The organism is Hyphomicrobiales bacterium (genome assembly GCA_017642935.1).
Classification (GTDB): Bacteria; Pseudomonadota; Alphaproteobacteria; order Rhizobiales; family MH13; genus MH13.
This window is the reverse complement of sequence record JAEPOK010000001.1, coordinates 1,148,819-1,205,374: the sequence shown is the minus strand read 5'-3', so window position 1 is coordinate 1,205,374 and position 56,556 is coordinate 1,148,819. Positions and strand designations below refer to the sequence as shown.

General features: G+C 59.1%; 54 protein-coding genes, 1 tRNA gene and 1 pseudogene (2 of these 56 only partly in view). 36 read left to right on the top strand and 20 right to left on the bottom strand.

Going from position 1 to position 56,556, the window contains the following annotated elements; translation table 11 throughout:
* Positions 1-416 carry the 5' portion of an NYN domain-containing protein gene (locus JJ917_05720; protein ID MBO6698311.1) on the bottom strand. Its footprint begins 214 nt before the window's first position, so only the first 416 of its 630 coding nucleotides appear in the window; the start codon lies at positions 414-416; its stop codon lies beyond the left edge, outside the window.
* Positions 417-597: 181 nt separating this feature from the next.
* Between JJ917_05720 and JJ917_05715 the strand changes: the two genes are divergently transcribed.
* The 10 genes from JJ917_05715 (at position 598) to parC (ending at position 10,696) form a co-directional block, all read left to right on the top strand.
* A complete protein-coding gene (locus JJ917_05715; GenBank protein MBO6698310.1) occupies positions 598-1,005 on the top strand; it encodes a DNA-directed RNA polymerase subunit omega in 408 nt (135 codons plus the stop codon).
* 153 nt (positions 1,006-1,158) lie between these two features.
* Positions 1,159-3,396: a bifunctional (p)ppGpp synthetase/guanosine-3',5'-bis(diphosphate) 3'-pyrophosphohydrolase gene (locus tag JJ917_05710; protein ID MBO6698309.1), complete on the top strand. Its 2,238-nt coding sequence runs from the start codon at positions 1,159-1,161 to the stop codon at positions 3,394-3,396.
* 95 nt (positions 3,397-3,491) lie between these two features.
* Positions 3,492-4,091 carry an orotate phosphoribosyltransferase gene (locus JJ917_05705; GenBank protein ID MBO6698308.1) on the top strand — a complete coding sequence of 200 codons (600 nt, stop codon included), beginning with the start codon at positions 3,492-3,494 and terminating at the stop codon, positions 4,089-4,091.
* Between the two features lie 5 nt (positions 4,092-4,096).
* Positions 4,097-4,693, top strand: a complete 597-nt coding sequence (locus JJ917_05700; GenBank protein ID MBO6698307.1) for a DUF2062 domain-containing protein — start codon at positions 4,097-4,099, stop codon at positions 4,691-4,693.
* A 10-nt stretch (positions 4,694-4,703) separates the two neighbouring features.
* Positions 4,704-5,105, top strand: a complete 402-nt coding sequence (locus JJ917_05695) for a holo-ACP synthase (protein ID MBO6698306.1) — start codon at positions 4,704-4,706, stop codon at positions 5,103-5,105.
* A gap of 177 nt (positions 5,106-5,282) precedes the next feature.
* The gene (gene lepB, locus JJ917_05690; GenBank protein MBO6698305.1) at positions 5,283-6,047 is read left to right on the top strand and encodes a signal peptidase I; all 765 of its coding nucleotides are present in this window, start codon (positions 5,283-5,285) and stop codon (positions 6,045-6,047) included.
* Positions 6,037-6,729 carry a ribonuclease III gene (rnc, locus tag JJ917_05685; GenBank protein MBO6698304.1) on the top strand — a complete coding sequence of 231 codons (693 nt, stop codon included), beginning with the start codon at positions 6,037-6,039 and terminating at the stop codon, positions 6,727-6,729. Before lepB ends, rnc begins: the two co-directional genes overlap by 11 nt.
* A complete protein-coding gene (era, locus tag JJ917_05680; protein MBO6698303.1) occupies positions 6,711-7,634 on the top strand; it encodes a GTPase Era in 924 nt (307 codons plus the stop codon). The genes rnc and era overlap by 19 nt, the downstream gene beginning before the upstream one ends.
* A gap of 15 nt (positions 7,635-7,649) precedes the next feature.
* Positions 7,650-8,396 (top strand): DNA repair protein RecO, encoded by a 747-nt coding sequence (gene recO / locus JJ917_05675; protein ID MBO6698302.1) that lies wholly within the window; start codon positions 7,650-7,652, stop codon positions 8,394-8,396.
* A 32-nt stretch (positions 8,397-8,428) separates the two neighbouring features.
* Positions 8,429-10,696 carry a DNA topoisomerase IV subunit A gene (gene parC, locus JJ917_05670; protein ID MBO6698301.1) on the top strand — a complete coding sequence of 756 codons (2,268 nt, stop codon included), beginning with the start codon at positions 8,429-8,431 and terminating at the stop codon, positions 10,694-10,696.
* Between the two features lie 7 nt (positions 10,697-10,703).
* On the opposite strand, the gene JJ917_05665 is transcribed toward parC, so the two are convergent.
* The 5 genes from JJ917_05665 to hemB all read right to left on the bottom strand — a co-directional run bounded on the left by JJ917_05665 (position 10,704) and on the right by hemB (position 15,392).
* A complete protein-coding gene (locus JJ917_05665) occupies positions 10,704-10,967 on the bottom strand; it encodes a hypothetical protein (GenBank protein MBO6698300.1) in 264 nt (87 codons plus the stop codon).
* A 50-nt stretch (positions 10,968-11,017) separates the two neighbouring features.
* The gene (locus tag JJ917_05660; GenBank protein MBO6698299.1) at positions 11,018-11,767 is read right to left on the bottom strand and encodes an arginyltransferase; all 750 of its coding nucleotides are present in this window, start codon (positions 11,765-11,767) and stop codon (positions 11,018-11,020) included.
* A gap of 42 nt (positions 11,768-11,809) precedes the next feature.
* The gene (locus JJ917_05655) at positions 11,810-13,645 is read right to left on the bottom strand and encodes an SLC13 family permease (GenBank protein ID MBO6698298.1); all 1,836 of its coding nucleotides are present in this window, start codon (positions 13,643-13,645) and stop codon (positions 11,810-11,812) included.
* Positions 13,646-13,751: 106 nt separating this feature from the next.
* Positions 13,752-14,261, bottom strand: a complete 510-nt coding sequence (locus JJ917_05650) for an RDD family protein (GenBank protein MBO6698297.1) — start codon at positions 14,259-14,261, stop codon at positions 13,752-13,754.
* A 93-nt stretch (positions 14,262-14,354) separates the two neighbouring features.
* The gene (hemB, locus tag JJ917_05645) at positions 14,355-15,392 is read right to left on the bottom strand and encodes a porphobilinogen synthase (GenBank protein MBO6698296.1); all 1,038 of its coding nucleotides are present in this window, start codon (positions 15,390-15,392) and stop codon (positions 14,355-14,357) included.
* 203 nt (positions 15,393-15,595) lie between these two features.
* Here hemB and JJ917_05640 point away from each other — a divergent pair, with 203 nt between their 5' ends.
* The 12 genes from JJ917_05640 (at position 15,596) to JJ917_05585 (ending at position 26,878) form a co-directional block, all read left to right on the top strand.
* Positions 15,596-16,060 (top strand): hypothetical protein, encoded by a 465-nt coding sequence (locus JJ917_05640; GenBank protein ID MBO6698295.1) that lies wholly within the window; start codon positions 15,596-15,598, stop codon positions 16,058-16,060.
* A 203-nt stretch (positions 16,061-16,263) separates the two neighbouring features.
* The gene (locus JJ917_05635) at positions 16,264-16,779 is read left to right on the top strand and encodes a winged helix-turn-helix transcriptional regulator (GenBank protein ID MBO6698294.1); all 516 of its coding nucleotides are present in this window, start codon (positions 16,264-16,266) and stop codon (positions 16,777-16,779) included.
* A 276-nt stretch (positions 16,780-17,055) separates the two neighbouring features.
* Positions 17,056-18,345 (top strand): L,D-transpeptidase family protein, encoded by a 1,290-nt coding sequence (locus JJ917_05630; protein MBO6698293.1) that lies wholly within the window; start codon positions 17,056-17,058, stop codon positions 18,343-18,345.
* A gap of 12 nt (positions 18,346-18,357) precedes the next feature.
* Entirely contained in the window at positions 18,358-18,597 is a 240-nt protein-coding gene (locus JJ917_05625; protein MBO6698292.1) for a hypothetical protein, read from the top strand.
* A 159-nt stretch (positions 18,598-18,756) separates the two neighbouring features.
* Entirely contained in the window at positions 18,757-20,070 is a 1,314-nt protein-coding gene (locus JJ917_05620; GenBank protein MBO6698291.1) for a serine hydroxymethyltransferase, read from the top strand.
* A 17-nt stretch (positions 20,071-20,087) separates the two neighbouring features.
* Complete coding sequence (nrdR, locus tag JJ917_05615; GenBank protein ID MBO6698290.1) at positions 20,088-20,576, top strand: transcriptional repressor NrdR; 489 nt, start codon at positions 20,088-20,090, stop codon at positions 20,574-20,576.
* 11 nt (positions 20,577-20,587) lie between these two features.
* Complete coding sequence (ribD, locus tag JJ917_05610) at positions 20,588-21,583, top strand: bifunctional diaminohydroxyphosphoribosylaminopyrimidine deaminase/5-amino-6-(5-phosphoribosylamino)uracil reductase RibD (GenBank protein ID MBO6698289.1); 996 nt, start codon at positions 20,588-20,590, stop codon at positions 21,581-21,583.
* A gap of 4 nt (positions 21,584-21,587) precedes the next feature.
* Positions 21,588-22,193: a riboflavin synthase gene (locus JJ917_05605; protein ID MBO6698288.1), complete on the top strand. Its 606-nt coding sequence runs from the start codon at positions 21,588-21,590 to the stop codon at positions 22,191-22,193.
* A gap of 70 nt (positions 22,194-22,263) precedes the next feature.
* A complete protein-coding gene (locus tag JJ917_05600; protein ID MBO6698287.1) occupies positions 22,264-22,695 on the top strand; it encodes a 6,7-dimethyl-8-ribityllumazine synthase in 432 nt (143 codons plus the stop codon).
* Complete coding sequence (gene nusB, locus JJ917_05595) at positions 22,695-23,183, top strand: transcription antitermination factor NusB (protein ID MBO6698286.1); 489 nt, start codon at positions 22,695-22,697, stop codon at positions 23,181-23,183. Before JJ917_05600 ends, nusB begins: the two co-directional genes overlap by 1 nt.
* 93 nt (positions 23,184-23,276) lie before the next feature.
* A complete protein-coding gene (locus tag JJ917_05590; protein MBO6698285.1) occupies positions 23,277-24,512 on the top strand; it encodes an MFS transporter in 1,236 nt (411 codons plus the stop codon).
* Between the two features lie 233 nt (positions 24,513-24,745).
* Complete coding sequence (locus JJ917_05585; GenBank protein ID MBO6698284.1) at positions 24,746-26,878, top strand: sodium-translocating pyrophosphatase; 2,133 nt, start codon at positions 24,746-24,748, stop codon at positions 26,876-26,878.
* A gap of 82 nt (positions 26,879-26,960) precedes the next feature.
* Here the strand turns inward: JJ917_05585 and JJ917_05580 are convergent, their stop codons facing one another.
* Positions 26,961-27,311: an outer membrane protein assembly factor BamE gene (locus JJ917_05580; protein MBO6698283.1), complete on the bottom strand. Its 351-nt coding sequence runs from the start codon at positions 27,309-27,311 to the stop codon at positions 26,961-26,963.
* A 307-nt stretch (positions 27,312-27,618) separates the two neighbouring features.
* Between JJ917_05580 and JJ917_05575 the strand changes: the two genes are divergently transcribed.
* From JJ917_05575 to JJ917_05545, 7 genes and pseudogenes are all read left to right on the top strand, one after another.
* Positions 27,619-28,179: a ubiquinol-cytochrome C chaperone gene (locus JJ917_05575; GenBank protein MBO6698282.1), complete on the top strand. Its 561-nt coding sequence runs from the start codon at positions 27,619-27,621 to the stop codon at positions 28,177-28,179.
* An 11-nt stretch (positions 28,180-28,190) separates the two neighbouring features.
* The gene (locus tag JJ917_05570; GenBank protein MBO6698281.1) at positions 28,191-28,718 is read left to right on the top strand and encodes a DUF177 domain-containing protein; all 528 of its coding nucleotides are present in this window, start codon (positions 28,191-28,193) and stop codon (positions 28,716-28,718) included.
* A gap of 144 nt (positions 28,719-28,862) precedes the next feature.
* Entirely contained in the window at positions 28,863-29,963 is a 1,101-nt protein-coding gene (gene plsX, locus JJ917_05565) for a phosphate acyltransferase PlsX (GenBank protein MBO6698280.1), read from the top strand.
* The gene (locus JJ917_05560; GenBank protein ID MBO6698279.1) at positions 29,960-30,952 is read left to right on the top strand and encodes a ketoacyl-ACP synthase III; all 993 of its coding nucleotides are present in this window, start codon (positions 29,960-29,962) and stop codon (positions 30,950-30,952) included. The genes plsX and JJ917_05560 overlap by 4 nt, the downstream gene beginning before the upstream one ends.
* 156 nt (positions 30,953-31,108) lie before the next feature.
* Positions 31,109-31,411 (top strand): integration host factor subunit alpha, encoded by a 303-nt coding sequence (locus JJ917_05555; protein MBO6698278.1) that lies wholly within the window; start codon positions 31,109-31,111, stop codon positions 31,409-31,411.
* Positions 31,412-31,674: 263 nt separating this feature from the next.
* Positions 31,675-31,929 (top strand): annotated as a pseudogene (locus JJ917_05550) (MerR family transcriptional regulator).
* 734 nt (positions 31,930-32,663) lie between these two features.
* On the top strand, positions 32,664-33,227 hold the full coding sequence (locus JJ917_05545; GenBank protein ID MBO6698277.1) for a response regulator: 564 nt from the start codon (positions 32,664-32,666) through the stop codon (positions 33,225-33,227).
* A gap of 19 nt (positions 33,228-33,246) precedes the next feature.
* On the opposite strand, the gene JJ917_05540 is transcribed toward JJ917_05545, so the two are convergent.
* The 5 genes from JJ917_05540 to JJ917_05520 all read right to left on the bottom strand — a co-directional run bounded on the left by JJ917_05540 (position 33,247) and on the right by JJ917_05520 (position 38,131).
* Positions 33,247-33,323 (bottom strand) — tRNA-Pro (locus JJ917_05540).
* 69 nt (positions 33,324-33,392) lie between these two features.
* Positions 33,393-34,679, bottom strand: coding sequence for a hypothetical protein (locus tag JJ917_05535; GenBank protein MBO6698276.1), 1,287 nt, complete (start codon positions 34,677-34,679; stop codon positions 33,393-33,395).
* Entirely contained in the window at positions 34,676-36,241 is a 1,566-nt protein-coding gene (locus tag JJ917_05530; GenBank protein MBO6698275.1) for an undecaprenyl-phosphate glucose phosphotransferase, read from the bottom strand. The genes JJ917_05535 and JJ917_05530 overlap by 4 nt, the downstream gene beginning before the upstream one ends.
* Positions 36,242-36,416: 175 nt before the next feature.
* The gene (locus tag JJ917_05525) at positions 36,417-37,562 is read right to left on the bottom strand and encodes a glycosyltransferase (GenBank protein ID MBO6698274.1); all 1,146 of its coding nucleotides are present in this window, start codon (positions 37,560-37,562) and stop codon (positions 36,417-36,419) included.
* Positions 37,562-38,131, bottom strand: coding sequence for a polysaccharide export protein (locus tag JJ917_05520; GenBank protein ID MBO6698273.1), 570 nt, complete (start codon positions 38,129-38,131; stop codon positions 37,562-37,564). Before JJ917_05520 ends, JJ917_05525 begins: the two co-directional genes overlap by 1 nt.
* Before the next feature lie 262 nt (positions 38,132-38,393).
* Here JJ917_05520 and JJ917_05515 point away from each other — a divergent pair, with 262 nt between their 5' ends.
* Together JJ917_05515 and JJ917_05510 are read left to right on the top strand one after the other, a co-directional pair.
* Positions 38,394-40,616 (top strand): hypothetical protein, encoded by a 2,223-nt coding sequence (locus JJ917_05515; GenBank protein MBO6698272.1) that lies wholly within the window; start codon positions 38,394-38,396, stop codon positions 40,614-40,616.
* A gap of 94 nt (positions 40,617-40,710) precedes the next feature.
* Positions 40,711-41,787, top strand: a complete 1,077-nt coding sequence (locus JJ917_05510) for a polysaccharide deacetylase family protein (protein MBO6698271.1) — start codon at positions 40,711-40,713, stop codon at positions 41,785-41,787.
* A 6-nt stretch (positions 41,788-41,793) separates the two neighbouring features.
* Here the strand turns inward: JJ917_05510 and JJ917_05505 are convergent, their stop codons facing one another.
* Complete coding sequence (locus JJ917_05505; protein ID MBO6698270.1) at positions 41,794-42,015, bottom strand: DUF2842 domain-containing protein; 222 nt, start codon at positions 42,013-42,015, stop codon at positions 41,794-41,796.
* Positions 42,016-42,180: 165 nt separating this feature from the next.
* Between JJ917_05505 and JJ917_05500 the strand changes: the two genes are divergently transcribed.
* Complete coding sequence (locus JJ917_05500; protein MBO6698269.1) at positions 42,181-43,287, top strand: COX15/CtaA family protein; 1,107 nt, start codon at positions 42,181-42,183, stop codon at positions 43,285-43,287.
* A 67-nt stretch (positions 43,288-43,354) separates the two neighbouring features.
* Here JJ917_05500 and JJ917_05495 read toward each other — a convergent pair whose 3' ends face one another.
* Positions 43,355-44,632 carry an O-acetylhomoserine aminocarboxypropyltransferase gene (locus JJ917_05495; GenBank protein ID MBO6698268.1) on the bottom strand — a complete coding sequence of 426 codons (1,278 nt, stop codon included), beginning with the start codon at positions 44,630-44,632 and terminating at the stop codon, positions 43,355-43,357.
* A 345-nt stretch (positions 44,633-44,977) separates the two neighbouring features.
* On the opposite strand from JJ917_05495, the gene rplM reads away from it, so the two are divergent.
* From rplM to JJ917_05480, 3 genes are all read left to right on the top strand, one after another.
* Entirely contained in the window at positions 44,978-45,445 is a 468-nt protein-coding gene (gene rplM / locus JJ917_05490; GenBank protein MBO6698267.1) for a 50S ribosomal protein L13, read from the top strand.
* The gene (gene rpsI, locus JJ917_05485; GenBank protein ID MBO6698266.1) at positions 45,445-45,948 is read left to right on the top strand and encodes a 30S ribosomal protein S9; all 504 of its coding nucleotides are present in this window, start codon (positions 45,445-45,447) and stop codon (positions 45,946-45,948) included. Before rplM ends, rpsI begins: the two co-directional genes overlap by 1 nt.
* A gap of 79 nt (positions 45,949-46,027) precedes the next feature.
* A complete protein-coding gene (locus JJ917_05480) occupies positions 46,028-47,080 on the top strand; it encodes an N-acetyl-gamma-glutamyl-phosphate reductase (protein ID MBO6698265.1) in 1,053 nt (350 codons plus the stop codon).
* Here the strand turns inward: JJ917_05480 and rnhA are convergent.
* The 3 genes from rnhA to ispH are packed head-to-tail and all read right to left on the bottom strand — an operon-like array spanning position 47,077 to position 49,505.
* Positions 47,077-47,550 carry a ribonuclease HI gene (rnhA, locus tag JJ917_05475; GenBank protein MBO6698264.1) on the bottom strand — a complete coding sequence of 158 codons (474 nt, stop codon included), beginning with the start codon at positions 47,548-47,550 and terminating at the stop codon, positions 47,077-47,079. The two genes, JJ917_05480 and rnhA, sit on opposite strands and share 4 nt — an antisense overlap.
* The gene (thrB, locus tag JJ917_05470; protein ID MBO6698263.1) at positions 47,531-48,502 is read right to left on the bottom strand and encodes a homoserine kinase; all 972 of its coding nucleotides are present in this window, start codon (positions 48,500-48,502) and stop codon (positions 47,531-47,533) included. The genes rnhA and thrB overlap by 20 nt, the downstream gene beginning before the upstream one ends.
* A 7-nt stretch (positions 48,503-48,509) precedes the next feature.
* Positions 48,510-49,505, bottom strand: a complete 996-nt coding sequence (ispH, locus tag JJ917_05465) for a 4-hydroxy-3-methylbut-2-enyl diphosphate reductase (GenBank protein ID MBO6698262.1) — start codon at positions 49,503-49,505, stop codon at positions 48,510-48,512.
* A 110-nt stretch (positions 49,506-49,615) separates the two neighbouring features.
* Here ispH and JJ917_05460 point away from each other — a divergent pair, with 110 nt between their 5' ends.
* Entirely contained in the window at positions 49,616-50,581 is a 966-nt protein-coding gene (locus JJ917_05460; protein ID MBO6698261.1) for a ChaN family lipoprotein, read from the top strand.
* 5 nt (positions 50,582-50,586) lie between these two features.
* Here JJ917_05460 and JJ917_05455 read toward each other — a convergent pair whose 3' ends face one another.
* From JJ917_05455 to JJ917_05445, 3 genes are all read right to left on the bottom strand, one after another.
* Entirely contained in the window at positions 50,587-51,654 is a 1,068-nt protein-coding gene (locus tag JJ917_05455; protein MBO6698260.1) for a dipeptidase, read from the bottom strand.
* A complete protein-coding gene (locus JJ917_05450) occupies positions 51,651-52,889 on the bottom strand; it encodes a cytochrome P450 (GenBank protein ID MBO6698259.1) in 1,239 nt (412 codons plus the stop codon). The genes JJ917_05455 and JJ917_05450 overlap by 4 nt, the downstream gene beginning before the upstream one ends.
* A 164-nt stretch (positions 52,890-53,053) precedes the next feature.
* Positions 53,054-56,556, bottom strand: partial view of a vitamin B12-dependent ribonucleotide reductase gene (locus JJ917_05445; protein ID MBO6698258.1) — the 3' portion only. The gene runs 205 nt beyond the window's last position; only the last 3,503 of its 3,708 coding nucleotides appear in the window; its start codon lies off the right edge, out of view — the gene reads right to left on this strand; its stop codon occupies positions 53,054-53,056.

The following is a 56,556-nucleotide window of genomic DNA, read 5'->3' as shown; positions in this document are numbered from 1 at the left end:
TTTTTCTGCAGCGCCTCAACTAGCGCGCGGTAGTTGCCGTCGCCAGAGAACAGAACGATGTGGTTGACCTTCTCAGCAAGCGTCATGGCATCGACGGTCAGATCAACATCCAGTGAGGGGCGCACACGCCGTCGTTGGCCATTGTTGTCGGTGAACTCACGCATCGCCTTGGTTGTGATCTGGAAGCCGTTATAGTCCAGCCAATCGATCAACGGGCGCAGGGATGAAAACTCCTGATCGTCGGCCATGGCCGTGTAATAATGCGCGCGCAACAGGTAAGCTTCGCCAACAAAACTCGTCAGCATGCGGCGATAATCAATATCAATATTCAAATTGCGCGCGGTTTGGTAGAAATTCGCGCCATCAACGAAGAACGCAACGCGTTCACGCATGTCGAAAGGGTAATCGGACGCCATTATAGGCACCTCCTTAGCTATAAATGGATATAAAAAACTTGGCGCGCGTCAGAATCTACGCCCATCCTTGGCTAAGCGCAAAAGAGCAATCACACAAGAGAGTGGGGCCGTGTTTTGCTTGCGTTTCTGTCGCAGCCTGCGTATAGCGTCCAGCAATCCGAAAATTTTTGAGGAGGGCCGTATGGCTCGTGTGACTGTCGAGGATTGCGTCGACAAAGTCGAAAATCGCTTTGACCTTGTTCTTTTGGCTGCCCACCGGGCGCGCCTTATTTCCTCTGGCGCTGAACTGACGATCGATCGCGATCGCGATAAGAACCCCGTGGTCGCGCTGCGCGAGATCGCGGACGAAACCATTCTGCCAGGCGACCTGGAAGAGCAGCTCATTCATTCCCTGCAGAAACAGGTTGAAGTCGATGAGCCTGAGCCCGATGTGGTTCCGATGATCCCATCGCCGGAAGCCATGGCGGCCTCATCGTCCGACCGTGGCGATGCGCCGGATGAAGGCATGTCGTTCGAACGCATGACCGAAGAAGAACTGTTGGCCGGCCTGGAAGGCATCGTGCCGCCGGAGCGCAAAGACGATATGTAGGCTTTTCCGCCCGAACGACCCTAATTTTGCAACGCCGGCTCGGGTCAACCAAGCCGGCGTTTTGCGTTTGCATTCAGGATTTTATCCAGCCACTCTGCAACAAGTGACGCGCTCGCACCGGTAGGGCCGAGCGCCCCCATCCGAGCCAACACCATGATGCGTCAGTACGAGTTGGTTGAGCGCGTGGCGCGCTACAACCCCGATGCCGATGAGGCCTTGCTGAACAAGGCCTATGTGTACGCCATGCGCGCCCATGGAACGCAGACTCGCGCATCCGGTGACCCGTACTTCTCCCATCCGCTGGAAGTGGCGGCAATTCTCACCGACCTGAAGCTCGATGATGCAACCATCGCCGTTGCGCTGCTGCACGACACGATCGAAGACACCGAGGCGACGCGCGATGAGATCGATCGGCTGTTTGGCCACGAAATCGGTAAGCTGGTCGATGGCCTTACCAAGCTGAAGAAGCTTGATTTCATCACCTCTGAAGCCAAGCAGGGCGAGAACCTGCGCAAGCTTTTTCTGGCCATTTCCGATGATGTGCGGGTGCTGTTGGTCAAGCTCGCTGACCGGCTGCACAATATGCGCACGCTTGGCGCCATGCGTGAAGACAAGCGCCAGCGCATTGCCCGCGAAACGATGGAAATCTATGCGCCGCTTGCTGGTCGTATCGGCATGCAGTCGATGCGCGACGAACTGGAAGATATCGCCTTTGAAATCCTCGATCCTGAAAACCGAAAAATGGTGCTCGACAGGCTCGCCGAACAGATGGAGCAGTCGGACGCCATCATTGGCACGATCATCGAGACCGTACAGGCAAAACTCGGCGAATATGGCCTCGCTTCAGAGGTCACCGGCCGACAAAAACGCGCTTATTCGATCTACCAGAAGATGCTGCGCAAAGGCCTTTCCTTTGAGCAGCTTTCCGACCTTTATGCGTTCAGGATAATCGTCGCCAACCCTGCCGCCTGTTACCGCGCGCTTGGGATCGTCCATACCACTTGGCAGTGTGTGCCGGAGCGCTTCAAGGACTACATTTCGGTTCCCAAGCAGAATGACTATCAGTCGCTGCACACTACGGTGATCGGGCCGTTTTCACGCCGCGTGGAACTTCAAATCCGTGATCATGCCATGCATGCCGTGGCCGAGTACGGGATCGCGGGGCACGGATTTTACAAGGACGGCATGACGATGGGTGGCGCGCAATTGGACGCGCTGCGCCGCGACAGCCGGGCTTTCGCCTGGATCCGGCATACCGTCGATATGCTTGACGGCGACGACACCGCCGAGGAGTTCCTGGAAAACACCAAGCTGGAGCTTTTTCGCGATCAGGTGTTCTGCTTCACGCCTAAAGGCCGCGTCATTGCCCTTCCGCGCGGCGCAACCCCCATTGATTTCGCCTATGCGGTGCACACTGATGTTGGTGATACGACGGTCGGTGCCAAGATCGACGGGCAGTTGATGCCGCTTCTGACAGAACTGAAAAACGGCAACCAAGTCGAAATCATCACATCGCGAGCGCAGGTTCCCCCACCCGCTTGGGAACAGTTTGCCCGCACTGGCAAGGCGCGCGCGGCGATCCGTCGGGCAACGCGGCAAGCAGTTCGTCGGCAATATCTTGGGTTAGGAAAAGAGGTTGTGCAGCGCGCGTTTGAGCGAGCGGGCAAATCGTTTGATCCGGCATCAATCGAATCTGCGCTGCACAAGCTGGCGCACAAGACTGTCGATGACGTGTTCACGTCAGTCGGGCGCGGCGAACTGGCCTCGCGCGCCGTCCTGGCGGCAGTGCATCCCGAAGCCAAGGATGTCGAGCCTGGACCCGCGCCAAAAGCCGAGGATGGATGGTTTGGACTGTCGGAAATGACGGCCTTGCAGTTCCGTATTCCAGGCGAGAAAGCCGACACGTTCCATGCCGGCGAAGACGCTCCAAAAGATGGCGCGCGCGCGCCTGTGCGGGGGCTCGACAAAGCAATGCCGGTTCGGTTTTCAACCGATGAGCCACCTATTCCCGGTGATCGGATCGTTGGGATTGTCACGCCGGGTGAAGGCGTGACGGTCTATCCAATCCATGCGGCGGCACTGGCGAAGTTCGAGAACCAACCTGAGCGGTGGCTGGACGTGCGCTGGGACATCGATCCCAGCCAGGCGCAGCTTTTTGAGGCAAAAATACGCGTGACCGCACTGAATGAGCCGGGATCTTTGGCAACGCTGGCCACCATCATTGCCGATCATAGTGGCAATATCGAAAACCTGATCATGACCCGCCGCGGTCCCGATTTTCATGACCTCTTGATCGAGCTTCAGGTCAGTGACGTGAAACATCTCCATCGGATTATCGCACAGCTTCGGGCAAGCCCAGTGATCAGTAGCGCGGCGCGCGCCGAAGGCTGACGGTATCGATCCTTCGCCCATTCGGCTGCTTGCTCTTCGCGGCTCGGAACGCTAGTCCATCCCCAACTGACATGCCAGCAGTTGGGGCAATAGAGATGAGCGAACCGATCCTAAGCGACGAGGACGTCTTGGACGTCTTTCGCTCCGAAGACGCGATCCTCGATGGCCACTTTATTCTCTCGTCCGGTCTGCACAGCCCCGTTTTTTTGCAAAAGGCCCTTGTCTACCGCTCGCCTGCCAAAACAGAACGGCTTTGCCGGGCGCTTGCCGCCAAGGTTCAAGCCTCCGATCTTGGCCCGATCGACTGCATCATCGCGCCGGCAATGGGCGCGGTCGTTCCGGGCTATGAGACCGCGCGGCATTTGGATGTGCCCTACATGTGGGTCGAGCGCGAGGACGGGAAGTTTGCACTACGTCGTGGTTTCACGTTGGAAAAAGGTGCTCGTGCGCTGATCGTCGAGGACATCATCACGACAGGGCTTTCCGTGGGAGAGGCAGCTGCCTGCATTCGAGACTTGGGCGGAGAAGTCGTCGGCTGTGCCTGCATCATCGATCGCTCGGCAGGCAAGGTTGATATTGGCATCCCACTCGTCGCACTCGCCAACTACGAGGTACCGGCCTACCCAGCCGACCAACTGCCGGACAGTTTGAAGGCTATCCCCGCCACCAAACCGGGCTCGCGCGGGTTGGCCTAAGACGCATGCTATTCAAACGCCGCTCCACACCGTCTTGGGCTGAAAAAACGCGCGCTATGGCGTGGCCGACGCGCAGCTTTGGGCGATCGGCGCAATATTTTTTCAAACGGATCTTGCGGGTCAACGCGACGCCTTACGCCATCGCGATGGGCGTGGCGATTGGCGCGTTCGTGTCTTTCACGCCGCTTCTCGGCCTGCATTTTGTATTGGCGTTCGCGCTCGCCTATATGCTGCGCGCCAACTATTTCTCCGCCATCATTGGAACGGTTGTCGGCAATCCGATCACTTTTCCGTTCATTTGGGCGTTCACGTTTCGCGTTGGCCGGGTGATGCTCGGTGATCCGGTTCACCGCAATGCCGAGCCACAACTCGACGCCCCAAGCGCCTATACATTCGAGGCGATCGGTGGCTTTTTTGAGCGCACCTGGCCGGTGATCAAACCGATGCTGGTTGGCAGCGTGCCGCTTGGTCTGACAGCAGCGGTCGCCTGTTTCTTCATCACCTACGCAACCGTCGTTGGGTATCAAAAAGCGCGGGCAGCGCGGGCTGAATCGGCCGCCAAAAAACAAGAGGCGCTGATGGAACGCGCCGACACGCCATGATGGATCTGCGATGATCATCGGGCTGGGCAGCGACCTTTGCGATATTCGCCGCGTGGAAGCCACTTTGGAGCGGTTTGGGCAGCGCTTCACAACACGTGTGTTCACACCCATCGAGCAAGCTAAGTCAGATCGGCGCAAACAACGCGCCGCCTCCTATGCCAAGCGGTTTGCTGCCAAGGAAGCCTGCGCGAAGGCGCTTGGAACCGGGCTGCGAAACGGTGTATTTTGGCGTGACATGGGCGTCGTCAACAGCCGCTCCGGTGCGCCAACCATGGTGTTGACGGGAGGCGCGCAGCGTCAGCTTCACCGGCTGATACCGGATGGCCACCAGCCGATAATCCATTTGACGATCACCGATGACTTTCCCTATGCCCAGGCCTTCGTGATCATCGAGGCATTGCCGCTGAGCTAGTCCTAAGAGCCGGGCCGTGGCCAAACCGCCACGATTGCGGCGCAATTGGCCACCAAAGCCTTGCCGACACGGGCGCCAATGGTTGACTTGTCGCGCCTGACCCCCGACATGGGCGCAACAGGCGCGCGAACCGGTGCGCAGAATCGCAACACCGATGCTTAGGAAGGCACCCATCGCATGGCGCAGGACGGATCCACCGACGATACCACCGCGCAGGAGCCGAAAAAGAAGAGCGAACTGTGGGACACCATCATCGTTCTTTTGCAGGCTTTCGCCATCGCGCTGGTAATCCGCACCTTCCTGTTCCAACCCTTTGTCATTCCGTCCTCTTCCATGGTCGGTACGCTGCTGATCGGCGACTATTTGTTCGCCAACAAGTTTGCCTATGGCTTTTCTCAGCACTCGCTGCCGTTTAGCCCCAACCTCTTCGATGGTCGCATCCTGGGCTCTGACCCTGAGCGCGGCGACGTAGCGGTCTTCAAACTGCCGTCTGATGGCTCCACCGATTACATTAAACGCGTGATCGGCCTGCCGGGCGACACTGTCGAAGTGCAAAACGGCGTCGTTGTCATCAATGGCGAGGAAGTTGGACGCGAGCGCATTGACGATTTCGTCCATCCCGAAACCGGCGAGCGCGTGGCGCAATATCGCGAAACGCTGCCCAATGGCGTCACCTACAATGTGCTCGATTTGATCGACAACTCCATGCTCGACACCTCGCCGGAGCCCTTTGTGGTGCCCGAAGGGCATTACTTCATGATGGGCGACAATCGCGACAACTCGTCCGACAGCCGCACCGCTTTGGTTGGCTACGTTCCGCTGGAGAATTTCGTTGGTCGTGCTGACCTGATTTTCTTCTCCATCGCCCCCGGTTCGTCCCCTTGGCAAGTTTGGCGTTGGCCGTCCGATGCGCGCTTCGACCGGATGTTTGATGGCATCTAAGGGTGTCGAAGAGGCGCTGGGTCATCAGTTTTCCGATCCCGCGCTGCTTGGCCGCGCGCTCACCCATGCCAGCCATGGTGGCGGCCAAAGCGACGCCACCAAAACCTATCAGCGGTTGGAGTTCCTTGGTGACCGCGTGCTTGCACTGGTCATCGCTGATGCCCTGATTGCGCGTTTTCCGAGTGCCGATGAGGGTGAATTGGCGCGCCGCCTCAATCACCTGGTGCGTGCTGAAACCTGCGCGGCGATTGCAAAGCAGCTTGGCCTTGATCGCCATGTGCGGACCGATGATCTAGACGTCACCAAACCCACTCGTGCGGCCCGAGCAGTGCTTGCCGATGTTTGCGAGGCGCTGATTGCCGCGCTGTTCCTTGATGGCGGTATGAAGGTTGCGAAGCGTTTCATCCTCACGCATTGGCAATCGGTGATGGATGAGGCTGGCGCCGCGCGCCGTGATCCAAAAACAGCACTTCAGGAATGGGCGCACTCCAAACGCAAGGCCACACCCACCTACACCGAAGTTGGCCGCGACGGCCCAGACCATGCTCCGGTGTTCAAAATCGCTGTCTCCGTTGATGGGATCGAGCCGTTGGAAGCTGACGGCAAATCAAAACGCGACGCACAACAGGCTGCGGCGATGGCAATGTTGGTGCGTGAAGGCGTATGGAAAGAAACAGAATGACTGAGCAGGTTCCCGAGACCCGCGCTGGCTTTGTCGCGCTGATGGGTCCGACAAACGCGGGCAAATCCACACTGCTCAACCGCTTGGTTGGCTCGAAAGTGGCGATTGTATCGCACAAGGTGCAAACGACGCGCGCCCTGGTTCGCGGTATCGCCATTCTCGACGAAACGCAGGTCGTCTTCGTCGATACGCCAGGCCTTTTCAAACCCAAGCGGCGCTTGGACCGCGCTATGGTTGATACCGCATGGTCAGGCGCCAAGGATGCCGAATGTGTGTGCTTCGTGATCGATGCCCGAAAAGGCCTCTCTGAGATCGTTGAAGCCGCGCTTGAGCAACTACAGGGCATCCGTCAGCCCAAATGGCTGGTGCTCAATAAGATCGACGAGATGGATCAGTCCGACCTTTTGCCCTTGATCGCAGCGATCAACGAGAAGCTCCCGTTCGACGAAACCTTCCCGCTCTCGGCGATCACAGGCGAGGGCGTTGACGTTTTCATCGATGCTCTGCGCAAGACCATGAAGCCTGGCCCCTGGCTCTATCCGGAAGATCAAATCTCTGACATGCCGATGCGCATGCTGGCCGCTGAGCTGACGCGCGAGAAGCTCTATGAGCGATTGCACGAAGAACTGCCCTACGTCTCTCACGTCGTCACCGAAGATTGGAAAACCACGCCCAAAGGCCATCGCGTCGAGCAGACGATTTATGTCGAGCGCGACAGCCAGAAGAAGATCGTCCTTGGCAAAGGCGGGCAGACGATCAAATGGATTTCGACGAATGCCCGCAAAGCGATCAGCCATGCGGTCGATGCGCCGGTACATCTGTTTCTGTTCGTCAAAGTGCGACCGAATTGGGCCTCAGACCCTGAGCGCTACAACGAGATGGGCTTGGACTTTCCTACCCAATAGGGCAGGTTTGCCAACATGGAATGGACTGCCAGCGGCATTGTTCTCGGCCACAAGAAACACGGTGAATCGAGCCTCATCCTAGAGGTGATGACACGCGAGCGTGGTCGTCATCTGGGCTTGGTACGCGGTGGACGGTCCCGCCGGATGGCGGCGCTTTTGCAGGTCGGCAACACGCTTTCGCTCACCTGGCGCGCGCGACTTGATGAACATCTCGGCCTGTTTCAAGTCGATGGTGAAACGCTGCGCGGTGCGCAGTTGATGGATGAACCTGTGGCGCTGCTCTCGGCTCAGCTTTGTGCGGCCCACCTGCGTTTGCTACCCGAGCGCGATCCGCATGCTCGCCTACACGACATGCTAACGCTGATCCTGGATCAATATGACGAACCGCAAACTTTAGCCGCGCTGGTGGCCCGCTTTGAGGTGCTGTTGCTGGAAGAGCTAGGCTTTGGCCTGGATCTCACCAAATGCGCGGGCACAGGCGTGCAATCTGGGTTGATTTATGTGTCGCCAAAATCAGGCCGCGCCGTCAGTGCCGATGCCGGAGCGCCTTACAGGGACAAGCTCTTGGCACTGCCTGCGTTTTTGACCGGATCGATGGATCAGGTCTTGGCTAAAGACACGCTGGATGCATTCCGGCTGACGGCCTTCTTCCTTGAGCGCAACGTTTGGGGACCCCGCGCGGTACGCCCACCGGAGGGCCGCGATGCGCTTATCCGCCGGATTGGCGGGCAATCCTCGCCATCGATGGCCAGTACAGCTTGAAGCGGTGACGTCGCTTCGGTACGTCCAAGGACATGAGCGACATGACGATTCGGCCCCCGGGCTCCGGGGATGATGGCGGCGACGACGGCATTGAGGCCATCGACCTCGATGCTGCGCTGCGCGAGCGCTACCTCGCCTATGCACTCTCAACCATCACTCAGCGCGCGCTGCCCGATGTCCGCGACGGACTGAAACCGGTCCACCGCCGCCTGCTCTACGCGATGCGGCAGCTAAAGCTCGACCCAGCGCAGGGCTTCAAAAAGTCCGCCCGCGTCGTGGGCGACGTCATTGGTAAGTATCACCCGCACGGCGACCAGTCGGTCTATGACGCTTTGGTGCGTTTGGCGCAGGATTTCGCCGTGCGGTATCCGCTGGTCGAAGGCCAGGGGAACTTTGGCAACATCGATGGCGATAGCGCCGCCGCCATGCGCTACACCGAAGCGCGCATGACCGATGTTGCCACGCTATTGCTCGATGGCATTGACGAAGACGCCGTTGATTTCCGAGAGACTTATGACGGCTCAGAAGAAGAGCCGGTGGTGCTACCCGCCGACTTCCCCAATCTTCTGGCAAACGGTTCCACCGGCATCGCGGTCGGCATGGCAACCTCGATCCCACCGCACAATGTCGCAGAGCTGTGCGATGCGTCGCTGGCGCTCATCGACAACCGGAACATGGAAACGCCTGAACTGGTGAAGCTGGTGCCGGGGCCGGATTTCCCAACCGGCGGCATCTTGGTCGATGACGAGGCCAGCCGCATTCAGGCTTATGAAACCGGCCGAGGCGGTTTCCGTGTTCGCGCGCGATGGCAGAAAGAAGACCAGGGCAGGGGCACCTGGGCGATTGTGATCACCGAGATTCCCTATCAGGTGGTCAAAAGCCGTTTGGTCGAACGCATTGCCGACCTCCTGCTGTCGAAAAAGCTGCCACTGCTCGGCGATGTGCGCGATGAATCCGCCGAGGACATGCGCCTCGTGTTGGAGCCGAAAAACCGCAACGTCGATCCTGAACTGATGATGGAATCGCTGTTCCGGCTGACCGAGTTGGAATCGCGCATCTCGCTTAACATGAACGTGCTCGATGGCGGGCTGACCCCGCGCGTGATGGGGCTGCGCGAGGTTCTGGTTGCCTGGCTCGATCATCGCCGCGATGTGCTGGTTCGCCGCTCCAACTTCCGCCTTGGCAAGATTGCCGCGCGGCTGGAGCTGCTGGAAGGCTTCATCATCGCCTACCTCAATCTGGATGAGGTGATCCGCATCATCCGCTATGAGGACGAGCCGAAACAGGAGCTGATGAAGGCCTTTGGCCTTACCGATACGCAAGCCGATGCGATCCTGAACATGCGCCTGCGCGCCCTGCGCAAGCTTGAGGAAATGGAAATCCGCAAGGAGCGCGACGCTCTGCTGGAAGAGCAGGCGCGCCTTGAAGCGTTGGTCGGGTCCAAAGCGCGGCAATGGACGCGCATCGGCAAAGACATCAAAGCGCTGCGCAAGACCTATGGGCCGGATACCGAGCTTGGCCGCCGCCGGACACTTTTCGGGGCAGCCCCGGATCGCGATCTCGGTGAGATCGATGCTGCCATGGTGGAGCGCGAGCCGATCACGGTCGTGCTCTCGCAAAAAGGCTGGGTGCGGGCGCTCAAGGGCCACAATTCCGATCTCTCGCGGCTTGATTTCAAGCAGGGTGATCGGCTGAAACTGACCCTGGAGGCGATGACGACCGACAAGCTGGTGGCGGTCTCCACCGGCGGCAGAGTGTTCACGCTCACAGCCGATAAATTGCCCGGCGGGCGCGGTCACGGCGATCCGCTGCGCATCATGGTCGATCTGGAAGCTGGGCAGGATATTGTCGCGCTCTTTGTTCATGACCCGAAGCGCAAACTGCTTATGGTCAACACCGATGGCTATGGGTTCGTCGCGCCGGAAAAAGACATCGTCGCCAACACCCGCAAGGGCAAGCAGGTGATGAACCTATCGGAACCAACAGAGCTGCAAATGTCAGTACCGGTCGATGGCGACATGGTCGCGGTCATCGGTCAGAACCGCAAATTGCTGCTTTTCCCATTGGCACAGATCGCCGAGATGGGCCGCGGCAAGGGCGTGCGTCTCCAACGTTACAAGGATGGCGGTGTCAGCGACCTGATCACGTTTAAGGCCGATGAGGGCATCACCTGGTCCGACAGTGCAGGGCGGCAGTACAACCGTTCCCTGGACGAAATGGCCGAATGGCGCGGCGAACGCGCCCAGGCCGGACGAATGGCCCCACAGGGCTTTCCGAGAAACAACAAGTTCGGGGCCTAGCCGCCCGTTAAGCCCGCCGTTTGACGATCAGACCAGTGACGACGCTGCCCACCAGAAATGGCAGCAGGACGAAAAAGACGAGCACATTGGATTCGATGCGATCGTACTCGGCAAGCGTCTGGCCACGGATGAACAAGTACGCCGCGATCACGATCAGACCTGCCCAAGCGGCATAAAGGACCCTGCGGTTCAGAAAGCGCGCGGCAAGTGCGCCGCAAAGCGCGCCGAAGGCGGCCACCACCAATCCGCTGACTGCCAGTACAATAACCATGGACGATGCCTTCCTGTCGGCGACCGGTCACACCGACGTCTGCGTCCGTTTTACTTGCTCGATCGCCAGCCGCTAGGCGTCAAATGCTCCTGCGGCTTGAAGCGGGCTTTGTACGCCATCTTCTGGGATCCATCGACCAAGTAGCCGAGATAAAGATAGGGCAGGCCGCGTTTACGCGCGCGCGCTATGTGATCCAGGATCATGTAGGTGCCCAGCGAGCGCGCCTCCAACAATGGATCGGGATCGAAGAACGAGTAGACCATCGAGAGCCCGTCAGCGACCTGATCGGTAAGGCAGAGACCAACCAGTGGCCCACCATCCTGGCCCGCCAGGTCACCCGGTTGGCGTAGACGATAGCTGACAATGTGCGTGTCGATGTGGCTGTCTTCGACCATCATGGCGTAATCGAGCACGCTCATCTGCGCCATGCCGCCATCTTCATGACGGGCGTCGAGATAATCGCGGAACATCGCATACTGTTCCGATGTTGCTTTGTTGGGTTCATCGCGCCCGGCAACATCCAGATTGCGCTTGATGATCCGTTTCATCGATTTGGTGGGGCGGAACTCATCAACGCGCACCCGCACCGAAACGCAGGCGTTGCACCCTTCACAGGCCGGTCGATAGGCGATGTTCTGCGAACGGCGGAACCCACCGGCTGACAACATGGCATGGAGATCGCGGGCCTGCGAGCCGACCAGATGAGTGAAAATCTTGCGCTCGCGCTGACCTGGCAAATAAGGGCAGGGCGAGGCGGCCGTTAGATAAAAGGTTGGCGTATCAAGCGGATGCTTGGTCATAAAGGAGGCCAATCGGGGCAGGCAAAGATGTTGAAGTCCATCCTATAAGGAAAAGTACCAGGGCGCTAGAAGCGTGAAGGCGAGCCAGTACAACACCACAAGAGGCGCGCCGGCTTTGACATAGTCCGAAAAGCGGTAATGGCCAGGACCCATCACCAACAAATTGGTCTGGTAGCCAATCGGCGTCGCAAACGAGCAGTTTGCCGCAAGCAAGACAGCCATGACAAAGGGCTCCGACGGCAGCGATAAGTCACCCGCCAGTTGCAAGGCGATGGGTGTGAACAGAACCGCAGTCGCGTTGTTGGACAAGATGTTGGTGAGGACGGCCACCACCAAAAAGAAGGCCGACAGAATCACGGTCGGGCCCGCGTCGGCCGCGAGCGCCAGAACGCCTGCAGCAATCGCCCGGTCTCCACCTGTGATTTGAAGCGACGCGCCCATTGCGAGCGCCGTACCGATCATCATCACGATGCGCGGGTCGATGGCACGCGTTGCCTGGCGAATGTTGAGACAACCAGTGGCGACCATGGCAAAGGCCGCGGCGACGGTCGCCACCATCAGGTCGGTTATTCCGAACAAGACACTGGCGAGCGCTACGACAAAGATTCCAATCGCCATCGGCGCGCGCTCGCGGTTACCGATTTCTGCGCGCGTTTCTTCCAGAATAAGCAACTCGCGCTGGCCGCGAAGTTTCTCCAGTCCCTGGTCCGTGCTGGCCAGGAGGAATACATCGCCGGCTTCGAGCCGCAGGGCATCCAAAGCCACACGTGGCATGCGGGCCCGGCGTTCAATGCCGAGAAGCTTGTGATCGGCGCCAAGATAGGTTGCGATCACATCAATGCTTTGGCCGACAAACCGAGCGCCTGGTGCCAACATCGCTTCGCTGGCGTTGACCGACAGCACCCCGCGCCGGTCCTCGTCGCCAGACGAGGTCGAGGCGATGAACGTCTTCACCAACTCATCGCGTTTGGCGGCGACGACCACCGTGTCTCCAGGCAAGAGCTCAAGATCATCGAACGGCGGCAGATAAAGCCTTGGTCCGCGTCGCACAGAGCGCACCGTGATGTCTTTGAGCCCGGTGAAAAGTCCCTGTGTCGCCCGAGCTCCGACCAGTGCGTCTCCGGCGACCAGTTGCTGCTCGGCGATAAACTGCTTGCCGCGAAAGGTCGCTGCCGGCGCCCCAAGTCCGTCACGGCGCAGCAAAATCGGAAGCATCCAAAGCAAATAGGGCAGGGTAACAATCACCAAGAGCAGCGCCAGCGACGTCTGGTCGAAAAAGCCGAGCATATAGCCGGCACTGTCCTCGGCGGTGGAAGCGACAAGCAGGTTGGTGGACGACCCGATAAGCGTTGTCGTGCCACCGAGGATCGTTGCAAAGGACAGCGGGATCAGGAATGGCCGCGCGCCCGCTGGAAGCCGCGCCGCCATCGCACCAATGACAGGCAGCAGCATCACGACAACGGGCGTGTTGTTGAGAAAGGCGCTGGAGGCGCCGGCAACCAGGATGACGAGCAGGATCGCGAGGACCTCGCGCCTGCCGCCGATGCGGGTAGCAAGGCGGGCAACCGGCGCCAAGGCATCGGTCTGGAACAGGGCCTGGCCGATCACTAGCAAGGCAAGGATGGTAAAAAGAACCGGGCTTGCAAACCCGGCCAGCAAGAATGCCGGATCGACAAAGCCTTGAACGACCGCAGCGCTGATCGGGACGCCGAAATTGGCGGTGAGCACTGGCCCAACCATCGGTAGGACGGAAAAGACCACCAGCAAGGCAGCCATAATCCCAAGCGAGACGAACTCAATCGACCAGCGGTCGGACGCGTAAGCAACGATGGCCAGGCCGATCACCGCGTAGACCATCCAGACGTCAAGTCCGATCAAAGGCAAAACCCTCGCGCCGCTTTATTGAAGCCAAGCATGCGGCGAGAGGGTGGAGTTTAGCAACCGGCTTTTTGCCTCGCGGCTGTGGACGGGGGCTTGCGCAGGTTTATGAGCCGCGCAGCGAGGCCGCGCGCTGAGCGTTGTTTACCACTACGGTGCCAAGCAGCACATCGTGAAGGCAGCGTTTGGTGGACGAGAACAAGCTCGCGCCAAGAATGATGAACAAAAGCAGCACCGTTCCAGCCGAGAAGTAGAATGCCAGCGCGTGCACGATCGCCAACAAGCCGTACATCGGGGCACCGTGCCAGAGGCGCATTTCTATGCCCATGGCCTGCATGCCAGGCGTCGCCGATTTCGAACCACCGAGCGTCAGGCCGATATAGGCGATGGCAACCAGCGGCAGGAGAATCGGATAGATCAGCCAGGCGAGCCCAAAGGTCGGAATGCCAAGAATTGCAACGACCACAGCCGCGATGGTGACAAAGATCGACAGAACAATCAGATCGAGCAGAAAGGCGAAGATCCGGCGCGTGCGTACGCCATCGAACAGCCAAGGCTCGCTGACCGGGTCAAAGGCGAAACGATCCCGTCGTGGATCGCTGCCATCCAGCGGCATGATCGGCGGGCGGGGCTGTGATGAGGCGGAAGTCATGGGTCTCCAGTCCTAAGCGTATGGTGACGGGAAACGTGGGAATGACCAGGCGTCGGTTCAAGCAGAATGGGACGAATTGGCGAGTTTTGCCGCGATCTCGGGGGCAAAATAGGTCAATATCCCGTCTGCGCCGGCGCGCTTGAACGCGATTAGGCTCTCCATGATCGCATTGTCGCGGTCGATCCAACCATTGGCCGCGGCCGCCTCGATCATCGCGAATTCACCCGACACCTGATAGACCGTCGTCGGCAGACCGAAGCTCGTCTTCACGCGGTGGACGATATCGAGATAGGGCATGCCGGGTTTGACCATCACCACATCGGCGCCCTCGGCAATGTCCAACTCCACCTCATGCTCGGCCTCCTGGCCGTTGGCTGGGTCCATCTGATAGGTGCGTTTGTCGCCCTTCAGGGTTCCGGACGCGCCAACGGCATCGCGAAATGGGCCGTAAAAGGCTGAGGCATACTTTGCCGCGTAGGCCATGATCGGCAGGTCCGTGTGCCCTAATTCGTCCAAGCTGGACCGGATGGCGCCAATACGACCATCCATCATATCGGAAGGCGCGATCATGTCCGCGCCTGCCTCAGCCAGTGTCCGCGCCTGCAAAACGAGTTGCGCGACCGACGCGTCATTGTCGATCTGCTGGTCATTGCCACCAAACACCCCGTCATGGCCGTGGCTGGTATAGGGGTCGAGCGCGACATCAGTGATCAGCCCCACATCAACGCCGGCAGCCTTGATGGCGCGAACCGCTGTGCAGACCAGATTGTTGCTGTTGAGCGCCTCTGTTCCGGTTTCATCGCGAATTTTAGGATCAGTATTGGGAAACAAAGCCAGCGCGCGAATGCCAAGGTCCTCGGCGCGTTTGGCCAGGTCAACGGCGAGGTCTGGCGACACGCGTGAGATGCCGGGCATGGAGGCGACCGGCTCGCGGGTGTTGACGCCGTCGGTCAGAAACACCGGCCAAATCAGGTCGTTGATGGTCAGAACACTCTCACGTGTTAGATCGCGCAGCCATGGCTGCAACCGCCGCCGGCGCATGCGACGACCGCCTGTCACCGTGTTGACCAAACCTCGTGCCGTCTGCTTATCCATAAGAACTCTTATGCCTGTCGCTTGCGTGCCTGGTGCCGTGTGTTTGCTTTTGCTAGCAGTGGCAGGGTAGGGGAGCAATCTCACCGAAGGCCGCAGGCTGCATCATTCTGCCAGCAGCGCCGATTGCACTGGCAAGTCTAGCTTGCGGGAAACCGGAACCGCCTGGCCTTCGCCGACACGCTCAAAGGATCGCATATACCTCAATGGCGCGCAGTTCTGTTCCCAAGCCGATGGACCCAATCTGGGTGACGCCGCCGCCCAAACAGCGCCTCGATCCGATTGAACGCTGGTTCATCGTGGTGCTGCGCGTCATCGCGCTTGTGCTGTTGGTCCGCGCCATCAATGGTTGGTTTTTGATTGTCGGCCTCATCGACCACCCAGAGCTTGGCGGCTTGCTGCTCGGCACGCCCTATGTGCGGTTTGCGCTGTTCGGCATTCTAACCGTGGCAAGCATCATCGCCTGTGTCGGATTGTGGCTGCTTGCGCCATGGGGAGCGGTGCTGTGGCTGGTTATCGTCGCCGCCGACGCGCTGATCTATTTCCTCTTGCCCAATCTTGGCATCATCAGCATCACCATCCTGCTCCTCAATGCAGGGCTCGTCTCGATCTATCTGGGTATGCTGTTGCAGGTTCGACGCCTGTCTCAAACCGCGCCGCCGCTGCGCTGATCCCGTGCGCCACACTTAGCCTCAACACCGTGTCACCAGCACTGGTTAGGCGTTCCTCACCGCAATTGGTGAACAGCTTCTTGCCGAATTGTCAGAAGAAATATGAAATTAATCAAAGACTTTAAGCGGGGTTTTAGAGCTCGCTGCTAGGTTGCTCTCACGACCGGAGGAAACATCCGGCAAACACAGTGAGGTTTTTTTCAATGACCAAGACCAGTGCCGCTATGGCAAACTATCTGGCCGACCAGGACGAAGAACAGGGCATCGAGCCCCTCTATATGGAAGCTCTGCATCTTGTGGAGCGCTTGCACCGCCGCTTGCTGGACGTGATCAAGGATGAGTTCGACCGCCAAGGTCGTTCCGACATCAACTCCGTTCAGGCGCTGCTGCTGTTCAACATCGGCGATTCTGAGCTGACCGCCGGCGAACTTCGCACTCGCGGCTACTATCTTGGGTCAAACGTTTCCTACAATTTGAAGAAGTTGGTTGATCTGGGTTTCGTTTCGCACCAGCGCTCGCGCATGGACCGTCGTTCGGTGCGCGTGAGCCTAACGGACAAGGGCAAAGAGATCGCCAAGATCGTTGGTGACCTCTACCAGCGCCACCTTCTGTCTATCGAAAAAGTCGGTGGATTGGGCGAGGGTGAATTCAAGACGCTCAACAAATCGCTGCACCGTCTTGAGCGTTTCTGGACCGATCAGATCCTTTATCGTCTCTGAACACCGAAGCCGATATCAATCGGCGCAAGGTTTCGCTAACCAAAACCCCGCATCATCCATTCCGATGGTGCGGGGTTTTTTGTGCGCGCTATTGGGAGCGGCTCTGTGTGGTTTTTGCCGCACCTGATCACAAAAGCGTTCGCTAAAATGCCCCGGGTCACCGAACCACAAAAGAGCCACATTGCATTGGCGTCACCAACGCCAACATAAAAACGTATCGGCACGCGCTCGACAACGAGGCTAGGCGTGCACACAGCACTTCTGTAGGATGCACGGATGACCCGGAAAAATAGCAATTTCAAAACACGGCGACAGTTCTTGGCAGCAGGTCTTGGTCTTGGTGCCTCTGCGCTTGCCATGCGCGCCGCATACGCCCAGCAGTCGGCGCTGGACGCCCTCCTCAATGAGCGTCTGCAGCAACACAATTCCGGTTGGGGCGACAGCTTCGATTCCACCGCGCAAGGCCAGGCGCCAGTGATTTCACCGGAGCCGATGTTCTCGCCAGCAAGCGCCGTGAACCTTGAAACCGCGCTACGCCAACATTCGGACATGATGAACCGCGGCGGTTGGACGCAGGTTCCAGCCGACGCAACACTGCGTTTGGGCGTGCGCCACACCAACGTTCAGCCTTTGCGACAGCGTCTCATCATCGGCGGTGACCTAGCCCAGCAGTGGGGCATTTCGGACGTGTTCGACAGCTATGTCGATTCGGCCGTGCGCCGCTTTCAGGCCCGTCATGGCCTGGTGGTTGATGGTGTTATGGGGCCGGAAGGCTTTGCGGCGATGAACGTGCCGATCGGCATGCGTCTGCGTCAGATGGAAACCAATTTGGTGCGGATCCGCTCCATGTCGGGCTTCCTTGGCGATCGCTATGTCATGGTCAACATTCCCGCTGCAGCCCTGGAGGCCATTAACTCCGGTCGTGTGACGACGCGCCACACCGCGATTGTCGGCAAGGTCGATCGGCCAACGCCCATTCTCGACAGCCGCATCCACGAGCTGAATTTCAATCCCTATTGGACGGTGCCGGTTTCCATCATTCGCCGTGATCTCATCCCGCTGATGCAGGAAAACCCGCAATATCTGTCGGAAAACAACATTCGGATCTTCTCCAGCTGGGGTTCCAGCGCGCAGGAGCTTGCGCCTGAACAGGTCAATTGGAACACCGAAGAAGCCACGCAGTACATGTTCCGCCAGGACCCTGGCGAGATCAATTCGCTCGGCTCGGTGAAGATCAACTTCCATAACGAGCATCAGGTTTATCTGCACGACACGCCCGACAAATCGCTGTTTGGCGATGACTATCGCTTCCTGTCATCTGGCTGCGTGCGCGTGCAGAACATTCGTGAACTCGTCACTTGGCTGCTCGCCAGCACCGAAGGATGGTCGCGTCAGCGGATTGATCAGGTCATCGCCACAGGTGAGCGCGTCGATTTGCGGATTCCCGACCCTGCGCCGCTTTACATCAACTACGTCACCGCTTGGGCGGCGTCCGATGGCACGGTGAATTTCCGCGAAGACATCTACAATCGCGACGGCCTGCCGACAGTCGCGTCCAACGGCTAGGCGATTGGGCACATGACAGGCGAGATTTATCTCGAAATCATGCCTGTCGACAAAGCCTTGCGCGTCACGGCCATCGATCCGGTCACCGGGTTGGAGGTCGTGTTCGCAGCCCCAAGCTACACGGCGCGCGATCGCATTAATGAACTGGCGCGGCGAAAACTTGAGGCTCGCATAGCCCGCGAACGCGGCGCAAGCGGCTCCACTTCAACGTCCCAACCAAACCAACGCGCGCAACGCGGCAAGCTCGTCTGAACGCAACGCAGCCTAAACGCAAAGGCGTGTGCAATTCACGCATCGTTTGGTGTGTTGGACAGCACCGTCCAATGTGTTAACCGCTCACCTCGCCTGCCGATTGCCAGAACCTTGCGCGTGGCAGATGCGCGCTGATCCATCACCAGGGGGCCTTCATCCATGGCTATGACCGAACACGACGCCGACGCGTTGTACCCGACCTTCTTTTCCGACGACCTTGCCACGACCGATCCGGAACTGGCAGCCGCCATCAAAGGCGAACTTGGCCGTCAGCAGCATGAGATTGAGCTAATTGCCTCGGAGAACATCGTCAGCCGCGCCGTGATGGAAGCGCAGGGCTCGGTGATGACCAACAAATATGCCGAAGGCTATCCGGGTCGCCGCTACTATGGTGGCTGCCACTTTGTTGATATTGCTGAGAGATTAGCAATTGAACGGGCGTGCAAACTGTTCGATTGTGAGTTTGCCAACGTCCAGCCAAACTCCGGTAGCCAGGCCAATCAGGCGGTGATGCTGGCGCTCGCCAAGCCGGGAGACACGGTGCTTGGCATGAGCTTGGACGCTGGTGGCCACCTAACCCATGGCGCGGCCCCCAATCTTTCCGGCAAATGGTTCAACGCCGTTCAATATGGTGTGCGCAAGGAAGACGGTCTGCTCGACTATGATCAGGTTGAGCAGCTTGCCAAGGAACACAAACCGACAATCATCATCGCAGGTGGTTCGGCCTATTCGCGCCAGTTCGATTTTGCCCGCTTTCGCGCGATTGCCGATTCTGTCGGTGCGATTTTGCTTGTGGACATGGCGCATTTTGCCGGCCTCGTTGCCGGTGGCCAGCACCCCAGCCCGTTCCCGCACGCCCATGTGGCAACGACGACGACACATAAAACCCTGCGTGGTCCACGCGGCGGCATGATCCTCACCAATGATGGTGACATCGCCAAAAAACTGAATTCGGCCGTCTTCCCCGGTCTTCAGGGCGGGCCGCTGATGCATGTGATCGCAGCCAAGGCTGTGGCCTTTGGCGAAGCGCTGCGTCCCGAGTTCAAAATCTACGCGAAAAACGTGGTCGAAAACGCGGTTGCTCTGGCCGAAACACTCAAAAACCACGGCTATGACATCGTTTCAGGTGGCACCGAAAACCACATCGTTCTGGTCGATCTTCGGCCCAAAAACCTGACCGGCAAGGTCTCGGAAAAAGCGTTGGAGCGCGCGGGCATCACCTGCAACAAGAACGGCGTACCTTTCGACCCACAGAAACCGTTCGTGACGTCCGGTGTGCGCCTTGGGTCGCCAGCGTGCACCACGCGCGGCTTCGGTGTCGCCGAGTTCCAGCAAGTTGGTCATCTGATCGCTGAAGTGCTGGATGTTCTTTCTCAAAATCAGACCGATGAGGATTCGCTTGTTGAGAAAGCCGTGCGCGAGAAGGTCGTTGCCCTGACAGATCGCTTCCCGATCTATCCCGACCTCGGCTAGGAAACGCCACCGGCTCCATGCGCTGTCCCTTCTGCCAAAGCCTGAACACGCACGTCAAAGACTCGCGGCCCGCTGAAGACAATGCTGTCATTCGGCGGCGCCGTGTATGCGGCGATTGCGGAGGGCGCTTCACCACCTTTGAACGCGTGCAGCTTCGCGAACTGACCGTCGTCAAGCGCGACGGTAAGCGCCAAACCTTTGATCGCGATAAGCTTTTACGCTCGGTACGCATCGCAGCGCGTAAGCGGCCGCTCGCTGATGAGCAGTTGGAACGACTGGTCTCTGGCATTGTCCGCCAACTGGAAAGCACCGGCGAAACGGATGTCCAGTCCGACCAGATCGGTCTCTTGGTCATGGACGCACTGAAGGGCCTCGATGACGTTGCCTATGTGCGTTTTGCGTCAGTCTACAAAGACTTCCGCGAAGCGCGTGACTTTGAAGAGTTTGTCGAAGAGCTAGCCAGTTCTTCAGGCGTTGCTGGCCAGCGCACTGACCCGTCCAAGTGATGGCGCCTGCCATGCTGACGGAAACCGACCGCCGTTTCTTGGCTGCCGCGCTTCGCCTTGGGCAGGCCGAGCTTGGACGGACCTGGCCCAACCCGGCAGTTGGATGCTTGATCGTGCGCGACGGCGTGGTTGTCGGCGCGGGCGCCACGGGGCGGGGCGGCCGACCACATGGAGAGACCAGAGCGCTTGATGAGGCCGGGGCCGCTGCAAGGGACGCGACTGCATACGTATCGCTGGAACCTTGCAATCATCATGGCAAGACCGGCCCTTGCACCGACGCCTTGATCGAAGCAGGCGTTGCGCGCGTGGTCATCGCGCTCGGCGACCCTGATTCGCGCGCGTCAGGTTCTGGCGTGGCTCGGCTCCGCGAGGCGGGCATCGAGGTAGCCTTTGAACCTTTTGCCGACGTCAAGAAAGTCGCCCAGCGCGTTCATCGTGGCCATATCACGCGTGTGGCCAAAGGCAGGCCGCATGTCACGTTGAAATTGGCCTTGAGTGCCGATCTTGGGATCGGACGACCCGGCGAAGGGCAGGTGGCCATCACGTCGGCCCAAACCAACCGGTTGATGCACGGCCTGCGGGCGCGCATGGATGCAATCGCTGTCGGTGCCGGCACCTACCAGGCCGATACGCCGCAGCTCACTGTGCGTCTGCCGGGGCTTTCAGACAGGTCGCCGCAACGCGTACTGTTCGGCGGTCGCAATGCCGCTGCAAGCTGGATACACCTACCTGGCCATGACCTGAAAAGCGGCCTTGGTGATTTGGCCGCGCGCGGGATCACAAGCCTTCTTATTGAAGGCGGTGCCAAGCTCGCCGTGAGCTTTCTGCACGATGGTCTAGTCGATGAGGTCCTTTTGATCAAAGGTGAGCCGGTAATGGGTCTAAAGGCAGTTCGCCCCTTTGTGAGCGACCCCACCGTGGAGGGCTTGTCAGGATTTTCGATTGCCGGTCGTCGCCAGAGCGGCCCCGACCAGATCGTCACCTATTGGCCAACGGGAAAGGCCTGATCTTATGTTCACCGGCATCGTCACCGCCATTGGCACCGTCGCGAACGTTGAAACGATGGGCGAGGACAAGCGCTTCACCATCCAATCGCCTTATGAAGCGACGACCATCGATCTTGGTGCCTCCATCGCCCATGACGGCTGCTGTTTGACGGTCACCACGTTGGAGAAAACGGTGGATGGCGCGCGCTACACCATTGATGCATCAACAGAAACGCTGCGCCTAACGACGCTCGGTGCATGGAAACCTGGCACGCGGATCAACTTGGAGCGTTCTCTGAAACTTGGCGATGAAATGGGTGGGCACCTCGTCACCGGTCACGTGGACGGCATGGCCAGTGTGACCAAACGCGAGGATGGGGAAAACACGTCGCTGTTCGAGATCGAAGCGCCAGAAAACCTCGCCAAATTCATCGCCAAGAAAGGCTCGGTTTGTTTGCAAGGCACCTCGCTGACAGTCAACAAGGTCGAGGGCGACCGATTCACGCTGATGCTGATCCCGCACACGCTGGAGGTCACCACTTGGGGTGATCGGCAAGTCGGCGACGCGATGAACATCGAGATCGACCTGATGGCGCGTTATGCCGAACGCCTGATGCAGGCTGACGATTAAGGGTCAGGACCCTAGCCCTTGCCGGCAAAAGGCGTATAAGCACCGCGCATCTTGAATTAGTTGGTACCCCATGGCCCATTTTCTGATCGCCGAAGCGCGCTTCTATACCGACCTTGCCGATGAGCTCGCCGCAGGCGCCATCGAGGTTTTGGAGGCCGAAGGGCACACTTATGAACGCGTTTCGGTGCCCGGTGCGCTGGAAATTCCAGGCGCCATGATGATCGGCTACCGCAATCCCAAGGCCTATGACGGCTACATCGCGCTTGGTGTAGTGATCCGCGGGGAAACCTCCCACTATGACATTGTGGCAGGCGAATCCTCGCGCGCGCTGATGGATCTGACGCTTAATCCCGGCCTTGCCATCGGCAACGGCATTCAAACGGTCGAAAACCGTGACCAGGCCTGGGCGCGCGCAAACCGTGCCGACAAGAACAAGGGTGGCGGCGCAGCGAAAGCCGCTATGGCGCTGGTCGAATTGCGCCGCACGATGGGAACGCAGTAATGGCCGCAACGGCGCGCCCAAATTCTACGCCAAAAGGCGCAGCACCCAAACCAGCCAATGCTCGTGGTGTTGCACGCTTGATCGCGGTACAAGCGCTTTACCAAATGGATGTTGGTGGCACGACCATGCCGCAAGCCTTGGCGGAATTCGAGCTGTTTCGCTTAGGCGAAGAGGTCGATGGTTGGGCCTATCGGCCTGCCGATAAAGGATATTTTCGCCATCTTGTGACCGGCGTTGTTGATGCGCAGAAATTTCTCGATCCGGCCATCCATACAGCCCTGCCTGATGGCTGGCCGCTGACGCGTCTTGATACTTTGCTGCGCGCCCTTTTGCGCACGGCGGCTTTCGAGATCATGAAGCGGCAGGACATTCCCGCGCCCGTGATCCTCAATGAATACATTGATATCGCCAAGGCGTTCTACGAGGAGCAGGAAGTGCGCCTGACCAACGGCGTGCTCAACGCATTGGTGAAACGGTTCCGCACCTAAGCGACCATTTGCCCACGTCGATCGAACGGGCAGGGGTCTGTCGTAAGCGTTTTCCACATGGACGTTTGCCGATTGCCGCGCGATACCGGGACCATGACTGTTGCTTCCATCGACCCTGTTGAAACCCATGATGACGCGCGCGCCAAACGCAACGCGCTGGTGCTCGCCATCGGCCAAGCTTTGGGTGGGGCCAACGCATCCATCGTGATCGCGACCGCCGGCCTTGCTGGCGGCTATGTGCTGCCTGCCGAACAGGCCGCCTTTGCGACCATCCCGGTCTCGCTTTTCATTCTCGGCACGGCGTTTTGTACGCTTCCGGCACAGAAGCTTATGGGCCGCATTGGGCGCCGGCCTGTCTTTTGGGCCGCCGCTTCTTTCGGCGTCCTGGCCGGATTGGTGTCGATGCAAGGCGTTCTTTCTGGCGCGTTTTGGATGCTGTGCCTTGGCACGTTCATGGCAGGGATGTTCGGCGCAGTTGTGCATTCCTACCGCTTCGCAGCCGCTGATACCGCATCGCCGGCCTTCCGCCCGAAGGCGATTTCCTGGGTTTTGGCGGGCGGTGTGGCATCCGGCTTAATCGGCCCTCAGGTCGTCATCGCGATGAATGACTTCTTCGATCCGATTCTCTTTGCTGGCGCGTTTCTAGGACAGGCAGGCCTGGCGCTCTTGTCTGTTGCCGTTGTCAGCTTCGTTGATTTGCCCAAGCCGGTTCTTCAAACCGCAGCGAGTAAAGCGCGGGTCCGGCCAATGGCGGAGATCGCCAAACAGGCGCGCTTTCAGGCAGCCTTGCTCAGTGCCATTGTCTCGTATGCTTTGATGGCGCTGGCAATGACGGCGGCGCCCATCGCGATGATCGCTTGCGGCCATTCGGTTGGTGAGGCGGCGCTTGGCATCCAATGGCATGTCATCGGCATGTTCGCGCCGAGTTTCTTCACCGGCTCGCTTATCACCCGGTTTGGCGTGGAGCGGGTGATCTTGACAGGATTCGCGTTGTTGGCCGTCTGTGCGGCGGTGGCGCTCAACGGCATCTCCGTTGGCCATTTCTGGATTGCGCTGGTGCTCTTGGGTGTTGGCTGGAACTTCGCGTTCCTGGGTGCCACGGCCATGTTGACCGAATGCTATCGCCCAGAGGAGCGCAATACGGTGCAGGGATGGAACGACTTCATCCTGTTCGGTTTTGTGGCGTTTGCTAGCTTCTCGTCCGGCGGCCTTCTGCACCTGTTTGGCTGGGATGTGATCAACTGGATTCTGTTGCCAGTGCTGGCGCTCGCTGCCCTTTTCCTTCTTTGGCGGGGCGCACGGCACAGCCTGCCTAGGCTGGTATCTTAGACTTTGGTTGAAAACCCTGGTCTGAAGGCCAGACAACCTGCCGCCGTCGCTTGCTATGGCTTGGCCTTTTTGGCATGACCTGCGCGGCTAGGGGCGGCCAGACCCGCTCACCCGCGAGGTGGAAGCGTCCCTCATCAGCCTAGCAAGATCACGAACGAGAGACGGGCCGAAAGCCCACAGTCTCGCACCAAGTTAGTGCGCATCGCGTACGCAACGCTTCAAGGGATCGATCCATGGAACTCATCTTTGTCATCGCGTGTGGCATCCTATCGATTGTCTACGGTGTCTGGGCCGTACAGTCGGTGATGGCCGCCGATGCGGGCAATCAGCGCATGCAGGAAATCGCAAGCGCTATTCAAGAAGGCGCCTCGGCCTATCTGACCCGCCAATACCTCACCATCGCCATCGTTGGCGCTGTCATTTTTGTTCTCGTCATCTTCCTGCTCGGCATGGAAGTCGCCATTGGCTTTCTGATCGGTGCAGTCCTCTCTGCCGCCGCCGGTTTCATCGGCATGCACGTGTCGGTGCGCGCCAATGTGCGCACGGCCCAGGCGTCCTCGCAGAGCTTGGCAGCGGGCTTGTCCATCGCGTTCAAGTCGGGTGCCGTCACCGGCATGCTGGTGGCCGGTCTCGCCCTGCTTGGCGTTGCCGTCTACTACTACCTGCTGACCGGACCAATGGGCTTTGACAACACTTCGCGCGTCGTCATCGACTCGCTTGTCGCCCTTGGCTTCGGCGCTTCGTTGATCTCCATCTTCGCCCGTCTCGGCGGTGGTATCTTCACCAAAGGCGCTGACGTCGGTGGTGACTTGGTCGGTAAGGTTGAGGCTGGCATCCCTGAGGACGACCCCCGCAACCCTGCCACAATCGCCGATAATGTCGGCGATAATGTCGGCGATTGCGCCGGTATGGCCGCTGATCTTTTCGAAACCTATGCCGTGACGGTCGTTGCGACGATGGTGCTTGCCTCGATCTTCTTCGTCGGGGCCGAAGGTGAGAAGATGATGCTGTTGCCGCTGGTTATCGGCGGCGCCTGCGTCATCACCTCGATCATCGGCACGTTCTTCGTTCGCCTGGGCTCGAACAATTCCATCATGGGCGCCCTTTACAAGGGCTTCTGGGGTGCGGCGATCCTGTCAATCATTGCGCTGGCCGCCATTGTCTGGGGCTGGTTGGGCGCCGATCAGGTGTTCACAACATCCGGTGGCACAAGCTTCACGGGTGTTGACCTCTTCTTCTGTGGTGTCATCGGCCTCGTGGTCACTGGCGGCATCATCGTCGTCACCGAGTATTACACCGGCGTCGGCTACCGTCCTGTCCGATCGATCAGCCAGGCATCGGTCACTGGTCACGGCACCAACGTGATCCAGGGCTTGGCGATTTCGCTGGAGGCAACTGCGCTGCCAGCGATCATCATCATCGCCGGCATCATCTCCACCTTCCTGCTCGCTGGCCTGTTCGGCATCGCCATTGCGGTGACGACCATGCTCGCGCTGGCAGGCATCGTGGTGGCGCTGGATGCCTTCGGTCCTGTCACCGACAACGCTGGCGGCATCGCGGAAATGGCCGATCTGCCGAGCTCAGTGCGTGAGACGACAGACGCGCTGGATGCTGTGGGCAACACCACAAAGGCTGTCACCAAAGGTTATGCTATTGGGTCAGCCGGTCTGGGTGCACTGGTGCTGTTCGCGGCCTACACCGAAGATCTGAAGTTCTTCGCGGCCAATGCAACGCCGGGTTCCTTCTTTGAAGGTGTGGCGGTCGACTTCTCCCTCTCCAACCCCTACGTCGTCGTCGGCCTTCTCTTCGGTGGACTGCTGCCTTACCTGTTCGGTGGCATGTCCATGACCGCGGTGGGCCGCGCAGGCGGTGCTGTGGTGGAAGAGGTTCGCCGTCAGTTCAAAGCTGACCCAGGCATCATGGAAGGCACCTCCAAGCCCGACTATGCTCGCGCTGTGGATATGCTGACCAAGGCGGCGATCAAGGAAATGATCGTGCCGTCGATGCTACCGGTGCTCTCGCCGATCGTGGTGTTCTTCGCCATCAATGCGATTGCTGGCAAGGACCAGGCCTTTGCCGCCGTCGGCGCTATGCTCCTCGGCGTGATCGTCAACGGGCTCTATGTGGCCGTGTCCATGACCGCCGGTGGTGGTGCGTGGGACAACGCCAAGAAGAGCTTTGAAGATGGCTTTGTCGATAAAGACGGCGTGAAGCATGAAAAAGGTGGCGAGGCCCACAAGGCTTCGGTCACGGGCGATACCGTTGGCGATCCTTACAAGGATACCGCTGGTCCGGCCGTCAATCCGATGATCAAGATCACGAACATCGTGGCTCTGCTGCTGCTTGCCGTGCTGGCGCACGGCTAAGCTGTCAGGCACGCACGCGCAAAAGAAAACCCCGCCAACCAGACTGGTTGGCGGGGTTTTTGTTTGGCCAAGAGAGCCGGGTCTAAAAGATGTTCGTTGGCGTCGAGCCCAGACCACCAAGGATCTGACCGATAAAGGTGAGGTCCGCGCCACCTGTCGGTGTTGTCTCGCTGACAAAGTCGAAGATCACGCCATCCTGCAGGCCATAATCGGCGATCCGCGCTACCAGCTCGTTCTCATCGAAATAGACCGCAAGCACCCTTTGATCGGTGATTTCAGGGCGCGAGAACGCGAAGGTCTGTTCGCTGCGCTGCGAGATGTAATAGAACACCTCATTGTCCAATGTCGCGGTGGTTTGCGGCGTGCCAAGCACGATCAGGACTTGGTTCTTCGAGGAACCAACAGGCACCTGTTCCAGGCCGGAATCCGGCATGATGAAGCCGTGATTGCGCACCTCAGTCGTGTTGCAAGCCGACAGTGCGAGCGCTGCACCCAACGCAACCGCGCCTGTTAGCAGCGACCGGCGCGTCGGTTTGTCCTCGGCCAATGAATGGCCAATCGGGGATGTCCCCTTTAATCCGACCTTTGCCAACCCTATACCTCCTCACTACAGACCATACGCACATAGGGGTGCGGGTGTGGTGCGCGACCGATCAGCGGCCATCGCGTGTCCGGACCTACCCAAGATGACCAAATAGGGCAACACGATGGTGTTCGGTTTATGGAAACGGCGTAAAGATATGACGTCTTACGCTTTTTATCGAAGCGTCACGGATCAGTCGCGCCAGTCGGTCTTTTTCGAAGCCTGGGGCGTTCCGGATACGATCGGTGGCCGGTTCGACATGTTGATCGCCCATGCGATCCTTCTCTTCCGCCGCTTGAAAAAAATCGAGGGTGCGCGCGCCGAAGAAGCAGCTGTGCGCTCACAGGCCTTTTCCGACCTGATGTTCAAGGATCTTGATCGCGCCTTGCGCGAGACCGGCGTCAGCGATCGCAATGTGCCAAAGCGCTTGAAAACGCTGGCAACGGCCTATCTGGGTCGCGGCCAGGCGTTCGGCGAAGCACTCGATAGCGGGGATGAAAAAGCGCTCGCCGAAGCAATTGAGCGCAACGCGGGCGGCATCGTTTTTGGTGCCGATAAAGCGCCGTCCGCAGACGAGCCTTCGTCTTACACGGTGAACGCGCTTGCCTTGGCCCGATATCTTCAAGCAGCCGACAAGACCTTGGCTGACCAGGACGATGATGCCGTACTGGATGGCGAGTTGGTTTGGCCGATGAATCCTCACCATGTGGCTGCGTAGAGAGCAGCACGATGGCAAAAAAAGACCTTCCAACCCTTTCCGTTCTTGCCGAAGAGGCGCGGCGCAGCCCGGTACGGATGCGCCTGGAACTCGATGCCGAGGAACGGGCGCACCTTGCTGAAGAAAACGGGTTGGCCTCGGTCGAGCAGTTCAACCTTGGCGCGACGGCTCTTGGCATGAAGGGCCGTCAATTGCGAGTTGACGGTGAGTTGAAAGCAGAGGTGACGTACATCTGCGGTGTATCGCTTCGCCCGTTCAAGGCTTCGCTTGAGGTGCCGTTCGAGCAGATTTTCGGTCAGCAAAAGAAACTGGAAGAGACCATCGATCTCGATCCCTTGAACGACAACGACGTCGAACCACTGGTGGGCGGCGCAGCCTCAATCTCAGACCTGGCCTACCAGCTATTCACCCTGGCACTCGATCCTTATCCGAGGCATCCTGATTTGGCGCCGCCCAGAGCCGCCGATACCGACGAGGATGCGGTGGACGAAGACGAACCGGCTTCGCCATTTGCGGTCCTAAAAGACCTCAAACGCTGAAACGTAGGTCTTGTCGACCGCTGCCGCCGCGGCGTGTTCATGGCCGATATGCACCCTTTATCCGGGCCAGATTCGGCGATAGGAATGCGGGCGCTTCAGCCCATCGCGATACCTCGACTGGCCTGAGCCAACTGGAAAGCTTGCATGACGCGTGACGAAGACACAGTGACGATATCGGTGGATGCGATGGGGGGCGACGAAGGAGCCACCAACGTCATTCCCGGACTCGCCATCTCCAAACAGCGTCACCCCGAACTTGCATTCATTGTGGTGGGCGACGAGGCGGTGATCCGGCCGATCCTCGACAAACACGCAAACCTCAAGGATTGCACCCAAGTGGTGCACACCGATGTCGCGGTCGCGATGGACACCAAGCCATCACAAGCATTGCGGCAGGGCCGACGTACGTCTTCCATGTGGAAGGCGATCGAGCAGGTGAAAACCGGCGACGCCGACATTTGCGTCTCGGCTGGCAACACCGGCGCATTGATGGCGATGTCGAAATTCTGCCTAAAAATGCAAAAGGGCATCGAACGCCCCGGCATCGCGGCCATCTGGCCAACCGCCCGCAATGAAGCGGTGGTGCTTGACGTCGGCGCGACGGTTGGCGCGGACGCCGACATGCTGGTTGATTTTGCGCTGCTCGGATCGGCCATGGCACGCGCGCTGTTTGGCGTCGATCGTCCGACCATTGGTCTTCTCAATGTCGGCGTGGAAGAGGTCAAAGGTCTGGAGCCGATCCGCGAGGCCGGTCAACGCCTGAAAGATGCCGATTTTGACGGCATGGACTATATCGGTTTTGTCGAAGGCACAGACATTGGCTCGGGCAATGTCGATGTGATCGTCACCGAGGGCTTTTCCGGCAACATTGCTTTGAAAACAGCCGAGGGCACGGCCAAACAGATCGGCAGCTATCTGCGCGATGCCATGACAGCCACCTTACGCACCAAGCTTGGCGCGCTTCTCGCCCGACCAGGGTTTAATGCATTGCGCATGAAGATGGACCCGCGCCGTGTGAATGGCGGCGTGTTCTTGGGGATGAACGGCACGGTGGTGAAAAGCCACGGCGGCGCCGATGCGCTTGGATTTGCCGCCGCTGTCGACTTGGCGCGCACAATGGTGATCAACGAGCTTGGTGAGAAGATTTTCGCTCAACTTGCTCAAGCCGGTCGAGGCGTCGTAGAAGCTGACCCTAGTCGGTCTCCCTCGTCCGAGGAAGAGACGCCAATTTCCGAGGCCTCATGACATCTGCCGCGTCTTCCGTTCGTCACGCCCGCGTTTTGGGCGTCGGCAGCTATTTGCCCGCCAAAGTGCTCACCAATGACGATCTGGCCAAGATGGTCGACACGTCGGACGAGTGGATCGTCCAGCGCACCGGCATTCAATCGCGCCATATCGCAGCGTCTGATGAACGTACCAGTGATTTGGCTTTTGAGGCGGCCAAGGCGGCACTCGCCAACGCCGATGTCGATCCGCAATCCATTGATTTGATTGTGCTGGCCACCGCCACGCCCGATTACACCTTTCCGGCCACCGCCACACAGGTCCAGCAAAAGCTCGGTATTCGCCATGGCTATGCGTTCGATATGCAGGCGGTGTGCTCCGGTTTCGTCTTTGCCATGGCAACAGCCGACAGCCAGTTGAAGGCCGGTCTTGCCAATCGGGCGTTGGTCATTGGCGCTGAAACGTTTTCTAGGATTATCGATTGGGAAGACCGCACGACATGCGTCCTCTTCGCTGATGGGGCAGGGGCGGTGGTCCTTGATGCGGTCGATGGACCGGTTGATCCCGAAGGCCCGGGCATCATTGCCTCCTCACTTCGGTCCGATGGAAATCATCGCGAAAAACTGTTTGTCGATGGCGGGCCATCGACGAACCAGATGGCCGGTCATCTGAGGATGCAGGGCAAAGAAGTCTTCAAACATGCCGTTGGTATGATCACCGATGTGATTGTGGACGTGTTCGAGCAGACCGGATTCAACGGAGACACGATCGATTGGTTCGTGCCGCATCAGGCCAACAAGCGCATCATCGATGCTTCGGCCAACAAGCTGAAAATCGATCCCGCCAAGGTTGTCGTCACGGTTGATCACCATGGCAACACGTCGGCGGCGTCGATCCCTCTGGCGCTCAGCGAGGCGGTCGCCGATGGGCGTATCAAAAAGGGTGATGTTGTGTTGCTGGAAGCTATGGGCGGCGGATTTACATGGGGCGCCTGCCTGTTGCGTATGTAACGCAGCGGCCAAGAATGCATCAAACTTGCCCTGAGTGCTGATTTTTCTAGCTATTTTTGCCACAAGCTGAATTGACCCGCCGCGAACTCATCGCTTAAGACTTGTGCCTCAAGGCGAGGGGTCGCTGAAGCGAATGAGAAGAGGGCCAAGAGGGTTATGGCTGGTGGAACCGTCACGCGTGCTGATCTATGTGAAGCCGTCTACCAACAGGTAGGGCTGTCACGAACCGAAGCGGCCGATCTGGTCGAGGCGGTGATTGAAGAGATCGCGTCGGCAGCGGTTCTTGGCGAGAACGTCAAGCTTTCCTCGTTTGGCACATTCGTGGTTCGCCACAAGGATGAGCGCATCGGGCGCAATCCCAAGACCGGCGAAGAAGTACCAATCACGCCGCGCCGCGTGATGGTCTTCAAGCCATCGAACATCCTCAAAGAGCGTGTGGACAACGGCCACAAATCTTGAGGTTCTGGCTGACGCTGGTTCACCCATCTCCGAGTTGCTTTTCCGTAAATTTCCGATGATCTTGCTGTTGTTGTGAACACGCAACAGCCTGGTCGTAACGACCGTGGCGCTTGAAGAATAGGCATGCTCAACGGTTGGTGCGCTGCGCCACATGCCGTACAGTCTGGCGAATTCAATGATTCGTTCGAAATTCGTCGGTAGTCATTGAAATTACAGAATAAAAAGTTCGTCAAATCGGTTTTCAATGAGGGGGTTGAAGCGACATGGCGCGTGCCTCGGCCAAAAGCCCGGAAGCGTTTCGCACGATAAGCGAAGCGGCGGACGTTTTGGACTTGCCACAGCATGTGCTTCGTTTCTGGGAAACCCGCTTCAGCCAAATTAAGCCTATGAAGCGCTCCGGCGGTCGACGGTACTATCGGCCATCGGACATTGCCTTGCTGCAAGGCATTCGCCACCTGCTTTATGATGAAGGCTACACCATCAAAGGCGTGCAGCGCATATTGCGCGAACAGGGTATCGCCCATGTAGTGAGTTTCGCTGATCAAGCCGTCACTGAAGCGCCTGCCAATCCACCGGCTCAACGACCGGTTCCAGCACCACAACCTGTCGCTCCAACCGCCAGACCTGCGCCTGTTGCGGCCCAAGATTCGTCGCAGCAAATGCCGCTCGAGCCGCCCCGCCCGGACCCGGTTCGCGCCGCGCTTTCAAGCAGCGCGGAGTCTGCACCATCCGCACAACCGGTGCCGCCACAGCAAGCGCCAGCACCACCGACGGTAGCAGTGCCGCCTGCGACATCAATTTCCCAGGCCCCGCCGACGCCAGTCGTTCCAGCCACCTCCAACCTTCGCTTTGTCGCTGAGCCCGAGCCGGCGGCTGTTCATGATGAACCGTTGGAAGCGCGTACGCCGCAACCGGCAGCGCCGCCGCCGCCGCAGTTAGCGCAAGCTCCAAACCAACCCTTGCCCCAACCGGTCGCAACCAGTGTTGCGCTACCAACTGCTCCCATTGCGCCGAGCCCGGTTCCACAGGTTGCAACGCCCGCACCAACCACGCTTTCTCAGTCCCTTCCGCAGGCAACCAGACCGCCAGGTGCAGCCGAAGTCGGTGGCGGGCTGTCGCCGAACCAAACCGAAGCGCTAGTCCAAGCGCTTCGCACGTTGATGGAATGCAAGTCGCAGTTGGACCAGGCCAGACCGACTCCGGCGCCGGTCGAACCGCCAAGTTCTGCTTAAACCTTTTCAGATTTGCGCCGATGAAAGCCGCTCTAGACCTATCGAACGTCCATTTTCTCGTCGCTGACGACAGCCGCTTTATGAGACGCCTTGTTGTGTCGGTGCTCAAGGCCTTTGGTGTGCGGCATGTCGAGGAGGCGTCAACTGGGCAAGAGGCCTATGACGGCATCCAACTTGGCCACTATGACATTGTATTGCTCGATTGGGAGTTCCCCGATCGATCAGGCGAGTCCGTGATGCGGGCTATTCGCAAGCCGAACCATCCAGGCGCCTTTCAAACCGTCATTATGATGTCGGGTCATGATGAACAACGCCGGATCGAGCGCGCGTTGCGCTTTGGCGTCAACGGCTATGTGGCCAAGCCTGTCGCGCCCGCCACGCTGTACGCTCAAATCCGCCAGACGATATTGAACCCGCGGCCCTATTTGCGCACCGAACACTATTTTGGGCCGCAACATCCATTGATTACGGCTGCATTGCGAGAGCAGGAGCTAAAAGAGCAAGAAGCGCGTCGCGTGGCAAAACAGGCGGCGCCGGACACCAGCGAAGCGATCGATCTCGACGAGCTTGTCCTGTTCGAGTGATATCTCGGTTTTATGGTGATGGTCGGGGCGGCGGGATTCGAACCCACGACCTCTCGTCCCCCAGACGAACGCGCTACCAGGCTGCGCTACGCCCCGACGGACCGCAGATAGCCTGCCAGTGCTGTTGAGTGCAAGCGGCAATGCAGCCGATGAGGGAAATTCGTCCTAAGCTTCGGCCTGCCGCGATCGGCGGACGAAGGGGCCGGCAATGCTTGCCGCGATCACACCCCAAGACAGGCCAAGCAGCAGGAAAAAATGCCGCCAGCGATCAGTGTCGATGAAGGTTCCCATCAGCATAACACCGGTGAACAGCGCAAAAAGCGGAATGGCGACGGCGCGCAAGGGTGGATTGAACAGGATAACCCGCAGCAACTGAAACGCCGTGGTGAAGACGAGCGTGATGTAAGCAAAAAAGCCAAGCCAGCCATGGGTCATCAAGGCATTGAGGTACACATTGTGCGGGTCGATGCCGAACATCTCGCGGAACCCGAGCGCTCCAAGGCCAAGCGGATGATGAATGCTCAACTGAAATCCAAGGACATGGCGGCCGAAACGACCGAGTTCACCGCCATCATAGGTTTGGAGGAGGTTGGCTCGCTGAGTCAGCAAATCACCGATGGCGGGGATCGAAAAGGCAACCGCGATGCCAACCATCAAAAGACCAAGGCCCATCATGCTGAGCACCACGATGCGAAACCGCTCCGCTGAGTTTGGTGTCAGGATGAAGTGCAGCACGGTGATCACGGCAATCGAGTAGAGCGTGTAGCCCCAAGCACCGCGCGAAAACGACAGCAGGATCCCGACCGAACAAATGGCGATGACGACGATTGGGAAAAACCAACGCTTCATCGGTCGAGACAGGATCGTGTAGATCGCAAACACCACGGCACCAGCCAGGAAGGGCGCGAAGACATTGGGGTCTTCAAAACTGCCGCGCGCACGACCAAAGCGCGTGAAAAGCTCACCGGTTCCGGCGATCCCGAAATAGCCCATGATCCCAAGCAGAGCTGCCAAGATGGCGCCGCATTGCCAGGCGTTGCGGATAAGGGCCGTGCGCGAAAGCGTATCGCGTGCCGTGTAGCACGCAAAGAAGAGACTGGTCGCCGCCAAAAACGCTGTCACCAAAATCTGAAACCGCGCATCGCCAAGATTGGGGGCGATTGGTACGCTGGCGAAACCCCCGAGCACGTATAGGATCAGCAGCCCAAGCATCGGCAACACCGGACGTGGAAGGGTCATGCCGAAGAGAAACGATACACCGATCACGACCACGCCCAGCAGCTCATAGGGCGCCGGTTCACGCAGCACGAAAAACCCGGAAAACGCCAGCAACCAGACCCAGGCGTGACCGATCTGCACCAATGGGCGCGCCACAGGGGCCGAGTTCGTCGCTGCATGGGGCGCCCAGCCGGAGGGAGCTCTCAGGTCAGTGGGGGTGGTCGCACGGCTCAATAGGCGTTCTCTTTGTTGGTGAGAAGCGCCAGCGGCGTCATCGCGATGATCTGCAGGTCGAACAGGATCGACCAGTTTTCGATGTAGAATAGGTCGTGCTCGACGCGCCGCTCAATCTTTTCAAGCGTGTCCGTTTCGCCGCGCCAACCATTCACCTGTGCCCAACCGGTGATGCCGGGTTTCACTTTGTGGCGGGCAAAATAGCCATCGACCACATCATGGTAGAGCCCACCGGCAGCCTTTGCGGCCATCGCGTGGGGCCGTGGTCCGACAAGCGACAGGTCGCCCTTGAAGACAACGTTGAAGAGTTGCGGCAGTTCATCGATGCTGGTCGACCGGATGAACCGGCCAACGCGGGTCACGCGCGGATCATCTTTAGTGACCAGCTTATTGGCCTGCGCATCGCACATGTCGGTGTACATGGAGCGGAACTTGTAGACGCCGATCGGTTCGTTGTTGAACCCGAACCGCTTCTGTTTGAAGAAGACCGGCCCCTTGCTGTCGAGCTTCACCGCGATCGCCGTGGCGATCATTACGGGCGATAGGGCGACCAGCATCGCCAACCCGAGAACACGGTCAAGGACGGCCTTGGCGACATAGTCCCAATCGGCAAGCGGGCGATCAAAAACCGCCAAGAAAGGCACATTGCCGATGTAGTTGTAGGCGCGTGGGCGGAACCGAAGTTTGGCCGTGTGCGCGGATAGGCGCACATCGATCGGCAGGATCCAGAGCTTGCGCACCATGTCGAGGACGCGCTTTTCGGCTGTCATAGGCAAGGTTACAATGATCATGTCGAGCGAGGCCATGCGCGCGAACGCGACGGCATCATCAACGGAACCAAGTTTGGGTAGACCGGCGCAGCTCTGCTGGCTGCGATCATCGCCACGATCATCGAAAAAACCGATCAGGTTGAGATCGCTGTTGGCAGAGCTACGTAGCGCCTCCACCAGACGTTCAGCTTCTTTGCCGCCACCGACGAGCGCGACATTGCGTTGCAGGCGACCAGCGGCTGTCCAATGGCCGACAAGCGCCACCACAGCGCTGCGATAGAGCATCAGGACAATCAGGCCGACCGCAAACCATAGACCGACCCAAAACCGGCTCAAATCATCGCCAACGTTGGAAAAGAACGCAAACGCCAGCATCAGCGCGAACAGCAAGGTCCAGCCGCCAACGATCCGCAGTCCCTGATGCCCGATTGAGCGCATGCCATAGGGCGTGTAGAGCCCGAAAACCTGAAACACGGCGACCGCGACCGTCGGAATGCCGACAATCATGCTGGCATAGAGAACCGAAAAGCCAAACTGACTGCCAAGGTACCAGGCGTATAGCGCGAGCCCTGTGCCAGCGATGACAAGCCACTCAAAAAGCCGGACCAGGCCAGCCAAGATGACCGGCGACATGGCATGCGATTTCAACGTTCTTGCGGCGTCGATGGCGGCCTTGGAGAGCGGGCGAAGATCGTCGCTTCCGCCAATCAAGTTGGAAGTTGAGGCTGGGTCGATGTCGACGCTGGCGGCCTGGATGGCCTCGCGCGCAACAGTCCCTCGGTCGATCAACATGACGGCACCCTTGTCCGGTGGGCCGTGCGTCCGGCGATCAAACCTGCCACCGGCCCATTTTTGGCGCAGGATCATCGCCTGCCCCTTGTCGTTAGGGCCAGCTATACAGCGCCGATCTTTGCGCCCGTTTAAGGGAAGTGGTGAACAAGGCGTTGCCTGGAACGCAGGCAGAGCGTTAACGCGCGGCGGTTATGGCCCGGTAGCTCTCGGCAATCTGGTCGACCATCCTGTCGACATGGAAGTTTTCGGCTAGGTATGCGTAACGCCTGTCCAACGTGTCGATAGAAGCCTGTGATCTTGGTTTTAGGGTCTCGCGCATGGCGGCCGCCAAGGCATCCACATCGTCGGCCGGCACCAAAGCATCGCGCGTTGGCCCGAAGATTTCGCCGATCCCGCCAACATCGGTTGCAATGACCTGCTTACCGGCGGCAATGGATTCGATCACGATGTAAGGTAGCGATTCAGCGCGCGACGGAACGACAATGGTGTTGGTGGCGGCAAAGGCCTCGCGTACGGGGCGCCGGCCAACAAAGGTCACTTCGTCTTCCAGACCAAGCTTGCTCGCATAATCGCGATAGTCGTCCAACATCGGGCCATCGCCGAGCATGAGAACCCGCAAGGGCCGACCATCGGGATGATGGATCTGGCAAAGCGCTTCCAGAAGCACATCGACACCTTTGATGGCGCGCATCTCACCGACAAAGGCGAAATCATGCGTCGGTTCGTCCAGAGCTACCGGTCCACCGGCAAACTCACCGCTTCCCAGACCGTTGAACACGACCTTGTCGCGACCGCGCGTGTCGCCGATCTTTTCCTCAAACCCGTCGGCGCTGAACTGGCTCTCGAACAAAAATTGGTGGGTGAGGGGGATCAGACGCCGTTCGGCGGTGAGAAACACCTTTCCGCTCATCGTCTTCCAATCGTAGTGCAGCGACCCGCCATGGGGCGTGTAGACGGCGTGCGTGTCGGTCCGCCATGCCGATAGGCGCGCGTAAAGCCCGCCCTTGGCGCCGTGGCCATGCACGACATCTGGCTGCAACTCCTTGATCAATCTGCGAAACTGCATCGAGAGCTTTACGTCACCCCAGCCAGGCAGGCGCGGAATGTCGAGTGTATGGACACCCAATGCAAGACGCGGAGAAAACCGCTCCAAGGTCGAGCGCACATGATCGGAAGCACGCAGCGAATCCACAGCGATTCCAAGCTCAAAGCCACGCTCCAAAAGCCCATCGGTTAGATCAAGAATGTGACGCCAAAGGCCGCCGACCGGCGCGCGGGTGATCAGCAAGACCCGCAAGGGTTTGCCATCGTTTGCGCTCATCAGAACCAGCGTTCCCGCACCGTGATGACGTCGCCGGGGCGCAGGGCTTCATTGAGCCCGACACGGCCAACAACCACTTCACCGTTCATCACGCGCGAGATATCGACATTGGAGCGCACGGCCCGTGGCGAGAACCCACCGGCGATGGCGATTGCGCTGCGTACGGTCATGCCGGCGACATAAGGGAACTGCCCGGACGTGCCAACTTCACCGAGCACGAAGAACGGACGGTAGGCGGCCACTTCGACGCTGACGTCAGGATTGCGCAAAAAACCCTCGCGTAGGGCTTGGGTCACGCTAGCGTCTAGTTCATCGGCTGTCAGACCGCGCGCTGGAACGTCGCCAATCAGAGGCATGGAGATCATGCCTTCGACATCGATGGTGTAGGTGGACGAAAGGCTTGGCTGTTCGAAAACCGTAATCCGCAAGGCGTCGCCGGAATCCAAAGCGTAAGGCTCGACAAGCAGCGGATTGAAATCTGACGGCTGCGGCGCGGTGCTGGCGCATCCGGCCAGCAGGGCCAAGGACGCGACCAAGCCAAACAGGCGAAATTTCAGACCAGACACCATGACACATAACGCCTTACAAACCTTCACGGGGAAGCGCGTCGATCGGCCATTACAATGCCGTTGGGTGACCCGCTTCATCGCCGGTGAAAGTAACCGGACAAGGTTAATCAACCGTTGTGTCGCGTCAGACTTGGCGGCAGCAAGTCCCAGGAACCTTGCGGAAGGTGAGGCAAGCTCGAGTCACAATTAACCGCTTGCTTACCATAGTCGGTCACATTGCTGGCAATTGTTTAGTGTCGTTCCGGACCCGTGGAGTAAAGCGTTGGCGTCCTCTCAAGCGCAAGCACCCCAAGAAATCAATCTTGCCTACCTGCTGGCTCGCCTGTGGGCGGCCAAGTTCGGTGTGCTGTTTTTCGTCCTCGGGATTACTGGTCTGGTCTACTTCTACACCCAGACGACCTCACCCAAATACGAAGCCGAAGCACAGGTTCTGATCGAAGCGCAGGAAACTGCCTTCACGCGCCCCGAAGTTCAACAGGGTGACAGCGTTCCAAGCATTGATGATCGCGCTGTGACCAGCCAAGTGCAGGTGATGCGCTCGCGCGATGTGGCCGAACAGGTCATCGACCGGCTTGGCCTGCGTGATGATCCGCGTTTCGATTCTGCCCTGGATGGTATGTCACCGGTGCAGTCGGTCATGGTCCTTCTCGGGCTTTCCGAAGACCCGATGCTGCTGTCGGCCGAGGAGCGTGTCTACCAAGAGTTCGACAGCGGCCTAAGTGTCTTCAACATTCCAGAATCGCGCGTCATTGTGGTGCGTTACAAAAGCGGTGATCCCGAGCTTGCCGCGCAAATCGCCAACGCGGTTGTTGAAATCTATCAACAGACGCAGAGGACCACGCAGGCCGACAACACCCGTTCGGCCACATCGTTTCTTGAAACCGAGATTGCCGAGCTGCGGCAGCAGGTCGGCGAGGCTGAAGCGGCTGTCGCCCGTTTTCGCTCCGGTTCCGGCCTCTTTCTGGTCACCGACAACCTTACGCTCTCCACCCAGCAACTGTCGGAGCTCTCCAGCGAATTGACACGTGCGCGCGCCGAAGAATCCACTGCACGCTCGCGCGCCGAAGAAATTCGCGAGCTGATCGCCCAACAGGGCACACGCGTTGCTTTGCCTGACAGTTTTGCCACGCCGCTCACCCAGCGTTTGCAAGAGGAACAGGCCACTCTGCGAGCCAGGATTGCCGAGCTTTCTGCCACGCTGCTTCCGGCCCATCCACGGCTTCAGGAGCTCAACGCCCAACTCTCCGATCTTGGCGGCCAGATTCGCGCCGAAGCCGGGCGCATCGCACAGCGGTTTGACAATGAGGCGCGCGTCGCCTCGGCCCGCGCCGGGGCATTGCAAGATGAACTCGCCCGCTTGAGCGCCGAAGCCGCCCGCGTTGGCGAGGCTGAGGTTGAACTGCGCGCGCTGGAACGTGAAGCATCCGCCCAGCGTGATCTGCTGGCGAGCTATTTGGTGCGTTTCCGCGAGGCGGCGACGCGCGACGACGCCGCAAATCTGCCCACCAACGCACGGATCATTCAGACCGCCCAGGTCGAGCGTGACGCGATCTTCCCGCAAACAATGCCTATGATCATGATCGCGTTCGTCGGCAGTTTTGCCTTGGCCCTATTGAGCGTGACGAGCCATGCGATCCTAGCTGGTGCGGTGCGCGATGAAAGCATGGACGCGGTTGAGCCGCGTTTTGAGCCGCGCACAACGCCCGTCTCAGTACCATCAGCGCCATCGCCGGAAGAAGCCAATCCTGCGCCGAGCGGCCGTGATGCAATCGCCCGTTTGCAAACCCTGGCGGCTTCGACCGCAGCGACGACCACGGCGACTAGGGCAGCCACATCGGCGCAGACACCCACTGGTTCGGCTCCCGCGACGATGCCCAATACCGTCCGCACCTACAGCCTGACTGACGCGCAAGACTGCCGGATGCTGTTTGCCCATCTGCGCAAGAGCGGACCCCCTGGCGCTGGAACCCGGGTCACCGTGGGCGCAGCCGATGAGCACACGGTCGCGGGCGGCCTTGCCCTCCATCTTGCCCGTGCGCTGGCGGAAGCGGGCCGATCCGTCGTCATGATCGATTGCATCGGCGATCTCAGCGGCGCTGGGATCAGCGCGGACGGACCAGGATTCTATGAGTTGGTCACCGGAACCGCTGGGTTTGATTCCTCTCTCCACAAGGACCCTGACAGCGCGTTGCATTTCGTTCCGTCGGGTTTCACCCAGGCTGATCGGTCGATGATCGCCGATGATGCCGCCGATCTCGTGTTCTCAGCCTTGGCGGAAAACTATGACAGCGTGGTTGTGAATGCCGGAGCCGACCCGCAATTGCTTCTCGAATGCGCGAACATCAACGATGCCATGGTGCTTTGCGGCAACCCGGCTCGCGTGAATGTCTTGGCACAGACGCTGTCCTCAATCGTCTCGCGCGACCGCATCCTGTCAGTGCGCACCCAAACGGCCACCACCTTTCAAGCTGCCATCCCAGCCTAAACCGCAACCTTTCGGCAACCACGCGCCTTAAGTCGGTTCCAACGATTGCTGTGCGATGAAGGTGCGGACAAAAACGCTCGGACAGGAACGGCCCATGGCATCGACTCGCGTGACGCTCATGAAGAGCGCGCTGAAAACCATGCACGCGCTCAACATTCATTCAATGATGCGTCCTCTTTCGGAGGGCCTGGGCATGATTTTGACGCTGCACCGTGTTCGGCCCGCATCTGAACTCGATGCCGAGCTTGGCGCTTACCCAAATTTCAACCCCAATGGGCTCTTGGAAATCACGCCGGATTTCCTTGATGCGACATTGGAGGCGCTGAAGGCGCAAGGTCTGGCGATCATAAGCTTGGATGAAGCGGTTGAGGCCATCAAGAATCCTGCCGTTCGTTCCGGCCGGTTTGCCGTCTTCACCTTCGATGATGGCTATATCGACAATCGTGACCACGCTTTGCCCGTTCTGGAAGCCCATGAGGCACCGGCGATGCTTTACATGCCCTCGTCCTATCCGCAGGGAAAAGGCGAACTGTGGTGGGTGGCCTTGGAAGAGATGATCCGTGCGGCCGATACGTTGGTTAGGCCAGACCAGAGGTCTCAGGGCACGCAATCAGTTGCATCGGCTGACGAGAAGCTCGCCTTCTATTTGGATTTTTATTGGGCCCTGCGTGCCATGGGGCAGGATGAGCAGCGCGCGTGCGTTCGCCAGATGGCCGATGCGCAGAATTATAATCTCGACGCACTGTGCGGCCGTCTGATCCTCTCAACCCAGGAGCTGCAGGACCTCAGCGCCCATCCACTCATCACGATCGGCGCCCACACCGTGACCCATCGCGCCATTGCTCGCCTGTCGCCGGACGAGGCAATGCAAGAGATGGTGGACGGCGCTGACTGGCTGGAAGAAACGCTGGGGTCTCGGCCCAAGCACTTTGCCTTTCCTTATGGCGACCCGGGCTCGGCTGACACGCGTGACTATAAATTGGCCCGCCAGGCAGGCTTCACGACGGCTGTGACGACGCGCAAGGGCATGGTTTATGCCGATCACAGGGACCATCTTTTTGGCCTGCCGCGCGTGTCGCTGAATGGCGAGTATCAGAAGCAACGTTACATCGAACTGTTTGCGTCCGGTGCGCCGTTCCTGCTCGCCAATCGGTTCAAGAAAGTCGCTTAGCGCGCGCTAGGTCGTCGGTGCGTCTGGCTTCAGCATCCATTTTAGGATCAGCATCGCCGGGAAAGCCCAGGCGCATCCGGTCACGACATAATAGAGCATCGAGAACCATTGCGGCGCGTCTTCGAGCAGGCGCACGCCGAGCAGCATGATCATGAACGCGTAAATGATGATGAAGGCCAGCAGAACAAAGGTTCCTATCAGTTTGCGCGCGCGCATGGGAAGAGCCATTGGGCGATCTCGTTCTGTCGTTGATTGAGCCAGAGATAGGCAGATAGACGCTTTGCGCAAGCCAGAACCAGCGCGATGCGGCACCGGGCCGCAAAGGCTGGCACTAGGCAGCGAGACGTCGGAGCGCCATAACCGCGGCAATCAACATGTTTTGCGGAAAACGCCATGGCCGTCACAACCAACCCGTCGGACATCACATCGCTCGACGCCAGCATCGACACCTACCGGCCAGTTCGCGTCTGGCTTTGGTGTGTCGCAGCTTTGGTGTTTTTGATGGTCTTTGTCGGTGGCGCAACGCGGCTCACCGATTCAGGCCTTTCGATCACCGAGTGGCGTCCGATCACCGGCGCGATCCCGCCGTTGAGCGCAGAGGGTTGGGAAGCGGAGCTCGAAAAGTACCGCCAGATCCCCGAATACCAGCGCATCAACCGCGGCATGTCGATGGCGGAGTTTCAGTTCATCTATTGGTGGGAGTGGGGCCACCGGTTTTTGGGCCGCCTTGTCGGGCTTGCCTTTGTTGTCCCGTTGATCTGGTTCGCAGCGCGCAAAGCCCTGCCGCCGCAATCCATGCCCAAGCTCCTGGGGTTGCTGGCTCTTGGTGGCCTCCAAGGTTTTGTTGGCTGGTGGATGGTCGCTTCGGGCCTGACCGAGCGGGTCGATGTCAGCCAATATCGGTTAGCCGTGCATCTGACCATGGCGGCCATTATTCTGGCGTCCATCGCCTGGGTCGCGCAATCGATGAAACCCATTGAGCTTCACCTAGCAGATAGGCGAGGGCAGGCAGCGCCAGGTGCCGCCATGGCAGCCTTACTAGGTCTGTTTGTGTTGGTTCAGATCTTCCTTGGCGCGCTGGTCGCGGGCCTTGACGCCGGGCTCACTTACACGACCTGGCCGCTCATGGACGGTGACTTCATTCCGCCTGCTGCCAAGCTTTTCATCCAATCGCCATGGTATGTGAACTTCGGCGAGAACGTGCTCACCGTTCAATGGGTGCACCGCATGGGAGCTTATGCGCTGCTTGGTTTTGCAATCTTCCATGCCTGGCGCATGCGCCGCGTAGCGACCGATCGCAAGGATGCAAAAATGGCCTCAGCCCTGGTCATCGCGCTACTGCTTCAAGCGCTGATCGGCATCGTCACGCTGCTTACCCAGATCGAGATGGAATGGGCGCTGCTGCACCAGTTCTGGGCATTTGTGATCCTGGTCGTCACGGTTCTGCATCGGGCACGGCTGGTGGGTCATGGGCATCTGCCGACGAGCCAACCGGCATAAAAAAGCCAGCACACCCAGGGGCGTGCTGGCAGTTGGTCTTCAGGAATTGGTCTAGAAGGGCGCGGGCTTATGCGAGAGCCTGATCGAGGTCGGCGATGATGTCAGCAACATCCTCGATGCCAACCGAGATACGCACCGTGTCAGGCGCCGCGCCGGCTTCAGCCTTTTGCTCATCGGTAAGCTGACTGTGTGTCGTCGACGCCGGGTGGATGATCAGCGAGCGGGTGTCGCCAATGTTCGCCAGATGCGAGAACATTTTCACGCCCTCCACCAGCTTCACACCGGCCTCATGACCGCCCTTCAGGCCGAAGGTGAAGACCGCACCGGCGCCCTTGGGCGCGTATTTCTGGGCAAGCTTGTTGTATCTGTCACCCGGCAAACCGGCGTAAGACACCCACGCCACCTTGTCGTGGTTTTGCAGATGCTGCGCAACCGCCAGAGCATTGTCGCAGTGACGCTGCATGCGCAGGGGGAGGGTTTCAAGGCCGGTCTGGATGAGAAACGCGTTAAACGGAGAGATCGCTGGGCCGAGATCACGCAGGCCCAGCACACGGCAGGCGATAGCGAAGGAAATGCCGCCGAGCGCTTCGTGCAGTTTTACACCGTGATACTCGTCCAGAGCTTCGGAGAGTTTTGGATACTTATCAGACGCCGACCAATCGAAATTGCCGCCATCGACAATGATGCCGCCCATGGAGTTGCCATGGCCGCCAATGAACTTGGTCAGCGAATGGATGACGATGTTCGCGCCATGCTTGATCGGCTGCACCAAATATGGCGTTGCCATCGTGTTATCGACGATTAGCGGGATACCGGCTTTCTGCGCCACAGCGGCAATCGCTTCGATATCGGTCACCACACCACCCGGGTTGGCGATGGACTCGATGAAGATCGCCTTGGTTTTCGGCGTGATCGCTGCTTCGAACGACGAAACATCGTCTGGATCGGCCCAAACCACGTTCCAGCCAAAGCTTTTGAACGAGTGATTGAACTGGTTGATCGACCCGCCATAGAGCTTTTTGGCGGCAATGAACTCATCGCCCGGCTGCAACATAGTGTGGAATACCAGGAGCTGTGCTGAGTGGCCGGAGGCCACGGCCAGTGCTGCCGTACCGCCTTCCAAGGCAGCCACGCGCTGTTCCAGCACATCCTGCGTGGGGTTCATGATGCGGGTGTAGATGTTGCCGAACGCTTTGAGGCCAAACAGATTGGCTGCGTGTTCGGTGTCTTCAAACACAAAGCTGGTGGTCTGATAGATCGGCGTTGCCCGCGCGCCGGTGGTCGGGTCGGGCTGGGCGCCCGCATGGACGGCCAGCGTGTTGAAGCCTTGGGGTTTGTCGCTCATGATTGGTCCTCACCGGTTTAAGCCCACGCGAAAACGTAGGGGTCGTTCTGAATATCGAATGAGCGTTCTTTATATAGAACGACCTTGAAGGTCAATCCGGTTGGAAAAGCGCCAAATCATGTGGTAATAAAATACCGCATTTATAGTCCGTTGAAATCAATATGAAAATCGCGTCAATCGGTGCTTGACCGAACAAACTGACGCTCGTATAGAACCATCAACCTTGCAAGGGCGCTGGTCCTTCAAGGCACCGTATTTTCCAAAAACGGCCAAATTTTCTGACCAAGGGCGCTTTCACGCGCCAACAGTCGATGCTTTGCCCGTTTGAAGAGCAGGACCAAACCCATGAAGACCTATTCAGCGAAGCCCGCTGAGGTGGAGAAGAAGTGGATTATCATTGACGCCGAAGGCCTTGTGGTCGGGCGTCTGGCATCCCTTATCGCCACCCGCCTGCGCGGCAAGCACAAGCCAACCTTCACGCCGCACATTGACTGCGGCGACAATGTCATCGTGATCAATGCCGATAAGGTGATCTTCACCGGTCGCAAGCGCGAGAACAAAAAGTATTACTGGCACACCGGCTATCCGGGCGGCATCAAAGAGCGCACGGCCAAAGCGCTGCTCGAAGGTCGTTTCCCCGAGCGCGTGGTGGAAAAAGCCGTTGAACGCATGCTGCCGCGTGGTCCACTTGGCCGTCAGCAGCTCTCCAACATGCGCGTCTATGCTGGCGCCGAACACCCCCATGAAGCGCAACAGCCTGAAGTGCTCGACGTCAAAGCGCTGAACGCGAAAAACAGCCGGAGGGCTGCATAATGGCCGAACAAATCACCTCTCTTGAAGATCTTGGTGGCGCCATGGGTGTGGCTCCCGGTGAAGGCGACGCGCCTGTCACGGATGCTGCCCCTGTCCATGTCCAGAAGCTGGACGACCAGGGCCGCGCCTATGCCACCGGCAAGCGTAAAGACGCCATCGCCCGTGTTTGGGTGAAGCCTGGTTCCGGCCAGATCACTGTCAACGGCAAAGACTTTTCCGCCTATTTCGCACGTCCGGTGCTGCAGATGATCGTGCAGCAGCCGATCGTCGCAGCGGCCCGCGACGGTCAGTTCGACATTGTTGCAACCGTTAAGGGCGGTGGCTTGTCAGGTCAGGCCGGTGCTGTGCGCCACGGCGTTTCCAAAGCGCTCACCTATTACGAGCCGGATCTGCGCGGTGTTCTCAAAGCTGGTGGGTTCCTGACACGTGACAGCCGTGTTGTTGAGCGTAAGAAGTACGGTAAGGCCAAAGCCCGCCGTTCCTTCCAGTTCTCCAAGCGCTAACATCCAATCCAACCTGTTTGGGTTTTGGGGGCGGAGCGCAAAGCGCTTCGCCCTTTTTATTGTCTAAGGGCCTGATCTCATGACCAAAACCATCAAAACTGCGATCCTAGGCGCGTCCGGTTACACCGGCGCAGATGCGATGCGGCTCGCGCTGCGCCATCCGAATATCGAGATCGTCGCGCTGACGGCCAACACGCACGCAGGCAAACCGGTCGGTGATGTTTTTGAACATCTTCGTGGCGTCGACTTGCCGGATTTGGTCACGCTTGACGATGTCGACTGGAAAGGCGTCGATCTGGTCATTTGCGCCTTACCGCATGGCACCACGCAGGCCACGACGAAAACCATCCGCGCGACCAACCCCGACTGCGTGGTCGTTGATATGTCGGCTGACTTCCGGCTGCGTGACACTGATACCTATGCTCAATGGTATGGCATCCCGCACGGCGCGCCGGAACTCCAGGGTGAAGCTGCCTATGGACTGTCCGAACACAACCGCGATGCCATCGCAGGCGCAAAGATCGTGGCCTGCCCAGGATGCTTTCCCACTGCCGCGTTGACGGCGTTAATCCCGCCGCTCGCCGATGGCCATATCCAAGCGGACGACATTGTCATCGACGCCAAGACCGGCATTTCCGGTGCGGGCAGGGGCCTGAAGCAAGGCATGCTGTTTGCCGAGGCCGGCGAGGGTACATCCCCGTATGGAATCGGCCATCACCGTCATATGCCGGAGATCGAGCAAGAGCTTTCCAAAGCGTCAAGCCAAGCGATCACCATCGGCTTCACACCACATCTGGTGCCGATGTCCCGCGGCGAGCTGCTGACATGTCACGTCAGACTCGCGAACAATGTTTCGGTTGATGATGTACGGGCCGGGCTCGCAGCGCGCTATGCCGATGAACCGTTCGTGTTGGTGCTCGATGAAGGGCAGATTCCAAAAACACAGAACGTGCGTGGCTCCAACATGGTCCATATCGGCGTCTTCAAGGACCGGCTACCGGGCAGGGCGATCATCATTGCGGCGCTCGACAATCTGGTGAAGGGGTCGGCGGGCCAGGCTCTGCAGAACGTCAATATCGCGTTTGGCTTTGAGGAGACGCTCGGCCTGGAACAGGTCGCGCTTTTCCCCTAAGCCTCGTTGTTTTTGCTTGGCTTGAATGGCGCCATACCGGCGCGGGCGAGTTCGTCCGCGCGCTCGTTCATTTCGTCGCCCGCATGGCCCTTAACCCAATGCCACGCTACGTCATGATTCAGAATCTGAGCGTCAAGTTGCTCCCATAAATCCCTGTTTTTGACCGGTTTTTTGTCAGCAGTTTTCCAGCCACGGGCTTTCCAGTTCACCATCCATTTGGTTATGCCGTCTTTGACATAGGACGAGTCGGTGTGAACCGCGACCTTGGACCGGCGCGTCAAAGCGGCCAGCGCTTCGATGGCTGCCGTCAGTTCCATGCGGTTGTTGGTGGTCTCGCTCTCGCCGCCCTTCAACTCTTTTTCATGACCATTGAAGGTCAGGATCGCGCCCCAGCCTCCCGGGCCGGGATTGCCGGAGCATGCGCCATCCGTCCATATTTCCACGAGCTTCTCAGTCAAAGTCCAACCCATAAAAGCGGGCGTCGTAGACGCCTTGGTGAAAGGCAAGTTTGGTGGCGTATTCCTGCGGGTTTTTCGGCACTACGAGCGCACCATCCGGTACGGTCAGCCAATCATTGAGGCGGGTCACCAGAAAGCGAATGGACGCACCACGCGCCAACAACGGAAGCGCCTCGATCTCCTCACGCTCCAGTTGGCGAATGCTTTGATAGCCGGCGACGAGCGCCCGCGCTTTGGTGACGTTGAACGCCAAGTCCGGCTCAAAACACCAGGCATTGAGGCAGATCACCAAATCGTAGGCATAGGCGTCGGTGCAGGCGAAGTAGAAGTCGATGAGCCCGGACACCTGATTGTTCAGGAAGAACACATTGTCGGTGAAGAGGTCCGCATGGATGACTCCGGATGGCAAATCGTGCGGCCAAAGCTTGTCCATCTGATCGAGTTCGCGGCCCATGCGCGTGCGCAGACCTGGAAAGGCCTCGTCGGCCGCCTTGGCCGGAATGCCATCATAAACTTCGCGCCATCCAACCAATGAAAGATCGTTTGGTCGGTTGGTCGGAAAGTCCGCCGTAGCCAGATGGAATTTGGCCAGCACCTCACCAAGCTTGCGGCAATGCTCGGCCCGTGGGCGGCGGATTGCAACGCCGTCCAGAAAGGAGATGATTGTTGCGGGGCGTCCGCATAGCTCGCCAAGCACGGCTCCATCACGCCGGGCAATGGGCAGCGGGCAATTGAGGCCGCGCTCCACTAGATGTTTCATTAGATCGAGAAAAAACGGCAGGTCCCCTGCATTCACGCGCTTTTCAAACAGCGTCAGAATGTAGGTCCCAGCTTCCGTGCGCAGCAAAAAGTTGGAGTTCTCAACGCCTTCGGCAATGCCTTTGAAAGCCAGCACCTCGCCAAGATTGTAATCGGCAAGAAAGCTATCAAGGTCGTCATCGCTGACATCGGTGTAGACAGCCATGGAAAAATTAGCCGTTTACGAAGCGCATGTCATCGCGGGTGAGGTCAACATCGCGCAGAGCCCTGGCAACCGGAAAGAGCTCGTTTTCTTGAGCGGTTTCAACAAGATCAAGCGAAACCTGGAATCGGTCTTTGAACCGGTTGATGACGCCTTCCACCAGGATTTCCGGCGCTGATGCGCCTGCAGAAAGCGCCACGACAGCACCATCGGAGATGGTGTTCATATCAATGTCGTCCGGTCCTGCGATCAGCAACCCTTTGGCAGCACCGGCCCGCTCGGCGACTTCCACCAACCGCTTGGAGTTGGAGGAGTTCTGCGCGCCCACCACCAGAAAAAGGTCAGTACCCGGCGCAGCGGCTTTCACCGCTTCCTGCCGGTTGGTGGTGGCATAACAAATCGATTCGCCGGCTGGATCGGCGATCTCGGGGAATTTCGCCTTCAGCGCATTGATCACATCGGCGGTGTCGTCCACCGAAAGCGTCGTTTGCGTCACGTAACCGAGCATAGCTGGGTCTGGCGGCGAATAGGCGGCCACATCATCAGGCGTTTCAATCAGGTCCACCGCACCTTCTGGCAATTGCCCCATGGTACCAACAACCTCCGGGTGACCGGCATGGCCAACCAACACCACTTGGCGGCCGAGTTTCATGTGCCGCGCGGCCTGTTTATGGACTTTGGAAACGAGCGGGCAGGTGGCATCGAAATAGAGGAGGTTCAGCGCCTCAGCATGGGCCGGCACTGATTTCGGTACGCCGTGAGCCGAGAAAATCACCGGTGCTTTGGAGCCATCGGGTATCTCGTCCAACTCCTTGACGAATATAGCGCCTTTTTCCCGCAGACCATCGACCACATAGCGGTTGTGCACGATTTCATGGCGCACATAGACCGGCGCGCCATACCGTCTCAGCGCCATCACGACCATTTGAATGGCGCGATCGACCCCGGCGCAGAATCCACGCGGACCGCACAGGCGAAGGGTTAGGGAGGGGGAAGCGTTTGCCATGCCCTGTCCTAGCTGCTGTCATGGGCGATGAAAAGGTGGCTTTGAAGGATAGCGCCCGCGCCATTTGGCACTACATTAGGTTTCATACCAAGACCTTTGAAAGGTGCACTATGCGTTTTGCCCATCCGACGGCTCTGTTGACCAAATCCGCACTTCTGGCCGCTCTGCTGGGTGGGTTGATCATGCCGACCCAAGCCCCGGCTCAGACTGACAGTGACTTGGATGCTTGTGCTTTTGAGACGATCATCGATCTGCGCACAGGCGTGCCAACGACGGCGCGACGTTTGTTTGGTGAAGCAGGGAACACGCAGCTGGTGTTTTTAGGCGAGCGCCACGGCACGCCGGAGCATGTCGCGCTGGCCTCCTGCATTCTTGAAGCAAAGACCGGAAGCAGGCCGCCTGTCCTGGCTTTGGAACACGTGCCCGCCAGCAGTCAGCGCGAGCTTGACGATTGGCGCCGCAACAATGCCTTTGACACCGACCTTTTCGCCGACATTGTCGATTGGGAGGGCTTGGGTTGGCCCGATTTCAACATCTATCGCCCACTGATCGAAACCGCCGGCAACGCGCGCGCGCATGTGATCGCGACAGATCAACCACAACCCGGCGCTGGCGGCCCGTCCTACGACGCCCTGTTGGAGGTCGCCCCGACCTATGGCTTGCAGACCGACGAGATTGTCGAGGCCTGGATTCCGGACATGATCGCCGGCCATTGCGGATTGATCGATGAAGAGGCCGCCGAGCGCATGGCGCTGGCGCAGATGGAACGCGATCGGATCATGGCTGGCCGGCTTGTGGCAGGGCGCGGGCGCGGGCCCTCAACGCTGTACTTCGGCGGAAAGGGACATGTGCGCATGGATCGCGCAATTCCCTATCTGATTGCGCGCACCGACCGCCCACCCAGCATGCTGACCATTGCCGCCTACACCGTCGATGAATGGGCAAGTGTGCTTGAAGAGGGGCCGATCCGCGACCAAGGGCTTAATGCACGCTACGACATTGTAGTCGTTGCCGGGGAATCGAACCCAACCGACGAGTTTTTGTGCGAGCAGATGCGCGCCATCATGGGTGGGTGATCCAGTTAGTGGCCTTGCGTTAAGCCGATCACGCGCATCCAATTGCCGCGGCAGATCTTGGCGATCAGTTCATAGCCATAGCCATGCTCTTCCATGGCGCTGACAAGAACCGGCAGGCCTGCAACGGAGCCTATGTCGGCAGGAATGACAGCGCCGTCGAAATCTGACCCGAGTGCGACGTGATCCTCGCCCATTCGTTTGATCATGTGATCAAGGTGCTCAAGCATCAAAGAAACCGGCGTGTCGCTGCGCATCCGGCCATCGGCGCGCAAAAAGGCCGCCGCAAAGTTGAGCCCAACCACGCCGCCGGACGCGGCGATGACATCCAATTGCTTGTCGGTTAGGTTGCGCGCATGGGGACAGAGTGCGTGAGCGTTCGAGTGCGTGGCGACCAGCGGCGCGTCACTCAGCCGCGCGACATCCCAAAAGCCCGCCTCATTGAGATGCGCCAGATCGACCATCACGTTCAACGCGTTGCACTTGGCAATCAGTCGCTTGCCATGATCGGTCAAGCCGCCACCCACGTCCGGCGAACCGGGAAAGCGGAACGGCACACCTTCACCATAGATGGTCGGGCGGCTCCACACTGGCCCGAGCGATCGCAGACCAAGCGCATGAAACTCGTCCAGTACAGCGAAATCCGGGTCGATCGCCTCCGCGCCTTCCATGTGCAGAAAAGCAGCGATCCCACCGGCTTCCATCACGCGTTCGATGTCGTCCGCTGTGGTGCAGATCGTCAGTGAACCTAGGTCCTGTAGCGTCTGAAGCGTTTCCAACTGGATGCGTGCGGCGCGCAGGGCGTCATCGGCGGGCACCATCGGTGACAGCGGGATGTCGTAGTGAAAGGCTCGCATCGCTTCATTGGCGTCGCGGCGCTGTGGCTTGCCCCGCTGCGTGCTCGGCACCCAGATGGCGAAAAAGCCGCCGCCAAAACCGCCTGCTCGCGCTTTGTTTGCATCCAGGTGACCACTTGGCCGACCGGCCTGGAATTGGCTAGCGGCGGAAACGCCGCCGGCCAGATAGAGCCTTGCCAGCAGATCATTGTGACCGTCAAAGACGAGCTGACGGCTCATCCGAGCGTGACCTTCAGGCGCTCAAGCCCGTGAAAATGGTAGGCGTCTTTGAAACGCGGCGTTTCGGCCATGCGGATGTTCGGAAAGCGTTGAAACAGCATCGGGATGGCCGTGGCCATTTCCAGCCGTGCCAGCGTGTGTCCAATGCAGAAATGGATTCCAGCGCCAAACGCCACTTGTTTGACCGGTTCACGCGCGGGGTTGAAGCGCTGAGGCTCCGGCATCGCGCGCGGATCGTGATTGGCGAGCCCAAGGTGAAGGCCAATAACGTCGCCTTGGTGCAACGGCACACCGAAAAGCTTACAGTCTTCCAACACATATCGCATGAACATGTGCAGCGGTGGCGTGTGGCGTAGAATCTCCTCGGTCATGGCTTCTGGGGTTGAAAGCCAGGTCTGGTGCTCCTCCCGTGATGAATGGAACAGCGTGCGCAGGCCGTTACCCATCGCGTGCACCGTTGCCTCATGGCCGGCATTCAAGAGCAGGATGGTGGTTGAGACGATTTCATCTTCGGTGAGACGATCCTGCGCTTCATGTGCGGTAATAAGATGGGTCAGCAGATCAGGCCCTGGCGCAGCGCGGCGCTTGGCGATCTCTTTCCGCACAAACGCTGTGAAATCCCGCGCGGCAGCATTGGCCGCCTCCTCGACGGCGCGATCACGACCGAAAGCGTACATTTGCACCATCGCGTGCGACCAGGCGAGAAGCTGCGGCACGTGCGCCAGGTCGATGCCAAGCATGCGTGCGATGGTGTTGCCGGCAATTGGCTCTCCAAAATCAGCAATGAGATCTGGCGCATCCGAAAACGCATCCATCGCTTTTTGCGTTTCAGCTGCGATCTCCGGCCCAAGTGCTTCCACATGACGAGAGACAAATGCGCGATTGATCAAACCACGCAGACGGGTGTGGTCCGGTGGTTCGAGCTCCAAAAGCGAGCGCGCATCAATGGCGTCGAAGTCGGCGGTATGCGCAGCCGGTTCATCCCAACCAAGTGCCTTGCGGCTTGTCTTGTGCAGAATCTGCCGTCCCAAACGTCTGTCACGAAACAGCGCATTCGCCGCATTCAGACCGCCGAACACCCAATGGCCATACGCCTCCCAAAACACGATAGGTCCATCATCGCCGCTTGCCGCGTGGAGCGCGGCATAGGCTGTGTATGGGTTCTGGACGAACGCATCGTCACGCGGATCGACGGAAAGGCGCCGGGATCCAGGGTCATAGGGGAGGTGATTCATGACATCGACTTAAGCCGAGTGGTGGCAAAGAAAAAGCCCGGCGTCTTGGTGCCGGGCTTGGAGCAACAGACGTAGAATGTCTCAGCTCAGTACACGCAGTCGTACTTCACAGGGAGGAGAAGAGGTGCGTGGTCATTGCATGCCTTGCTCGGGCGCTCCTGAGATCAGGAGCACCCGCTGGTTGATCCGCAGGTGTCGCACTTCAGGCAGGTGCCGTTGCGCACCATGGTGAAGTTGCCACACTCGGCGCAGTTTTCGCCTTCATAGCCCTTCATCCGGGCGATGGTGCGCTGCTCAGCGACGCTTTCCAATGGTTTAGGCCCCGCTGCGGCGCTGGATGGCTCAGGCGCCAGTTGAAGCGCCGCCGATGTTGCGACCGCTGCGGATGAAAGCGAAGCTGTCATCGTATTGGTGGAGACTGCAGCGCTTGTACCACCGGCCGTATCGTTTGCAGCCGAGCCGCCAACGACTTGAAGGCGTTCGGCTACCTTGCCGCGCACCAGACCCGCCGAGACGATGGAGTTGGCCGACGGTTTTTCAGCATCTTCGCCTTTGCCAAGCGTGGTGGCACCAGCTTCATCGGGCTGGACGTGCGCAAGGTCGTAGCGGCCCAGGTAAGACACAGCCAATTCGCGGAAGATGTAGTCAAGGATCGACGTCGCATTCTTGATCGTCTCATTGCCCTGCACCATGCCAGCCGGCTCGAACCGGGTGAAGGTGAAGGCATCGACATACTCTTCCAACGGCACGCCATATTGCAGGCCAAGGGAGATCGCGATGGCAAAATTGTTCATCATCGCCCGGAAGGCCGCGCCCTCCTTGTGCATGTCGATGAACACTTCGCCCAGGCGACCATCTTCGTATTCGCCGGTGGTCAGATAGACCTTGTGGCCGCCGACGCGCGCCTTTTGGGTGTAGCCCTTGCGGCGATCCGGCATTTTTTCGCGAACGCGCACCTCTTTCTCGATGATGCGCTCAACAATCTTTTCAGCGACCTTCTGCGCCCGCATCGACTGTGGCGCGGCGATGATGGCGTCCATCGTGTCTTCGGCCTCATCGTCATCGTCATTGTCGGCGAGAAGCTGCGAGTTCAGCGGCTGGGAGAGCTTGGAACCATCGCGATACAGCGCATTGGCTTTCAGCGCGAGCTTCCAGGAGAGCATGTAGGCGCTCTTACAGTCCTCGACTGTCGCCGCATTGGGCATGTTGATCGTCTTAGAGATCGCGCCGGAGATGAACGGCTGTGCAGCGGCCATCATGTGAATATGGCTTTCCACCGACAGGAACCGCTTGCCCTTCTTGCCGCAAGGGTTGGCGCAATCGAACACCGCGTAATGCTCTTCCTTCAGGTGCGGCGCACCTTCCAGCGTCATGGTTCCGCAAACATGCTCGTTGGCCATGTTGATCTCGTCAGCCTCAAAGCCGAGCGCTGAAAGCATATCGAAGGCCGGGTCGTTGAGTTGCTCATCGGTAAAACCAAGCTCATCGATGGCGATGTCATCGCCAAGCGTCCAACGGTTGAATACGAACTTGATGTCGAACGCTGAGCCCAGTGCCCCTTCGATCTTGGCAATCGCAGCGTCGGAAAAGCCCCGCGCCTTGAGCGAGGTGTGGTTGACGCCTGGCGCCTGCGCCAGTGAGCCATGACCCACCGCATAGGCCTCGATTTCACCGATCTCAGCCACAGTGTAACCAAGCACGCGAAGCGCTTCGGGTACCGCGCGGTTGATGATCTTGAAATACCCGCCACCGGCAAGCTTCTTAAACTTTACCAGAGCGAAGTCCGGCTCGATCCCGGTTGTGTCGCAGTCCATGACCAGGCCAATGGTGCCGGTCGGTGCGATCACCGTAGCTTGCGCGTTGCGATAGCCGTGCTGCGAGCCGAGCGAGACCGCTTTGTCCCAAGCCTGGGTCGCGTGCTTGATCAGCCGTTGGTCCGGGCAGTTCTCATGATCTAGCGGCACCGGATTGACTGACAGGCCTTGATAGCCATCGGCCATGCCAAGGGCTGCCTGACGGTGGTTGCGCATCACGCGCAGCATGTTCTCAGCATTGGCTTCATAACCGGGGAAAGGTCCCAGTTCCTTGGCCATCTCAGCCGACGTGGCATAGGCAACACCGGTCATGATCGCCGTCAGCGCGCCACAGATCGCACGGCCTTCAGGAGAGTCATACGGAATGCCGGAGGTCATCAGCAGGCCGCCAATATTGGCATAACCCAAACCCAGCGTGCGGTATTCGTAGGAAAGCTGTGCGATCTGCTTGGATGGGAACTGTGCCATGGCGACAGAGATTTCCAGCACCATCGTCCAAAGCCGCACGCCATGCTCATAGGCTTCGATATCGAAGACCTTTTGGGCTCCGCTTTCGCTGGCTTCGTTGAACTGAAGCAGGTTCAGCGAGGCAAGGTTACAGGCCGTATCGTCCAGGAACATATATTCTGAACACGGGTTGGACGCGCGGATGCGTCCACCGGCTGGCGATGTGTGCCAGTCATTCATGGTGGTGTTGAAGTGCAGGCCGGGATCAGCTGATGCCCAAGCGGCGTGACCGATCTTTTCCCAAAGATCCTGGCTTTTCACCGTCTTGTGGACTTTGCCGGTGGTCCGCTCCACCAAGTCCCAATCGCCGTCCTGTTCGACCGAGCGCAGGAAATCATCGGTGATGGAGACAGAGTTGTTGGAGTTCTGGCCCGAAACGGTGCCATAGGCTTCTGAATCCCAGTCGGTGTCGTAGGTGGAGAACTCAATCTCTTTGTAGCCTTGGCGCGCAAACTGAATGACGCGGGCAATATAGTTTTCCGGCACCAGCGCCTTTTTGGCCGCGCGCACTTCGCGCTTCAGCGCCGGGTTCTTGGTGACCTCGAAGCAATCGCCATCTTCGCCTTCGCAGTTGACGCAGGCCTTCATGATCGCGGTCAGATGCTTTTTGACGATCTTGGAACCGGTGACGAGAGCCGCAACCTTCTGCTCCTCCTTCACCTTCCAATCGATGTAGGTCTCGATATCGGGGTGATCGACATCGACAACGACCATCTTGGCCGCACGACGCGTCGTGCCACCGGATTTTATGGCGCCAGCAGCGCGGTCGCCGATCTTCAGGAAGCTCATCAGGCCGGAAGATTTGCCGCCGCCGGAAAGTTTTTCGCCTTCGCCGCGCAACATGGAAAAGTTCGAGCCGGTGCCTGAGCCATATTTGAACAGGCGCGCCTCACGCACCCAAAGATCCATGATCCCGCCTTCATTGACGAGGTCATCGCCAACGCCTTGAATGAAGCAGGCGTGTGGCTGCGGGTGCTCGTAGGATGACGCGGACTTGGTCAGCTCACCGGTTTCTGGATCGACATAATAATGGCCCTGGCCTGGTCCATCGATGCCATAGGCCCAGTGAAGCCCGGTGTTGAACCATTGCGGTGAGTTTGGCGCGACACGCTGGGTTGCAAGCATAAAGGCAAGTTCATCGCGGAACGCCAAGGCGTCTTCTTCGCTGTCGAAATAGCCGCCTTTCCAGCCCCAATAAGTCCAGGTGCCGGACAGGCGGTCGAAGACTTGGCGGGAATCGCGCTCTGGGCCGTAGCGCTCCTCTTCCGGCAACTCAGCAAGTGCCTCTTCATCGGCAACCGAACGCCAGAGCCAAGAGGGAACAGAATTTTCTTCGACTTTCTTCA

What these genes read in the sequence shown, in the direction of transcription:
- JJ917_05715 (MBO6698310.1), top strand. Translation starts at nt 598, where the DNA reads ATGGCTCGTGTGACTGTCGAGGATTGCGTCGACAAAGTCGAAAATCGC.
- JJ917_05710 (MBO6698309.1), top strand. Translation starts at nt 1,159, where the DNA reads ATGATGCGTCAGTACGAGTTGGTTGAGCGCGTGGCGCGCTACAACCCC.
- JJ917_05705 (MBO6698308.1), top strand. Translation starts at nt 3,492, where the DNA reads ATGAGCGAACCGATCCTAAGCGACGAGGACGTCTTGGACGTCTTTCGC.
- JJ917_05700 (MBO6698307.1), top strand. Translation starts at nt 4,097, where the DNA reads ATGCTATTCAAACGCCGCTCCACACCGTCTTGGGCTGAAAAAACGCGC.
- JJ917_05695 (MBO6698306.1), top strand. Translation starts at nt 4,704, where the DNA reads ATGATCATCGGGCTGGGCAGCGACCTTTGCGATATTCGCCGCGTGGAA.
- lepB (MBO6698305.1), top strand. Translation starts at nt 5,283, where the DNA reads ATGGCGCAGGACGGATCCACCGACGATACCACCGCGCAGGAGCCGAAA.
- rnc (MBO6698304.1), top strand. Translation starts at nt 6,037, where the DNA reads ATGGCATCTAAGGGTGTCGAAGAGGCGCTGGGTCATCAGTTTTCCGAT.
- era (MBO6698303.1), top strand. Translation starts at nt 6,711, where the DNA reads ATGGAAAGAAACAGAATGACTGAGCAGGTTCCCGAGACCCGCGCTGGC.
- recO (MBO6698302.1), top strand. Translation starts at nt 7,650, where the DNA reads ATGGAATGGACTGCCAGCGGCATTGTTCTCGGCCACAAGAAACACGGT.
- parC (MBO6698301.1), top strand. Translation starts at nt 8,429, where the DNA reads ATGAGCGACATGACGATTCGGCCCCCGGGCTCCGGGGATGATGGCGGC.
- JJ917_05665 (MBO6698300.1), bottom strand. Translation starts at nt 10,967, where the DNA reads ATGGTTATTGTACTGGCAGTCAGCGGATTGGTGGTGGCCGCCTTCGGC.
- JJ917_05660 (MBO6698299.1), bottom strand. Translation starts at nt 11,767, where the DNA reads ATGACCAAGCATCCGCTTGATACGCCAACCTTTTATCTAACGGCCGCC.
- JJ917_05650 (MBO6698297.1), bottom strand. Translation starts at nt 14,261, where the DNA reads ATGCCGCTGGATGGCAGCGATCCACGACGGGATCGTTTCGCCTTTGAC.
- hemB (MBO6698296.1), bottom strand. Translation starts at nt 15,392, where the DNA reads ATGGATAAGCAGACGGCACGAGGTTTGGTCAACACGGTGACAGGCGGT.
- JJ917_05640 (MBO6698295.1), top strand. Translation starts at nt 15,596, where the DNA reads ATGGCGCGCAGTTCTGTTCCCAAGCCGATGGACCCAATCTGGGTGACG.
- JJ917_05635 (MBO6698294.1), top strand. Translation starts at nt 16,264, where the DNA reads ATGACCAAGACCAGTGCCGCTATGGCAAACTATCTGGCCGACCAGGAC.
- JJ917_05630 (MBO6698293.1), top strand. Translation starts at nt 17,056, where the DNA reads ATGACCCGGAAAAATAGCAATTTCAAAACACGGCGACAGTTCTTGGCA.
- JJ917_05625 (MBO6698292.1), top strand. Translation starts at nt 18,358, where the DNA reads ATGACAGGCGAGATTTATCTCGAAATCATGCCTGTCGACAAAGCCTTG.
- JJ917_05620 (MBO6698291.1), top strand. Translation starts at nt 18,757, where the DNA reads ATGGCTATGACCGAACACGACGCCGACGCGTTGTACCCGACCTTCTTT.
- nrdR (MBO6698290.1), top strand. Translation starts at nt 20,088, where the DNA reads ATGCGCTGTCCCTTCTGCCAAAGCCTGAACACGCACGTCAAAGACTCG.
- ribD (MBO6698289.1), top strand. Translation starts at nt 20,588, where the DNA reads ATGCTGACGGAAACCGACCGCCGTTTCTTGGCTGCCGCGCTTCGCCTT.
- JJ917_05605 (MBO6698288.1), top strand. Translation starts at nt 21,588, where the DNA reads ATGTTCACCGGCATCGTCACCGCCATTGGCACCGTCGCGAACGTTGAA.
- JJ917_05600 (MBO6698287.1), top strand. Translation starts at nt 22,264, where the DNA reads ATGGCCCATTTTCTGATCGCCGAAGCGCGCTTCTATACCGACCTTGCC.
- nusB (MBO6698286.1), top strand. Translation starts at nt 22,695, where the DNA reads ATGGCCGCAACGGCGCGCCCAAATTCTACGCCAAAAGGCGCAGCACCC.
- JJ917_05590 (MBO6698285.1), top strand. Translation starts at nt 23,277, where the DNA reads ATGACTGTTGCTTCCATCGACCCTGTTGAAACCCATGATGACGCGCGC.
- JJ917_05585 (MBO6698284.1), top strand. Translation starts at nt 24,746, where the DNA reads ATGGAACTCATCTTTGTCATCGCGTGTGGCATCCTATCGATTGTCTAC.
- JJ917_05580 (MBO6698283.1), bottom strand. Translation starts at nt 27,311, where the DNA reads ATGCCGGATTCCGGCCTGGAACAGGTGCCTGTTGGTTCCTCGAAGAAC.
- JJ917_05575 (MBO6698282.1), top strand. Translation starts at nt 27,619, where the DNA reads ATGACGTCTTACGCTTTTTATCGAAGCGTCACGGATCAGTCGCGCCAG.
- JJ917_05570 (MBO6698281.1), top strand. Translation starts at nt 28,191, where the DNA reads ATGGCAAAAAAAGACCTTCCAACCCTTTCCGTTCTTGCCGAAGAGGCG.
- plsX (MBO6698280.1), top strand. Translation starts at nt 28,863, where the DNA reads ATGACGCGTGACGAAGACACAGTGACGATATCGGTGGATGCGATGGGG.
- JJ917_05560 (MBO6698279.1), top strand. Translation starts at nt 29,960, where the DNA reads ATGACATCTGCCGCGTCTTCCGTTCGTCACGCCCGCGTTTTGGGCGTC.
- JJ917_05555 (MBO6698278.1), top strand. Translation starts at nt 31,109, where the DNA reads ATGGCTGGTGGAACCGTCACGCGTGCTGATCTATGTGAAGCCGTCTAC.
- JJ917_05545 (MBO6698277.1), top strand. Translation starts at nt 32,664, where the DNA reads ATGAAAGCCGCTCTAGACCTATCGAACGTCCATTTTCTCGTCGCTGAC.
- JJ917_05530 (MBO6698275.1), bottom strand. Translation starts at nt 36,241, where the DNA reads ATGTTGATCGACCGAGGGACTGTTGCGCGCGAGGCCATCCAGGCCGCC.
- JJ917_05525 (MBO6698274.1), bottom strand. Translation starts at nt 37,562, where the DNA reads ATGAGCGCAAACGATGGCAAACCCTTGCGGGTCTTGCTGATCACCCGC.
- JJ917_05520 (MBO6698273.1), bottom strand. Translation starts at nt 38,131, where the DNA reads ATGGTGTCTGGTCTGAAATTTCGCCTGTTTGGCTTGGTCGCGTCCTTG.
- JJ917_05510 (MBO6698271.1), top strand. Translation starts at nt 40,711, where the DNA reads ATGGCATCGACTCGCGTGACGCTCATGAAGAGCGCGCTGAAAACCATG.
- JJ917_05505 (MBO6698270.1), bottom strand. Translation starts at nt 42,015, where the DNA reads ATGGCTCTTCCCATGCGCGCGCGCAAACTGATAGGAACCTTTGTTCTG.
- JJ917_05500 (MBO6698269.1), top strand. Translation starts at nt 42,181, where the DNA reads ATGGCCGTCACAACCAACCCGTCGGACATCACATCGCTCGACGCCAGC.
- JJ917_05495 (MBO6698268.1), bottom strand. Translation starts at nt 44,632, where the DNA reads ATGAGCGACAAACCCCAAGGCTTCAACACGCTGGCCGTCCATGCGGGC.
- rplM (MBO6698267.1), top strand. Translation starts at nt 44,978, where the DNA reads ATGAAGACCTATTCAGCGAAGCCCGCTGAGGTGGAGAAGAAGTGGATT.
- rpsI (MBO6698266.1), top strand. Translation starts at nt 45,445, where the DNA reads ATGGCCGAACAAATCACCTCTCTTGAAGATCTTGGTGGCGCCATGGGT.
- JJ917_05480 (MBO6698265.1), top strand. Translation starts at nt 46,028, where the DNA reads ATGACCAAAACCATCAAAACTGCGATCCTAGGCGCGTCCGGTTACACC.
- rnhA (MBO6698264.1), bottom strand. Translation starts at nt 47,550, where the DNA reads ATGGGTTGGACTTTGACTGAGAAGCTCGTGGAAATATGGACGGATGGC.
- thrB (MBO6698263.1), bottom strand. Translation starts at nt 48,502, where the DNA reads ATGGCTGTCTACACCGATGTCAGCGATGACGACCTTGATAGCTTTCTT.
- ispH (MBO6698262.1), bottom strand. Translation starts at nt 49,505, where the DNA reads ATGGCAAACGCTTCCCCCTCCCTAACCCTTCGCCTGTGCGGTCCGCGT.
- JJ917_05460 (MBO6698261.1), top strand. Translation starts at nt 49,616, where the DNA reads ATGCGTTTTGCCCATCCGACGGCTCTGTTGACCAAATCCGCACTTCTG.
- JJ917_05455 (MBO6698260.1), bottom strand. Translation starts at nt 51,654, where the DNA reads ATGAGCCGTCAGCTCGTCTTTGACGGTCACAATGATCTGCTGGCAAGG.
- JJ917_05450 (MBO6698259.1), bottom strand. Translation starts at nt 52,889, where the DNA reads ATGAATCACCTCCCCTATGACCCTGGATCCCGGCGCCTTTCCGTCGAT.